Below are 57,245 nucleotides of genomic sequence, written 5' to 3'. Positions count from 1 at the left end.
AGATTTCCGAAAATGGTCACTTAGACCACTGGACAAATTTATGGTGCAAAGTTACCAAGCTAAATCGAATGGACATCAGTGGAACACCGTAGAGCAAAAATCAATTGAAAATTATCGCGTCACATATTACACCTTTTTTGGCATACGTTACATGGAAGTAGAAGTTAGTTAAATCTAATAAATATATATAAACATAAAGATAAGAAGCCGTGGGAACAAGGAGTCCTTACGGCTTCTTATCTTTATGTTGCCCCCAAAACTGCAACTATTGTGATTGATAAAACAGTGCTTAATAACAAAGAGATGATCCAGTCTTTTTTATCTGTCATTTTCAAAAGTATATTTAAGGTTGAACTAATCGCAAGCAGAAAAAGAAAAACGAATAAAGTCATAATAAATTCCATTTCCTCATCTCCTTTTTTCCTTATAATTACATTTTATCACATTAGAAAGATAGAAAAGTGAATGAATACAATATTCAAAGCTAGTTTACATAAACATTCTTCAAGGAAGCAAGAAAGCAAAAGAACCCTTACAAGAAAAGGGTCCTCTCATGGATGCCTTTAATCGGATATGCAGCCTTTTATACACCATTGATATGATGGTGATCTCTCCAGGTATGTTTGAAGAAAAGGCGTATAAAAAGACTACCCTTTATACATATGTCGATTCATCCAAAAATAGCCATTGTGGCAAGAATGTGCTATTGTTTACTTGCGGTTATATTTTGGTACTTTATAATTAGCAATCCTATAAAAAGCTATCTCATTCTAGGAGATAGCTTTTTACTTTTATCTTTTACAGCATGCTTTCAGGTAATAAATCCAAAGAAAAAATTAGAATCATGAGAGTTAAAAGAAAAAAATGTTGATGTGTATTGTATAATAGTGTAACTTTGCTGTTTTATCACACATTTTCACTTATACCTATGTAAAAGTTTATAAAAACGAGTTATAGATAAAGGAAAGAATTGAGTGGAGGAAAATTACAACATGAATCAATGGACGCATAATAGTTATTCAAAAAAGAACGTAAGGGGATTAGGGAGAAGATATCGTGCTTTTTCAAAATATATTGATGAACAGCTAGATTCTCTTCCGACTCCGGATAATATCGATCCTTACTATACAGGTTATACATCTCTTCACCTTTCTTTTGCTATGTTTTTTACGAATTCAAAGAAAGTTCCAAGTAACGCAAAAAGGTTCTTTGTCCAGAAAATTATTAATAGAGTCCAATACCTTCTTGATCTAAGAACAAAGGAACAAAAGGAATATCGTATCTTTTGTATCTTTAATTCATCTGATCTAGAAGGTTCTAGTATTCTAATTTTATTTACTAAAAAAGGAATGGAAAGTTTTTATCAGGGTTTTTTTAGCACAGAGATAGAAGAGGCACCTTATATTCACTTACATCACACTCAAAATCTTGAAGCAGAATGGGGAATAAATATATCTGAAGGATTAAGTGTTAAAGGATACAAACCATGCAATACTGACTATGAAGATAAGGTCCAGGATGAGATATGGTTTATCGGAAGATTAGATTGAGTTAAACATTATTGTGTAAATAAAACAAGCTACCTCGGGGTATTAAAGGGAGGCAGCTTATAAGGAACGCTTAAAATGTAATCTGTTTCTAATAAATTATGGCGTAATTTTTAAAAAGACTATTTTTATAGGAACTAGCATATTTATAAAAGCTGCATGAAGTATAAAATTTACTCATCGAGAACCCTCACTGCCACAAGGGGTTCTCTTAGTGGTGTGTTCCTAAAAGAGTGTTTATGTAAACTAGCAATGTATATGGTATACAGTCCAAAAACAGAAAAAACTCCCCCAGAGCGTTAAGGGAGTTTTCCTGCTACATTTATTTATCCAAAGGGTTGAAACCTTATCAGTTTCTTGAGTAGTTTGCTCACTATATAAGAATTTACTCATTTTTCTTTTGCAATTTCTTTTCTATTAGGAGCAAGTGGTGGTTGTTCTAACCATTTATTTTTCACCATAATGTTAAACCATTTTTTTGTTACCATTAGATTTTTGAGAATGGTGCCTTCATAAATTGTTACAAGATCTGTTCGCATGGCTGATGCTAAACCTGTTCCGTGATATGCTTGTGCAGCTTGGAACAAGAAACCAATATGATACATCATTAATTTATCAGAAAAAGGAGAATCTGTTGAAGTTGTTACTTCTGTCTCCCACGATTTAGGAACTGGTAAATTATCTGCGTGCATGATTTTTGAAAAGGATTGTATTTGATCATCAGCTGTTTTCTCCGAATCCTCTAAAAATTTTCTTACTTCCTTTGATTGAGAAACCTGACTAAATCCAATAGAAAGAGTTTTAGCCATAATGCTTTTTTTAAGGTTGAAAGAAATACTTATGATTTCTAGTGCCGTTAAGCGTCTGCCTTTTCCGAAAAACCCATCCGTAAAATCCTGGCTAGAAATATATTCAGGGTTCGTAGCCGGATAAAAATAAGGATCCTTCTGAAACTCTCCTTTTTCAAGTAATAATTCAATCGTTTGATGATACATCCTTTTTGCATCATTATCACATGTATCGTAGAAGTGGCGTAAGTCTTCTCTGACAGAAACACCTAATGAAGTTGTATGTCCTAGCAAGCCATGTAACGTCATGATATGTAAATAATTCAAGCAGAATATATCAGTGAATAATCTTTTAGTACCTTTATTAAGGTCAGACTCAGTAAATCCAATTGGAACTGGAAACCCTTCCTTTTCTATAAAAGCTACGATTTGTTTCTTTTGTTTTGCGAAGGTCTTGATAGCATCTTCAAAAACGATTTTTATTGACTCATCCTCAATAATAGAGAACATATATCGATTTACTACATCTGTCATCGTTCCGTTTACATACTCTCCCCATAGTGTTCCTATTTCGGAAGATGTGAGTTTTAACTTATTTTTATCCACATTATCACCTCTTGAATAATATTCACTAATTTAGTAATAGATATGAATTTTTTCTTAATAAAAAGGGGGTTTTAGCATATCATTTCCGATAATTTTGATTATGTAAAATAAAAAACCAACTAGAAATCTATTCAGTTCTAATTGGGTTTTTATTTTATAAGCAATCTTCAAATGAGATGAAATATTAAATTTCATTATGAAACTTACCTTAATGATTAACTAGCCATTTTTAGACCAATCACTCCTATTAAAATAAAACAAAGAGATATAAGTTGATAAATCCCTAATTTTTCTTTAAACCATAAGATGCCTGTTAAAGTAATTCCTACACTTCCAACACCTGTCCATACTCCATAAGCGACTCCAGCAGGAAGTATGCGCATAGCATTAGATAAACAATAAAAAGAAAAAGCAAAACCAATGACCATAACGAACAATGGCCCCTTCTTTTTAAGACCATCCATATACTTCATTGCAACTGTAGCAATAACTTCTTCAATACCAGCTAATATTAATAATGCCCAGGCCATCATTGTTCACCCCTGCTCTCGTGTTCGTTAGTAAATGTTTTCATTCCGACAATTCCTGTTAGTAAAATTAATAAAAAGATAATTTGTGTAATAGAGAAAGGCTCACCTAAGTAGACCCCAATAAGATAAGTTCCTGCCGTTCCGATGCCTACAAATACAGTATAGGCTGCAGCAACTGGGATCTTTTTATATGAATAAATTAGTAGAATAAAGCTTACTAAAATTAAAATAAAGGTGATAATCCATTCTAAAAGGGTATCGGCATACTTAAGACCTGAAGCCCACAAAACTTCTAAAATCCCAGCAATGACGACCAATAACCATTTCATTTTACTCACTCCTTAAAAATGACTGACTGTCATTCATTATATTCTAACTTCAAGAAACTGTCAAAAGGAAAGTGATTACACCATTTCACCGTTCTTCAGTAATTTGAATGATAATTAAAATTTAAAATAAATTAAAAACGTCAAGATAAAAAAGAACCCTTGTGACAAGGGTTCTTTTTTATGGTTGGTTCCTAGAGATCACATTATGGTAACTAGAATTGAACGCCTTATATATTTAAAATAAACGTATCTAAGCATTTTGAAAGGAGTTATTTATTTAATGAATCTTCCTAATGGAGTAACGGGTTTTTATAGTTCAATAGATAATAAACCGAATGAAATAGATGAGAACCATTTTAAAAGTATCTGCTTCGATTTGATCAGAAGAAATCAAGGGAAGATATTAAAGATTGATGAGGCAAATTTAACAAGTAATTTTTCAAAGGTAAAAGTAAATGTTTTTAATCGAGAGATATATGTGTTACTCAATGCATATTATCCTTTTCTCGCTCTTGCTTCTACTGTTGAATTTCAACATATTAATTTTATTGATGATCCTGTGTTATCAAAGGGTTTTATGCCATTCTATAAAGTTCTAAGTAAAGAAGAACTTAATGAACCTTTAGATATAAGAAACAGCAAAGGAAAAGTAAGCTTAGAAAATAAGAATAACCTGAACAGCAGTGAGTTAGAACAAATCTTTTATTGGAAACCAAATACTGTTGGAGAAGTTATGTTCAACTTTTGGGATTGATCTTATGAAATAAGCTTCTTTTACTACAAAATTATTTCCGATAATCCGTTTTATGTTAACTAAAAATATATAGTATTTACATTTTAAGAAGAAAAAAGCAACTGTCCTATATCAGTGGCTTTTTTTGCAATGAATGCATGTCGTCAACTCGAAAACAGAATGAAAATTTCCAAATAGACACTTCCCAGCGTCCCAAATAGTTTGCTCAAGACATTGAATTTTATAAATAAAATTATACTTCTAGGAGAAGTTAAGGAGAAAAACAAATGTTTATAAAATAAGTTTTAAGACTAGAGCTTTTAAATTATATATAGTACTATTGGTGTTTCTGAAAAAGCTCATGATAAAGTGAGGAAGTAGAAAGTGAGGTCGAAATATCTATGCACTTCCCTCTTAAGGAACCAGTTCTTATATTTGGTTTTGCTGTATTAATTTTTTTATTGTTCCCTATACTCATGGGGAAATTAAGAATACCTGCTATTATTGGTCCCATTATTGCAGGTATTATCGTTGGACCAAATGGGCTAGAAATATTAGAACGAGATTCGACTATTCAATTGCTTGGAACAGTTGGATTGCTGTTTATCATGTTCATAGCAGGGCTTGAGTTGGATCTTGATGGTTTCAAAAAATACCGAAATCGCAGCATTTTGTTTGGAATGCTCTCGTTTTTAATTCCATTAGTTCTTGGAGTACTCATAGGGTTATGGCTTCATCTCAGCATGCTTTCAGCCATTCTATTCGGTAGTATTTTCTCTACCCATACCCTTTTAGGATATCCTGCCATTAGCCGGCTAGGCGTGGCGAAAAACCAAGCTGTCACCACAGCAGTTGGCGGTACATTATTAACCGATAGCTTGGCATTACTTTTTCTTGCCGTCATAACAGGGGCGTCTGAAGGTCATTTAACAGTTGGATTTTTTGTATACTTGATTGTTGCAACGGCTCTTTTTGCGGTAGTTGTTCTATTCTTAACTCCTTACCTGACAAAGTGGTTCTTTAAACGTTCTAATAATGAAGGAACAACAGAATTTAATTTTGTTCTAGCCATTTTATTTGTTGCAGGAGCAATCTCTTTATTTGTTGGATTAGAACCAATTATCGGCGCATTCTTGGCTGGTCTGGCTTTAAATCGGTACATTTATGACCATGGTCCGTTAATGAATCGAATTCGTTTTACGGCAAATGCCTTATTTATTCCATTTTTCTTGTTATCTGTAGGTATGTTGATGGATCTTGGCGTTCTTATATCCAGTCCCAAAACATTGTTAACCATCGCATTAATTACCATTGTAGCAATTGGAAGCAAACTACTTGCCAGTTGGGTTACCAGTAAAGTATATGGTTATTCCAAGACTGAACGTAACGTTATATTTGGTCTTTCCACTACTCATGCAGCAGCAACACTAGCCATCACACTTGTTGGATATGAATTTGGATTATTTGACCAACAGATCATCAATGCTGTAATTATTGTTATATTAGTTACGTGTATTCTTGGCCCTTACTTGTGTGAAAAATATGGAAGAAAACTAGCTGTTGCACAAGATAAAGAATCACTGGATGATACACTTCCAGAACGTATATTAATAACCATTACGAATTCAGACACAATAGAATCTTTACTTGATTTAGGATTTGTTCTTAAGAAGGCGAAAAAGACAGAAGAACCGATTTATCCCCTAACAGTTATTCAAAAGGATTTAAAGCAAGCGGATCATGAAGTAGCACAAGCTGAAAGAATGCTTGGACACGCTCTCACGTATGCATCAGGAGCAGATGTTCCCGTTAGGTTATTGACACGCGTAGATCATAATATTGGATGGGGTATTGAACGTGCTGCTACAGAAGAACGAATCACAACAATTATCGTAGGATGGGATGGTTCAGTGAAAGAAAGCCAAAAGGTCTTTGGTAGAGTTATTGATAATTTCCTTGAACATACCTATCAACGCTCACTCATTACAACAATTAAGCATCCGTTGAATACGATGGAACGAGTGATTCTTATTCTGCCAAATAATATCGTACACAAGCCAGGATTTGAAGATTCAATTGCAATTATTAAAGGTATTGTATCCCAACTCAATGCGACAATTCAAGGTCTTGTCATTCGTGATGACTTAGAAGCTTATAGAAAAGCTTCGGAACAGGTACACCCTAATGTCGAAGTCGAGTTCCAATCCATTGATTGCTGGAATTCCGTTTACAAAAATGGTTTGAATGATATTAAGTCAACTGATCTTGTGATTTTATTAAGTGCTAGAAAAGGTACTGTGGCATGGCACCCGGAATTAGAAACATTACCTAAAAAGCTAGCTTCGATGAATCTTGAAAACTTCATCGTGTTCTACCCAACAGAAATGAAGGAAACAGATATTCGAGGCTCACGTGGTACAGAAATTCCCAAAGAATTACTTCTTAAAAGTGATTATGAAAGCTAATGATGTTTTATATGCCACAGTGTGGTCTAATATATCATTAAAAAAATTTAATTGGCTAAAAAATAAAACCCTTGTCACATCTATATTTGTGGCGAGGGTTTTATTTGCATCACATGTAATCTTACACCTTTTAATTAATAAAAAAGTTGATTGATTTGCAATAGGTTGTTACGACATACGAGTCTTTATTTAGCAAATAGATAAAGACTTATTAATTTTATATTCCTTTTGGTTATCTAAAATCGGTTTTATGTTAACTAAAGTTGTAGATGATATTCACTTCAAAAGTAAAAAAACTCTCTATTTCCGTAGAGAGTTTTTCTACTACAAGAATTATCTATCATATAGGTTGACGTGTTGGAGGATCTTGGACAATTTGTTCAAGAATCAAATTTGTAATCCTCTCTAATAAGATCTGTATTTTTAAATGGAGAATTAACAACAAGCATTATCTACAGGTAGCTTTTCATTTGGCCCAACGCTATCCTCACCCTTATGAACCTCACTATCAGATTTCGTATAAAAGAATTCCCATTCATTCCCGTCAGGATCTGTTACCCAAAACTTATCTTGTACAGCATAGCAGCAAGTTGTATCCATTTCTTGACGGGCAAAGAAGCCTTCTTTTTCTAATCGTGATTTATGAGAATGGATTTCTTGGGGAGTTTCTACTTGGAAGCCGAAATGATTCACTTGATTACCCTTTACTTCGTCCTGTACATTTAAAGTGAAATTTAATCTTGGCTCATCTAATAAGAATTTAGCATAATCTACTTTCGTTTTCACAGGATGAACGCCAAATACCTTTTGATAAAACTCAATGGACGCCTCTAGATTTGTTACATTAGTTCCTACATGAACATATTTCATTTACACTTCCTCCTTCGCATGATAAACAATATTATTTTGAATGTAGTAAATTACGAGCATGAGCCGCTTTTACTTGTATCTTTTCTAAACAAGCAGCAAAGCTCCTCAGATAACAGGTGATTTACCTCTTTATCATTTAAATCATAATAGCTCCATGTCCCTTTCGTTTCTTTTGTGATGAGGTTTGCTTCTAATAAAATCTTTAAATGATAGGAAAGTTTAGATTGAGACATTCCAAAGCATTCAGTTAGATCACATACGCATGTCTGTCCTCGCTGACAGAGCTCATACATAATTTCTAATCTCTTTTGATCAGCAAGAGCTTTAAATTTTTGTTCGTACTGTTTAAATGGGTGCTTTTCTTCATTAACTTTTTCCATTGTCATTCCCCTTCATCAATTTTTTTTGATTTAAATTTCAAAGCTTTCGGCAGCTTTTTTAAAGTTACTATATGTAGTTTCCCCTCTTAGCATAGGATCTTGATGAAAAAAACGCTGAAAGATTAGGTTTTGTGCTTTCTTATGGTTCATCCCTTGAGTGTTCATAACTAAATGAAAATAGGCTCGAAAGTACGTAACTGATAAGTTTCCAGAGTTGTTGACTCTCACTGCTTTCATCCTCACTTTTATAAATCAATTTTTTTTGATGTATTCATCATAACTGGAAAATTTAGATAAATCAAGGTATTCATCAACTTTTTTTGATTAATATTTAGAATGTATATTTTCGTTGAAAATATAATAAAATACTTATATAATTATATTTGAAAATAAGGAGGCGAGTCATAATGGATGTAAAAGCGCAGGTAGAAGTGGAAAAAGCAGTACAGATACTGAAGCTGCTTGGGGATAAGACAAGATTGTCAATGATGAAGCTGCTTCAAAATAACGAGTGCTGTGTTTGTGAGCTAGTTGAAATTTATAAAGCAAGTCAACCGGCTATTAGCCAACACTTACGTAAATTAAGAGATATCGAACTTGTAAGTGAAAGACGAAAAGGACATTGGATCTTCTATTCCTTAAATAAAGGAAACAGCTATTATCAGTTTGTCCTTGATATACTCGATTCTTTGCCAAGCGAAGATGAACGATTAAAAGAACTAGAAAAGCAAGGATTACGTATTAGTTGTTGCTAATAATAGGAGGTTTGTAAAGTGGTATCAGTTATAGTAGCCTCCCTCATTTTCTTAGTGACATTGATTTTTGTCATTTGGCAGCCGAAGAACTTGTCTATTGGCTGGTCAGCATGCGGAGGCGCAGTATTAGCTCTTTTAGCGGGTGTGGTTGATTTCCATGACGTGCTAAATGTAACTCAAATTGTATGGAATGCAACATTAACGTTTATTGCAGTTATTATTATTTCCTTAATTTTAGATGAAATTGGATTTTTTGAGTGGGCAGCTTTACATATGGCACGAGCTGCAGGAGGAAATGGCGTTCGCATGTTTGTGTATGTATCCCTACTTGGAGCTGTAGTAGCCGCATTATTCGCAAATGATGGAGCAGCCTTAATTCTAACACCTATTGTACTTGCCATGGTACGAGCACTGAAATTTGAAGATAAAATGGTCTTTCCTTTTATTATCGCCAGTGGATTCATTGCAGATACAACATCGTTACCTCTTGTAGTAAGTAACTTGGTCAACATTGTATCAGCTGATTTCTTTGGTATTCGCTTTTCTGAATTTGCATCACGTATGATTGTGCCAGATCTGTTCTCACTTTTGGCAAGTATTGTTGTCTTATATTTGTACTTTCGTAAAAGCATTCCTAAGAAATACAACTTAGATGACTTACAGAAACCGGTTGAGGCTATTAAAGATGAAAAAATGTTCCGTTTATCAGGAATCGTTTTATTCATTTTAGTTCTTGGTTACTTTATTGGTGAGTTTTTCGATGTTCCCGTTTCAATTATTGCAGGAATTATTGCAATTTTATTCTTAGGAATAGCGAGAAAGAGTCCCGCTGTTCACACTAAAAAAGTGTTAGCAGGAGCTCCATGGGCAATTGTTTTCTTTTCCATTGGTATGTATGTGGTTGTCTACGGATTACGTAATGTAGGGCTAACTGAAGTATTAGCAAGCCTTATTCAAACAGCGGCTGACCATGGATTGTTTGCAGCAACTATTGGCATGGGATTCATTGCAGCCATTCTTTCATCGATTATGAACAACATGCCAACCGTGATGATTGATGCTTTGGCCATTGATGCAACTTCTGCAACAGGTACAATTAAAGAAGCCTTGATTTATGCAAATGTCATTGGTTCGGACTTAGGACCAAAAATTACACCTATTGGCTCTCTAGCCACTCTCTTATGGCTCCACGTTCTTTCGACAAAAGGAGTTAAGATTTCTTGGGGAACCTATTTTAAAACAGGTATCATCTTAACCATCCCAACATTGTTTATTACGCTTGTTGGTTTATATATTTGGTTATCAATTATTTCTTAACATATTATAAAGGAGATTTTACACATGTCTAAAAAAACACTTTATTTCTTATGTACAGGTAACTCTTGCCGTAGCCAAATGGCTGAAGGATGGGCAAAAAAATATCTAAATAACGATGAATGGGATGTACGCAGTGCAGGATTAGAAGCTCATGGATTAAATCCGAATGCTGTAAAAGCAATGAAAGAAGCTGGTGTTGATATTTCAAATCAAACATCTGATGTTATTGATCCTGAAATTTTAAATAATGCAGATTTGGTCGTTACATTATGTGGCCATGCAGCAGATCACTGCCCAGTAACGCCTCCCCATGTGAAGCGTGAACACTGGGGATTTGATGACCCAGCAAAAGCTGAAGGAACAGAAGAAGAAAAATGGGCGTTTTTCCAGCGTGTACGTGATGAAATCGCTGAACGTATTCAGCGTTTTGCTGAAACAGGTAAATAATTAATCAAGAAGCAGTCTATTTGTGTAGACTGCTTTATTTCTTCCTGAAATCTGTTTTATAGTAGACTGGGAATATGAGGAATACGTTATTAGTCTAACCAGATTTGTAGATTCATATACATACAAATTTAAAAATGCAGATTGTAATCGATTCTACTTCTATAAAAAGCGTCACTTATTGTTACTTATTTAATTTAACTTATATAAAAGTAAAAGTATAAACTTACTTTTTATAAATATAAGATATTCTTTTAGCTAGTTTGTAGAAAAACTTTCGCCTTTACAATTAGATGCGTTTATTGTATGATTACACAACAGGAACATTTGTTCGATGCTAAGGGTTTAGAGATGAATGAAGGAACACCAGAACAAACTAAGACAGTTAAACACAAAATTTTCTCGCACGGAGCAAAAACATTTGAGCCAACTCTTATTATTTATCGAAATACCTTGGCGTTTATTGTAAACGTAATAACAATCGGAGGTTTCAAATTATGAATGATAAAAAAGCAGCATTAGATATGGCTCTAAAACAAATTGAAAAACAATTCGGTACAGGATCAATTATTAAAATGGGAGAAGGCACACATACAAAAGTTGAGGCATCTAGCTCAGGCTCATTAGCTTTAGATATAGCTCTTGGAATTAATGGTTATCCCAAGGGAAGAATTATGGAAGTTTACGGGCCCGAAAGTTCAGGTAAAACAACCGTTTCCTTACACGCAATTGCAGAAGTACAAAAAAATGGAGGTCGAGCTGCCTTTATTGATGCTGAACACGCACTTGATCCGGTTTATGCAAGAAAACTAGGTGTAGATATTGATGAGTTACTGTTATCTCAACCAGATACTGGTGAACAGGCACTTGAAATTGCTGAAGCATTAGTTAGAAGTGGTGCTGTAGATATTATTGTTGTTGACTCAGTAGCAGCATTAGTTCCACAAAAAGAAATTGAAGGAGAAATGGGAGATTCTCACGTAGGTTTACAAGCTCGTTTGATGTCTCAAGCTCTTCGTAAACTATCTGGAGCAATCAATAAGTCTAAAACCATTGCCATCTTCATCAACCAAATCAGGGAGAAAGTAGGCGTTATGTTTGGAAATCCGGAAACAACGCCAGGTGGAAGAGCACTAAAATTCTATTCTTCCGTTCGTCTGGAGGTTCGCCGCGCTGAACAACTTAAACTCGGAAATGACATAGTTGGTAATAAAACAAGAATTAAAGTAGTCAAAAATAAAATGGCACCTCCTTTCCGCATTGCTGAAGTAGATATTATGTATGGAGAAGGTATCTCAAAAGAAGGAGAAATCTTAGATATCGGCTCTGAAGTAGACATTGTTCAAAAGTCTGGATCTTGGTTTTCATATAATGAGGAGCGTTTAGGACAGGGACGAGAAAACGCTAAGATTTTCTTAAAAGAAAACCCTGAAATTAGAGAAGAAATTAGAAAAAGAATTATTGATTTCAAGTATAGTGATAATGTTAATAACGATAACGATAACGATAGCGAAAAAGAAAACCAATAAAAGCATAAAACACCTTTCCCACGGCTTGAACTGCCCCCCCCCATTATTAGATAAAAAAACTCTAATGATTGGGGGGTTTTTATGTCAAGACTATTGATTTGTACCTAAATAAACACTACTCATATAGAGAAACAGCATGAATCTTCTTGCAATCCATTGGTATATTTACAACGAACGCACCTGTCTCTTTGTTTCAATGAAATAAAAAGTATAATCAGCAGATAGTGAAGTGAATAATTTTTCGGCCTCAAATAGAATCCCAGCGAGTAACTAAATAAAGAATATCTTCTAAAAAGAAATTCTTATTAAAAAAGCCTAGGTGATATGATAGTAGAACTTTCTATTTCTGCCCCCTTCCATATCCATCGATTCGCTTTATCTCTACTTTTATTTAGGTACACATTATGATTAAGTTGATTATATTTATTTGAGTAATGAAGATTGGCCAGAAGCAAATTAGATTTTACTGAAACCATAACATTATTGTTGATAGTGTTATGAGTTGCATGATATTGCATCAGTAATTGGCCACCATCCATGTTCATCGTATCATTTCCATATAAAATATTATGTTCAATAAGAGTATTTATCGTCCCTCCACGTTTTTTATCATAGCCTCCAATTGAAATTCCTGTAAAACGATTCTTATAAATCATATTCCGTATAACTTGAACATTGCTAGTTTGTTTACCATAGTGTTCACTTGCGATTTCTATTCCTAGATCGTTATGACTTGAAACGTTACGCTCGATAATAACATCTTTTCCTCCGTCTACGTAGATTCCACCAGCGGAGTATTCATATTTGTAAGCAGGGTTTGAATAACTGCTGACGTTGTAAATATGGTTTTCACTAATGAGTCCTTCACGGGCTCGGTCATATTTCTCAATAGGAGCTACTTTTTCAAAGCCAATTACGTCAATCCCAATATTATCAACGTTTCGAATTGTATTGGCATTGACGATAAAATCTTTAACATTCCCATTTAGAGTCAGCGCTTCACTAAAACCTAAGGTCAGGTTTTCAAGTAGGTTTCGCGATATTTTAATGTTTTCTAATGAACGCGGCGCTTTGGATCCATAAAAAGCTATTCCATGAGCGTTTCCATTTTTATGTGCAGTCTTAATATCGAAAATATGATTATTAATAATTCGAAGGTTCTTTCCACTTCCTTCTACTAAAATACCACATGGTGTATTTTGTTCCTTAGAAGTAGAAAAATGACCTATATTCAAACCTTGAATTGTTATGTAGCTCTTATTTTTTATGCTAACTAGCCCTCCATCTGTAGAACGGCTTTTTATTTTTTCTCCACTAATAAGGGGCTTTTCACTTTTATAGTTCCTGAAGATAATAGGCTCTTGTTTAGTACCTGAACGGCTAATAATTAATTGTTCATAGTAGATACCGCCTCTGATGTAAACGGTAGTTCCGGGCTGAGCTGCTTCACTTGCCTTTCTTAATGTTCTAAAAGGTTTGCTTTTAGTACCTAGGTTTCTGTCATCCCCTGTAGGAGAAACATAAATTTCATGATGTATTATAGGAGCTGCTGAAGGTTGATTAGCTGCCTCAACCCTTTGGTTTATACAGCATAGTAAAATAAGAAGAATACCAACTGCTTTTTTCATAAGATCCTCCTTAAAGTTAATGAATTTCACTTGCAAGATTTTTAAATTATACTATGGTTCTTTTAATAAGGATGGAAATAATCGCACTATGTCTTATTATTTTTTAAAACTACAACAATTTTTACATTTAAAACAGAAAGTGCTAAAGTAATGCTAGAATGTGGAGGTTTGAGAAATGAATAAGGAACTTAAGTTACGTCCTTTGGAAAGAGAAGATTTAAAATTTGTCCATGAACTTAATAATGATGCAAACATTATGTCTTATTGGTTTGAAGAGCCTTATGAAGCTTTTGTAGAGCTACAGGACTTATATGATAAACATATTCACGATCAAGGTGAGCGTCGTTTCATACTTGAAAAGGACGGGGATATGCTTGGGTTAGTGGAATTAGTCGAAATTGATTATATTCATCGTAGAGCAGAGTTTCAAATTATCATTGACCCTACGTATCAAGGTCATGGTTACGCCATGGTTGCCACAAACCTAGCAATGAATTATGCCTTTTCGGTATTGAATATGCATAAACTTTACTTAATTGTAGACAAGGAAAATGAAAAAGCAATTCATATCTATAAGAAGGTTGGTTTTTCTATTGAAGGCGAGTTAAAAGATGAATTTTTTGTTGATGGAAGCTATCATAACGCTATAAGAATGTGTATGTTTCAAAAAGAATATTTACAAACCAAAAATAAAAACTAAAGTTGAACTAGTATAAGAGTCCTGGTCACTAAAAAAAGAAGAAAGAATGAAATTAGGCTTCTGCTATAGGGGTGAAAAATCCTGGAGGAGAAATGTGCAAACCATTTAAATATGATAACATTGTAAATTATAGAAATCATAAGGATGGTATTATGAGTACATTTAGTCCAATGGGATTGCTATTATTCTTAATAATTATTGGTTTAATAGGATTCCTAGCTTTTAAAGTTGTTAAAAGGTTAAAAAAGAAATAAGTAACAAGAAGGACCTACTATCAAAACAGTAGGTTTTTTTAATAAGAAGATACATAATACCAGTTTTTATGTACTTTTTTTATTTGTTTAAAATCCCCGTTAAAATCGCTTTTTGAAGGTTTATTATCGTTTGGGTTATATACAAATCCCGAAAAATTGTCTATCATCCCACGGTATGTAAAGAAAAGAATTGATTTAGCCTTTCCTTTTGTTTCTACTACGATGTCGCCCCCACCTTTAGACAATTGAGTATACTCTTTAGGTAATTGAATAAGTGATGGACTATTAGGTACATTAGGTTTAATAACACCATTTTCTATTTTAGTTGCAACCTCTTCTCTCTTATCTTGATGGATTCTAAAGTTGAGATCTAAGTTGATTTGATTGAATGGAAAGAAAAACCATAATAAGATAGTAATGAGCTGAATAAAAAACGGCTGCCACTTTCTATTTTTTAAAAGATGAATCAATGTCCATATAGTCATTATGATAAAGAAAGCATATACAAATAACCAAATAGGTAACATTAAAAATTCTGTTATAATATCAATCAGATCCCACTGGAACAATGACACTAAAATAACTAACAAACTACTAATTAACGATAAAAGCAACAATCGATTACGTTTCACACATTTTCCTCTTCCTAAAATAATTCTTTTTTAACCTTAATTATATATTAAAATCCTTATAAAGACGTATATATAATTCATACATAATCTGTTAACATAATCACTCTTTCAGAAAACATCATAAAAAAGAACCCTTGATGAAGGACGGGGACTGCCAAGGTCCCTTTTTCCGGAGTATGCAGCTTTTTATACATTGTTGACTGATCAACGTTTTCTCAGTAGGTGGATGAGAACCTAATGTATAAGAAGTGCACCTTTTATACATATGTTAATTTTAAAAAATATAGTATTTCCAGGTGAAATTGCCTCTTTTTTTAGTAAACTTTCATAAGATATTCTGATAACACTCAAAATTGAGATGATGATCTATTAACGGATTAATCTGTTAATAGATCAGAAAGCAACCTCACTTTAATACCTGTGAATGAGATTGCTTTCTTTTTTCACGTATTTACTTTTTATTTGTTGTTAGTACATTTTGGAACAAAATACAATTAGAATGCTTTCAGAACTTGGGCATTTGCAACCCATTTTTTTCTGTTTTTAAGCTGGATATGATATACAAATTTCTATTCTGCATGCTTATAAACATCCGGTCTCAGGCTTTCAAATATTGGGATGTATTTTTGTTGTTCTGTAACTTTCTGTATATGGATTTCCGCAGTTATAATCTCTTCTTGATCTCCCCCCTCTTCTACAATGTTTCCATTTGGATCAATGATCATTGAATGCCCCGCGTATGTGTTGCCAACATGATTTTTATTATTTACATTTCCTACACTGTTACATGCAATGACATAAACACAATTTTCTATAGCTCTTGCCCTCAATAGTGTTCTCCAATGGTTTATATTTCTGGTAGTCCATTGTGCAACGTAGAATATGACTTTTGCACCTTGAGACGTTGGGTAGCGTGTGATTTCTGGAAAACGTAAATCGTAGCATATAATTTGACTGGCTTTTATATTGTTAATCTCAAAGACATCTGGGACTTCATCTCCCCCTGTTAAATAATGATGTTCATCCAACATCGGCACGAGATGTATCTTATCTTTTTGATAGAGCAGCTTACCCGTTTTTGATACAGCAAAGGCTGTATTATAAATATTTTCATTTCTTTTATTTGAAACTGAACCTGCAATGATATTCACTTGATGGTTAATTGCTAAACGTTGAATAAAAGGAAAAGCTCTCTTTAAATCAATATCTGCTTTTTCTGCTATATTTTTTAAATCATAACCCGTATTCCACATTTCAGGTATCACAACAATCTCAGTATCTATATGAAGCTTTTCTTCAAATAAGGACTCAATGCGGTTTTCGTTTTGCTTAACTTCTCCTTCTATAATCTCCATTTGAAATAATTGTATTTTCATTTTTCTCCCTCTTATTCATATATAAATTTATAAATAGGATATAAATCACAGTTATATTTGACATCCTCGCCATGTGATGAAGAAATAATAGAAGGTTTAATTTCATCTATAATTCGCCCGCTATTGATATTTTCACCCATATCAACTGTAAACTTTCGAATCGGTGGATGTAAGGATTCAGCATTAGAAAAGAATAAGTCTCCAGTTAGCAGCACATTGTCATCTTTATGATGGTATATCACATGTCCTGGTGTATGACCGGGCGTTAAATATACATCTAAAGGTAACTTTTTAATGATGTTGTCACTTAAACTTTCAACTTGATGTTCCACGCCTGTTGTTTCCTTTTCTGCCTTGTTTGGATATGGCTTTTCACCATTGATAAAAGGCGTTTCAATTTCGTGTGCGTAAATAGGAATATTTAAATTATCTCTTAAATACTTGGCGCCATTAATGTGATCTAAATGGCCATGTGTCAGTAAGATACTTTTGGGGATACCTAAAGATTTTGCTATATTTAACTGAGTATGTGCATAGTCTTTCATTCCGGTATCAATGATATGAACATTCTCACCATCTAGCACGTACCATGTATTGATTTTGACTGGAATTCCCACAATGGTTTTGTAAGTAAGTTTGTAAATATGGCTAGAGATTTGGACAAATTCCAATTGATGCACCTTCTTTTGTTTTATTTGACAATATAAGTTTAGTAAGAAAAAATAGACGTAACAAGAAGGCACAATTTTGTTACTAGCCATTGAGGTGAGAAAATGTCAGACTTTAAAAGTGATCAATACGGTCCTTGTACGTTAACTGTAAAACATGCTTGTCCAATTGAGTTAACGATGCATATTATGGGTGGTAAATGGAAAGGTATTATTTTATCTTTGTTATCAAAATCACCCATGTATTATAATGCAATGCGCCGTGAAATACCGGGTATTACCCAGCGCATCCTTACACTGCAGCTTAGGAATATGGAAAAAAACGGATTGATTGAAAGGGAAGAAACAAACGATAACCCTAAAAGGGTTTTATATTATTTAACAGATCTTGGAGAAAGTTTTGTTCCAATACTAAAATCTTTAGAGAAGTGGGGCAATGCTTATATAAGTCAGCAGGAAGAAGAATTAAAAAAATCTTAACGCTTTAAATAAACTCCTTAACTATATTTTACTTCTTTTTAATGATGCCTTGTTTTTTATAATGTAAGGACTTAATTAAGTGGTGTCCATGAAACTATACTAACTCCACCTCCTTTAATTAAAACGAAAACTTATTAAATGAGAAGAGCCTTTACCATGACGGTAAAGGCTCTTCATACGCTCTTCCCTGATGGGAATCTCTTGTTATCTTTATCTTCATTTTTAATTAAGGTCTATGAAAATCGACTGTTTTTTCGTCATCTCCTGTTCGTTCAAACCATCCTCTGAAAGCCCAGTTATCATAACCTCCATCGCCTTCATTAATAAATGTTCCTTCTTCAAATACCCAGACACCATACGTAATACCATCATAATCTACGGTATCAAAATATTGAACACCTTGTAATTGATCTGAATTATACCCTTGGCTCAAATTCATAACTATTACATTATATTGTTGACCTGATTCAAAGAATGCTTTTTCCATTGCTCCCTTAACGAACCCACTTCGATTGTCGGCTGTTTTAGCCGCATCTGCAATCGCTTGTCCTATGGCTACGGGATCAACTGTTACGTCTCCTCCAACTTCTGCAGCTTCTGCGGAGCCTGCAGAACCTCCTAAATTCGGTAGAGCTAATGGCGTCGCTAACACAGCTAAACCTACGGCAGAAGCTACAACAGCTTGTTTCGCTTTTCTCATTTGATCTCCTCCTATTTTTAGGTGATTCTTAGAACATTTACCCTTTATTACCAAATCGAAACAAAAAAGATACTATAATTAAGAATAGGAGATGGATAATTTTATTCTTTTAAAGCTTTTGTTCAACTAAACCTAAGCTTATAAGTTTCTTTCTAAAAGCTCCCTACTTTTTCTGCTATTTCTCTCGGTGAATATGGCATCTCATTTTTGAGCCACCACTCCACTGTGACGCCGTATTGAAAAAAGTTGAGGTAGCTCATTCAACATGATAACCAACTATTATTTAATGGATTTAGTTGCCAGATAACAAGGCATATATTCAGTGATTTTCCCCTTGTGGTGATGATCTTCATAAAGATTTTGTAGGGTGAATCCAGCTTTTAGCTGTCCTCCAATTTGAGTTTCTAAAGAATGACTAAACTGTACACCGCCATTCTTTATAAGTTCTTCATCATTTTCTACCGTGTTTTTAGTTCCATCATAAGGTAATTTATTAACCACTTGTAATGCTTTCTCACCTTCTCCAAATAAATAAAGAGCAGGGTTTGCAAAGCCAGATAGCAGAACGCCACCTTTTTTTAGAACTCTAAAACATTCTTGCCAAACGTGTTCAACATCTTGAATATAGCAGTTTGATACGGGATTAAAAATCATATCGAACGTCTCATCTTCAAAGGGAAATGTCTTACTCATATCGCCTTTAACTAAATCAATAGAATAGCCTTCTCTAGCGGACACCATTTTTTCTAATTCTAATTGTTTATCAGAGTAGTCAAACACTGTAACTTCTGCATGCTGTGCTGCAAAGACTGGGCATTGCTGTCCTCCTCCGCTAGCAAGTCCCAATATTTTTGCTTTTTTAAATGGAATAAACCAGTTATGTGGAACAGGCTTACAAGGTGTTAAGTAAATATCAAAAACACCTTGAGTTGCATCTACAAAGTCTTGATGATTAATAGCTAATGACCATTCTCCTCCAGCTGAAGCCCACTCATCCCACATTTTTGAGTTAATTTTTGTATAATCAGCTTTTTGTGACATAGTTACTCCCCCTTTACCTTTTTTAGTATTTTGTTTAATTTTACCATGTCACTAGAAGAATAATTTAGATGTACAAATTAATTTTTTCTGTTTCAGATAATTAATTTGTACTGGAGAAGTACTTAATAGATATTTTTAAAAATAAAAACACCCTTTTAAAAAATTAAAAGGGTGTTTTTATCTTAAGTATAAAAGCTTGTATATAAACAAGATACGAGTTTTATTTTTAATGACTTGTCTCGAAGCTTTCAGCCATCATTAGGTCATTTTTGTAGGCAGCCATTGCGAGTTCATATCTCACCTTTTGACCCGCTTCTACAAAATCTGCTTCCTTCACAAGTCCTGATAATGAATATTGGTGACCTTTAAAATCTACGTTCAGTTCAGTAATTTGATTGAATTGAAAGCTCTCTATAGGAATTCCATTCACATCTTTCAACAAATATTGACCATATTTCTCGTTACATGTTTGTGCTACTTGCTCCATTACTTTGAAGGCATCGTCCGGATTTTGCCTATAGTTGAGAATAAGACTTTCGTTTACCCGGCGTCTTCCTCGGGTTCCGTTCTGTAGTTCCGTAATGTTGCTATATGAGACTGTATAGAGGTAACCGTCATACTGACGAATCTTTAAGTAGCGCATGGTGATTTCTTCTATTTTCCCTTGGCGGTTTCCGTTGAGAATAACATAATCTCCGTGATGGATCTGGCGTTCAAACAAGTAAGTCAGTCCCATTATATAATCACGGATAATATGCTGGAGGATTATTGCCAAGGCACTGGCCAACACTACTGAACTAGTGAGTATCTTTCCGAAGTCAAAGAAATGGCTAAGCACATAAATAAAGAAAAAAGCCAGGCCTACTACTCTTGTCACCTGATTAGAAAAATGCATCAGCGTCTCTTCTCGTTTTTCATCTAAGAAGCTCGTTTTGTCAAAGAAAAGCTTAATGAATTTGCGAATAAAATAAACGATAAGTATAATCAGCAGCGCTACCGTTAAAACCTTTACGGGAAACTGCTGGAAGAATTCAGTAAAAACCAACCTATCCACTCCTTATTTCTAACACTATACCAAAAGAATGCACGTAAAAACAAAGATCTTCTGTTCTTCATAAACCTTAATGATAATAGCACGGTTTCATCAAAAAAAGAAGCGTAATCTATGCTTCTTGAAGTTGGGTATATTGATGATAATCTCTCAATTAATTGAAATTAAAGGGGTAAGGTGAACTGTAATAGACTAATTTTCTTCGTTTTTTTGTAGACTATTCTTATATATCTTTTGACTTTTGCAGGCTTTCTAATAAAGACATTCCTATATGTTCATCATTATTTCTACCTAGTCTATAATTAGCTAAAACGACGGACGCAACTTTCTTTTCTTTATCAATCCCTAAAAGTTTCATCGCTGATTTCAAACATAATGATTGCTCTCCCTTATCCTTTATTTTTAAAATTTTAAAAGGATTAATCGATATGCTTTAAGTTAGATTAGCCTATCGAGTTTTTTTATATATTCTTTCTCATATTATCAATTGCTTGAACTCTTCGACTTTCAAGCTCCCTTATTACTCTCAACTGTAATTCATTGTGATCATCATCCATTTTGATGTTGCCTTCTTCTTCAAATCCATCATGTTCTTCCCCATCAAAGCTATAGAGTTTCTTTAAAAGCTTCCACATTATTTCCAGCTCTTCAGTTGAGAACTTTTTAAAAAGTTCTTCCAAAAAGAAAATTCCTTTTTCTGAGACAACAAGCAGTGCCACTTTTCCCGTTTTTGTAATTTTTACGTTAACTGCACGCTTGTCTTTACTGCTAGGAACTACGTCAACATAACGCTTCTTTTCCATAATGGTAATTAACTGTTTGACGCTTTGTTTTGTGGTTCCTAATTTTCGAGCGATATTATTCAATGTTGTTTCATCTTCAGGTAAATGAGCAATTGCCACCATCGCCATATGCTGTCTTGATGTTAAAAGTTCAAGAGATTTATCACCTTTTACTTGGATTTTATTTGCCAGAGAAAATAAAGTAGCGTAAGTTTGCTGCATTAAGAAAAGCTCTTTATAAATATCCATATTCAGCCTCCATTTTAGACAATATAATGTCTAAAATAAGAGTATTACACTTCGAGAATTTAGTCAATATATTGTCTATTTTATTTTAGAAACATTCGGATTATGTGAACAAATAAAAAAGCAAACTCCCTATCACCAGAGGTTGCTTTTTATCTTATTTTAATTTTGACAATTCTAAGGAGACTATTCTGTTACACTAAATTAGGCAAAGAAATAGTGGCCGCTCGTAACCAAAAGTTGTCCTTTCTTTATCTAATTAGATAACTAAAAAGGCAATCTAATTTAATATTACTCTAAAAAAATGTAAGAAAACCGATATGAAGTAAAGGAGAAAAAACATGAACCAACACACACAACCTTTAAACCAGATATCAAAACGTGTATTAAGGGATAAAAACCAACAAAAGCAGCAAGTTGATCTTCAGAGTCACTGAAAATCAACTTGCTGTTTTTTTGTATTGTTCATTAATATTTTTAATTATAATCATCATTTATCTATATTTTACTAATAATAAACCGTCTTTTATAGTTAAAATATACACTTCTTGTGTGAAGCTGCGCTTGATAAGAATTCATATTGGAGATGAAATGTATGATAACTATAAATAAAGCCCAAAAGCAGAATCTATTTTCACGAACAAATGCTAAAACATCATCTACTGTTTCTTTATGGACTGGAGGAGTTGCTTTTACTTTTCTTTTTGCTTTACTTGCTTATGGCTTAGCGAAAGTCCCAGGGTTTAATCATATCGGTCCACTAGCCTGTTCAATTATAATGGCAGTCATTTATCGTCAAATTTGGGGGTACCCTGAAAAAATAAGATCTGGAATTGAATTTTCTTCTAAAAAGCTGTTACGCTATGCGATTGTTTTATATGGACTAAAGCTTAATATTGATGTTGTTATTCATCACGGGTTAGGATTGTTACTTCGCGATGTGGGAACGGCTGTATTTGCGATTGTTTTAACGGTTTTTCTAGCCAAATGGATGAAGGCTGATAGTGGTTTATCCCTTCTTTTAGGGATAGGAACAGGAATATGCGGTGCCGCAGCTATTGCGTCTGTTTCTCCGATTGTAAAAGCAAAAGAAGAAGATACAGCTATCGGAGCTGGTGTTATTGCTTTAGTGGGAACCCTATTTGCGATTGGATATACCATTTTAAGACCTTATATACATTTAACAAATATTCAATATGGAATTTGGTCAGGCGTAGGTCTCCATGAAATTGCCCATGTAGCTCTAGCTGCAGCACCGGCTGGACGCGATGCCCTAGCTATTGGACTGTTGGCTAAGTTAGGCAGAGTGCTCTTACTTGTGCCATTAAGCTTTATCTTAATGTACTGGATGAAGCGAACAGGAAAAATTGAAAAGGATACGAAGATTGAATTCCCTTGGTTTTTAATAGGTTTTATAATCATGAGTATTTTTGGGAGTTATGTCGTCGGTAAGCACCTTATAATACCTAAAACGATTATGAATGATATTTCAACTCTAACTACCTTTCTTTTAACAATGGCTATGGTCGGCTTAGGGTTAAATGTAAGTATGAAGGCTCTTCGAACAAAAGCATTAAAGCCGTTGATTGCGATGTTTATTACCTCTATACTCTTATCATTCCTTACATTTTGGACGATGTAAAGATAAGTAAATTAGAATAATTAAGTAACAACTAATACTTCCTATACAACTGTTAATGTGAAAAAAGTTTCTTATTTATCATGTTTTAAATCTCTTCCCAAATTTATGGATTAATTATAGAGAACTCTAAACCTATAACCTAAATACTAATGGTAGTTCCCTCTCTAATAAACAGTTTCACTTAAAAAACAATCTTTATTGCAGTAAGTAGTGCTGTAAGATGCGCTGTATTTGTATATACTAGGGGTTGTACTGCTGAACTTGATGTTGTTTTAAGAGCATCAAGCGGATGAAAAGCCAAAGCATCTCCTGCCCATGGAATACAGTAAAACAGAGACACATTTAGAAAATACATTGACGCCTCTGAATCAGTCATGGTATAAACACAATAGGAGAGTTTAGTGCTTAAAAGCATAAAAGCGATAAAGTTTAAAATAATACTCATATAAATGAATACATAGGAGGAAACAACTAACATGGAACATAATGGCAAAATTATAGACTGTACCATTCGTGACGGAGGTTTAATTAATAATTGGAATTTTAGCGTTGAATTTGTGCAAGACTTATATAACGGCCTAAGCGCAGCCGGCGTTGAATATATGGAGATCGGTTATAAAAATTCACCTAAGCTTCTTCAAGCAACCGAGCCCAATCCATGGAGATTTCTTGACGATAACTTTCTCAAAGAAATTATCCCTGAGAAAAAGTTTACGAAGCTATCTGCCTTAGTAGATATTGGGCGTGTAGATCCAAACGACATCCTGCCGCGTGAACAAAGTATGTTAGATATGATTCGAGTGGCATGCTATATTCGCGAAGTAGATAAAGGCTTAGAGCTTATAAAAATGTTTCACGATTTGGGCTATGAGACTTCACTTAACATTATGGCACTATCTAGCGTACCGGAAAATCAGCTTATTGAAGCATTTGAAATGGTAAAGAAAAGCCCTGTAGATGTTGTATATATCGTTGACTCCTTTGGAAGCCTAGACCCTGCGGATATTGAGCATCAAGTGAAAAAGTTTCAAGCCATGATTCCTAGCAAACAGCTTGGTATCCATACGCATAACAACATGCAGCTAGCTTTTGCTAATACATTAACTGCGATGCGTAATGGCGTTACATTCCTTGATTCATCTGTTTATGGTATGGGCCGTGCAGCTGGTAACTGTAACACAGAGCTGCTTGTTAGCTACATACCAAAACCAAGCTATGAGATGAAACCGATTCTTGGCGTAATTGAAAAGCATATGCTTGAAATGCGTCAAAAGTGGGAATGGGGCTATATCATTCCTTACATGATTTCTGGTGTACTGAATGAACATCCACGTGTTGCTATGGCTTACCGTGATAGCGAGGATCGTGACAAATTCGTAGATTTTTATGACAAAGTAACGTCTCCAGAAGTTACTACGTCTCCAGCATCAAAATAAGTTAAAATGCTAAAAGTACCTCTGTTAATCGGGGTACTTTTTTGTTTTCGTACAAAAAGCCCATGATTGTATAGCATATACTTAAACTTTGATACCCTCGATCTCGACAATTAGCTAAATGTAAGCAGTCGTGCTCTTCTTAAACTATTATTTATGTATATAAACCGGCGTTCCAATAGGAACTGCAGAGGAAAGTTCTAGAATATCTTCATTGTCCATTCTGACACATCCATGTGACATATCTCTGCCAATAGAAGCTGGATCATTAGTCCCATGTATTCCATATGTAGGTTTTGACAGTCCCATCCATAAGGGACCAAATACAGCTGGAGGGGTAGTATCTTTATTAATAATTTTAAATTTTCCAGTTGGAGTTGGAGTGATCATTTTCCCTACAGCAATAGGATATGTCTTTACTAATTTAGCTCCATCATATAGTTTTAATTGATGCTGCTTTATTGAGACATCTATCCTTTTTGCCATAGCACTCCCTCCAACTTCTTATAAGTTACTATAAATAGAATTTTTTTATTGTTAACCACGTATATCGAATAACTGTTAACTGAAAAATATCTAAATTGATCCATAAAAATTAGTACTATTTATACCGTTCTAATAGTGAAAAATTTCTTTAAAAGCCAAGGCCCTGGCGTAAATCCAAGCGTTAATTGCCAAGCTCCTATTGCTTGCAAACCAAATTTACGAACTAACACCATTTTTTCACTCATGCTTCTTACATCTTCAAACCATACTTCATGCATCTGTCCCGCTTGATCTCTATACTGAAAAAATGGTGATTTATACTCCTTAGAATATTGGATGGGAGACTGATATCTCATCGCTGTTTTAATTGCATTTTGATTGGATATAGCGGATGCTACTGTGCCAGGCTTGTAAGGAATTGACCAGTTATATCCATACAAAGGGACTCCAATGATAAGTTTTCTTCGCGGAACACTTTTTATCGCAAATTCTATTGTTCTTTTTACTTCAGTAATAGGTGCAACAGGCCCTGGTTCACTGCCTGCATGATGCCAATCATATGCCATAATGAACATATAGTTAACAACGGCACCTATTCCCCCATAATCATATCCTTTTAACCAAGGAATATCTTCGCTTGTCTTGGCTGGAACCGCTATGGTCAGCACGTATCCGGCAGGTTTTAAACGTTCACCCAGCTGACGCAAAAATCCTGTAAAAAGATCTCTATCCTCGGCCTTTACACGTTCAAAATCAATATTCACCCCGCCGTAGCCTTTTCTAGATATTAAATAAAAAATATTATTCACAAGATTGTTTCTTGCCTGAGGATTGTTTAAAACTTGGTGGGCAAGATCAGAACTAAATCCTTCAGAAGTTAGATTAGTAATCGTAACTAACGGTGTAACTCGGTTTTTCCAAGTCGTTTCAATCGCTACTAAATCGTTTAAATTATTCATGATATCTCCATTGCTGCCAAAATGATATTCAAAGATAGAAATGGACGAGGAATAAGTTGCAAAATCAGTAATTAAACTGCGATCTAACTCTGGATTTCGAACAGCATAGTATTGCAGTGTACCTGCAATGTAGTTTGATATGTTAGGAATTTTTATTTTCATTCCCACCTGCAAATAATTATAATGGACTGAAGGATTAGCCCTTTTTAATTGTTCTAGGGACACATAAGCTTTTTTAGCAATGCTGCTCATTGTATCACCAGGTTGAACTCTGTATACATAAGAAGCTATAAGTAAGGCTTGACCTGGAACAATATTCGTTTCTTCTAACCCATTCACACTCCTAAGCTGCGCAATGGGATAATCATATCTACTGCTTATTAAAGACAACGTATCACCAGGTTGAACTATATGAACAAACATGTTTTCTCCTCCTATGTATTCTTTATCCATTTATATTTTCATCCGCGACAAGTTTAAAAAAGCCATTCAATAAATGTATATGAGCGTTGTTTGTTTATATAACTGAGTTAAGTGATGGTAAGTGTCCGTACATACCCTATCTCCTCCATTGCTCTAAAGCTTTTGATGAACTACGAATAGAGAACTGTTTCAGAAATCATGGTTATGAGACAATCTGAAAATAATTACTTTTTTAATAAATTATTACATAAATCTGTCTGTAATCAGCGACTGTAATACATACCTTATATAAAAACCAAGGGAGTTTGTAGGATAAAGCGTAAAACTGAGAATAGAGTTACTAGTTTAATCTCAGTTTTTTTAGACCATAGGCCAAAGTAAATCAAGGGGATCATATTCTTCAGGAGATACCTGTTATTTAGTGGAGGGTTCTTTCGTGAAGAGGGAATGCAGTCTTTCTTCGGCTTCTTTATCTAGATATTTCTTCTTTTAGCTGCTACTAAGTCCATACATCTTCCTACATAATCTAGATAAACGTTTTCTTTTATTTATTTCTTTTTTTCCATTTTATAACCTGGATGTTAACGCCATGGTCTTCTTGAGATGATATGGTGAATTCGTCCATTAATTTTTTCACCCCTGATAAACCAACGCCTAACCCTCCTGACGTTGTATAGCCACTTTCCAGCGCTTTTTGAATATTTTTAATGCCTGGTCCTTTATCTATAGCTATTATTTTGAGTCCTATTTCAGGTTGTTTCTCTATTATTTCCATTATAATTTTTCCGGTAGTGGCATATTTATATATATTTCTGGACAATTCTGAAATAGTCGTAATAATTCGGGCTTGATCGAGTGTACTGAAGCCTAAACAATTAGAGAACATCCGCCCTTTCTGACGGGCTTCTACTATATCCCCTTCCGTGTGTATCTGAACAGTTAGAGGTTCCTTTCCTTCATCCGATTGAAATAGCATAAGTATCACCACTTTCTTTATTTTAATAGTAGTAAAAAAACAATAGGCCAAAAAGAAAGGTTAGATAACCTTTCTTTTTGGCCTACATCTAGTTCAGTGCCTAGCTTATCAGTGCCTTTATGAAGTTGGGTTTAAAATCAGAAGAATTGTACTTTTATCTTTATGAAAGTCCCATGCTACTAGTATATCTGTTACCTTTGAATCTAAAATTATTTCTAATGATTGACTATGTTCATGAAGTAGCCTTTTTTCGAGATTTCTTTTAGCCAATGTAAGGTTTTCTTCAAATCCTAATTGAACTAATTCTTTCTCTATACTTACCATAATACCTTCCCTGATTATAAGAAGTGTTCTCTGATCTAATAAATAAGAAGAAACATCGTGAGGGAATTTTTCTGCTTTTTGAGTTACTTCCTCAACTTCTTTATGCAGCAATTTCTGATTTTTATAGGAATGATTAGCTATGTTTTCTTTATCAGAATGGATCATGGCAAACATCCCAGACTGCAGCTCTAAATTCCAATCATAATAAAATTCTTTAATATCTAAATGTATATTTAATTGTATATATCCTTTTATCTCTTCAATTAAAGTCTCCATTAACAAATCACGTGTTTTTTGAACATAGATAACTTGTCCCTTGTCTAACAAAGCCTTTTCTAAAGGTAATAAAAAGGCTTTAAAATAAACGGTTATAAAAGGAGGAGAAATGACGGTGAATACACCTCCAGGACCTCTTCCAAAGTTTTCACGAAGTAACCTTCCCATATAGCTACTTAATTCTTTTTCCAGTTTCGTTTTATCCATAGATGGTGCACCTAGTTTCTAGTTTCATAAGGTATACTATTCGTGATGTTTTATGAAAAATCCTTCTTCATCATAAGATCATTTTCGGCAATAAGAATTCACTTTTTATAAAGTGTAAACGAGGCATACTAGTATACCTTTAATAGATTGGTTTCTGTTTAGCTTTGTATTTCCTGTGTTTAAAGATTCTTCTTTTATTTAAAATTCCAATTTTACTTCCATAGATAATGGTACTTAAAAGTATTATATCCTTGCTAATTTCTTCTTTGTATAATTCATTGTCATACTTTTGGTAATCCTGCAACAATCGGCGAAGCTCTTTTATAAACAATACAATCTCATGATTATCAGCCATCCCGACCAAATCCTTTCTGTTGGCACATCCTATTTTTAGGTGCTGTTTTAGGGAATTATTCCGTTACAAAAGGACTTACTCTTTTTAGACAACAAAAATAAGCCGAAAAAGAAAAGGTATGTCCTTTGCTTCCTCGGCTTATGTTTGGCACAGTGTGTCCAATTCATTACTGCCTCATTAATTTTTTGGTTTTAGGATAAGCGTAATAATACTATTATCCTTTTCAAAATCCCAATCTACAAAAATATCAAGAATGTCTGCATTTAATATCTCATCATAGTCATCGTTTTGTCGTAAGATTCCTTTTTCCAAAGGACGCTTAGAAATGCGCAGGGTGTCATCAAAACCTAACGAAATTAGCTGCTTTTCAATAGCTACCAGTATTCCTTCTCGTACGACGACCAATGTGCGATCACTTAGTTTATATGAAGAGATTTTTTCAGGTCCTTTTTGTGCAATCTCACTCATCTTTGTAATTCGATCATGAATTTCTTGTTTTCCTGGGTAAGGGTCGCCCTCAGTCAAATCAGCTTTCAAATCGTCTAGACAAACTCCCACAAAAATTCCAGAGTGATGATCTAAGTTCCAATCATAATATAAGTGCTGTATGTCAAGGTCTGTAATCCCTTTAATTTGCCCAGTAATTTGAGGTTCAAGAGTCTTTACTAAAAGCTCTCTTGTAGTCATCACCTGAAGTTCTTCATTCTGGTCTAACAGTACTTGTTCCATCGGCGATACAAACCCGCTGACATAAATAACAACATAAGGTTCATAAATTGTAACATGAACAGCTTCGGGGCCTTTTCCAAAGTTATCTCGTAACAATTTGCCCAAATTATTCGCCAATTTTGTTTGCTGAGCCTTAATATCCATATTTCTTCATCCTTTATTAAGAAAGAAGCATCATATCCTCTTTCCATCATTTTATTGTACCATTACCAATGAATAATTTAAATATGCAGAATAAATAAAAAATAATCTTTACAATATGTTTAACCTAATTATAAACGTTCAAAACCTCTTCCTTGTGAAAAAGGCACTCACGTATTTGGCTGCCTTTTTCATTTGTCATAGTACTACCTAGTGAGTCCATTACAAACGCTCCAATAATAAAAGCTAGGAGAACAAAGGCAATGTTTATGCTAATAAAAATAAAGAATTTTAACTCCAATATAAAATGAATGAATTAGTTTTTTCAATTAAATCAGCGAAACATAAAAAGGACTTTAAATTTAAAGCCCTTTTTTTATTTCTATGGAAAAATAATGCTATATTCACTTCGAAAAGCAGAGATCGATTGGCCCTGCTTGTTATTTGACTATCACTTTCCCCACCATTCCACTATTAAAATGATACCTACATATCAGTTCATATGTACCGGGGTTTTGTGGTTTCACGGTAATGGTTTTTTCTTTTCCAGGCTGGACTTCAGCGTCAATTCCGAGTTTTTCTACTGTGAAGGTATGCTCTTTCTGACCTTCATTTTTCAATATCAATGTTGTCGTTTTTCCACTCGGGATAGTGATGGTTTCTGGATTAAAGTAATCATCGTTCAACTGAACCTCTATGGCTTTCTGTCTTACCACGTCGGATTCGGCCAAAACGCCGAGTGATCCTGAAGTCATCACACCGATAACCATCGCAAACAAAGCGACTAATCCCATTAACCACTTTTTCATAGACATTTGCATTCACTCCTTTCATAAGCCATATTCTTTTCCAATTCATAAAATAATATCACTATTTTTTTGTGAATGAAGTATTATTTTTCCTTAATTTCAATTTCTGGAAAGCACAAATAGTTATGAACGTTGAGAGAAGCGTGAGTGCTAAGAGAAGAAAATAGCAGGCGTAATCAGGAATGGATAATTTTTATAAAAAGAGCCTCTCAATTAGGTCTCTTAGTTAAATTACCTAACTTTATAAAATAGTATTGATACTAATAGAACAGTTACAATCATATTCTTATAAAAGAAAACAATAAAAAGGAGTGTCAAGTTAGTTGATAAAAGCTAAGGTTAGTTTACGGCCTATTGTTAGTAAGATAAATTTACCTACCGTGTTGAAAACAGCTATACTTCCTGGTGACTCATTTGAAAGCTTATTTATTGCAACCCAAGTAGGAGAGATCTTTTACATAAGAGACGAAGCTATACAGACTTTTTTAGATATTCGCTCACGAATCATAAAATTAGGTACGTCTGAACCAGGTGTTTCTCGCGGAGGATATGATGAACGAGGATTGCTAGGGCTAGCGTTTCATCCAGAATTTTATTATAACGGTCTGTTTTATCTTTATTACTCAGTAGCTGGAACACAAGGCCCAGGTGCACTTTCCGAACATTATAGTCCTAACCCGTGTGATCCTAAAACTTCAAACTTAAGGTGGATAAATAGAGAAACTCAATATGATCATATTGATACAGTGGAAGAATGGGTTTTCCAACCAAATGCTCAGCCTCAAAAAAGACGGACGATACTTAACTTAAGAAGACCATTTTTTAATCATAATGGTGTCAACAGCTTAAACTTTTCACCTGAAACTGGAAAACTTATCTTAACAATCGGAGATGGCGGATCAGGCTATGCCCCCTTTAACTTAAGTCAGGATGATATGGAAATTTACGGTAAAATAATTGAAATTGATGTAGGTAAGAATACATTTATCCATAATCCACCCGCAGTCACACGTTTTAGTGAACTCCCCTCACCTATTCAGGAAACTCTTACGCTCATTGCTAAGGGTGTTCGCAATATAACGGGCATTTCATTTCAAAAATTTTATAATCAGTACATCAAATATGTGGGAAATGTTGGACAAGACGTGGTAGAGTCGATTTTTTCATTTGTTCAGTATAAGCCAATACCTGTTCCTCAACTTGTTCAAGCTTCTTTAATGAGAGCTAAACCCAGCCAAGAAGGATTTATTAACCTTGGGTGGCGGGGATGGGAAGGAGATTTTCCAACTTCGTTTATAAAAAGATGTTCTGAAAATCCGGCCTTGGATGAGAAAATAATTGCTTATTACAATGAAGCGGTAAAAACTTCAGTGAGACGTCTTCAGCCTTTAACTAGTTATTTTCATAAAGATCCCCGCCCCAATAAATTTTTGGGGACCTCCCTTACAGGAGTTCAGCCATATATGGGGAATAAAATCCCTTACTTAACAGGAAGCGTTATGTTTACGGATATTGCACAGGTTAAAGAATCTCAATCCCCAGTTAGAGGAGTTTTGGCTTGTACCAGGGCAGGTACAGATTGTAAGCTAAATGATTTTAGTGTTGTGGAAATTGATTATAATTTTGGTTCTCAATCAGCTTACTACGTTAGTTTGGGAACGAACCTGGATCAAACCAGGCTTTATTTAGGAGTTTATGACTCTATGAAAGTGTCTGACTTTAATCAAGGTACTGTTTTTGAAATTGTTCCATGATTTATATTTATAAAATTCGACTGGGCATTGATTTTCTTCCAAAAATTACAGCTTAATTTTTTCACCAGTTATTTTATAGGAATGAACAAATGAACTTTCTAGAAAATAAGAAAGCCTTTAATCAATAAAGCCCATAAAAGATTCATTTTATGGGCTACAGTACATACCTTTAGAAAGATAAAGAAATTTATCTTAATGGATGCGACCTATTCCTGTAAAAATAAATGCGACTTATTAGTCCTCCCTCTTAATTTCTTCGCATATTACATGTAAGAGTTGATATATCGGACAATGATCTAAATCTCTCTTTAACCCCTTATTCTTTAACCCCTTATAATGTAAAAACAGTTAACCGAGGTGAAATTCATGTACTTTTTAAAGTCTCTTTCAAATGAAGTAAAATCTGCGCAGCTTTTTTTTAATAGACTATCTAAAACTAAGCAGCTTGTATCAGGCGCTCTTTTCGCCAGCTTAGCAGCCTTTTTTCAATCAGCAGGAGGTTTCTTACCAGGAATAGGATTTTTTATTAGTCCGTTGTCTACTGCACCCATTCTTTTTTGTTTTATACTTTCGCTCCCTCTAGGATTTATTACTTATACGCTAACAAATCTGCTTCTTCTGATTATCCAGCCAAGTGAACTTATTATTTTTCCTTTTACAACAGGAATATTGGGAATGGGCATAGGAGCATCTTTTTACTTTTTTAAAAAGAGATTGTACATTATTATAAGTGGTGCCACCCTATTAACTGTTGGGATTATTACCTTATTGTGCGTTTTCAAATTCCCAGTACTAGGTCCCGTGATTTCCAAGAATTTTTCTCTTTCTACTGCTGGCTTTATTTTTTTATTTGATTTCCTCTATAGTTGGATTTGGGTTGAACTCAGCTTAGCTTATTTTAAAAAATCAAAAACATTTATTTCCTAGTGAATCTACAAATTAATCCCGTAACAGAGATAACTCGTTAAAATAATGGAGAAATCGCAATCAGCTTTTTAGAAAAACATCAATTAGGACAATCTTATCTGAATTTTTTAAGGCTCTTTTCATTATATTTTCAAATTCAACTAAACTATTTGCCCGTTCTCCTTTAATTCCAAAGCTGGTTGCCAGTTGAACAAAATCCGGGTTTGTAAAAGTTACTCCATAGCTCTTACCAAACTTTTTGTTCATCATTTCCTGTTCTATTTTTAATGTAGAGTCGTTTAAAACAATAATGATGAATGAAAGCCCTAAGCGCTTTGCCGTCTCTATTTCAGCAAAATTCATTAAAGCTCCTCCATCTCCAGTAATACAAATAACTGGATCATTAGGGCAGGCTAGTTTAGCTCCAATTGAGCCTGGTAAAGCAATACCCATGGAAGCTAGACCATTTGATATAATAAACTTGTTAGGGTTTTTGGGTTGGTAAGTTCGGGCTATAGATACTTTATGAGCTCCTACATCTGAAATCACAATTGTTTTCTCTGAAGAGAGCTTGTCGATAATATGCAAGATATTCTCGATTGTCAAAGGCAGCAAATTGCTGTCTATCTTTTTCTCTTCAATGTGATAGGATTGCTTAATATGTTTCTGGAGATTGCCAGAGGGAATCCATGGTTTAGAAGGAATATCCAGCTGATTGAATACTCGTAAAGTCTGCTTTATATCTCCAACCAATTCCACTTCTATAGGATAATATTCATCTATTTCTGCGGGTAAAGTATCTATATGTAAAATTGGTGTTTTTTCCGTGTTCCATTCTTTGGGTAACCTTTCGACAAAATCAAACCCAATTACAATAAGTAGATCAGCTTCCTTTAAGCCTGCGAGCACTTCATCTTTTTCATTAAATCCAAACGTAAAGAAATTTTGTGGATGATCTTTAGACAATACACCTTTAGCCATATAACTATGGGTAACCGGTGATTGAAGGCGTTCAATAAATGGTTGAAGCTCATCCACGGCTCCCTGTCTAACAGCGCCGTTACCGATAATAACAAAAGGTTTCTTATACTGCTTAATAAGAGTATTGGCAGCCTGAATGGACTCCAATATAGGTATGCTTACGGGTATAGATGTAGGTAAAATAGGTTTAATGGGAACGATTTGAGTTGCTAAGTCTTCTGGCAATTCTACTACTACGGGTCCTGGCTTTTCCATTTGTGCAATTTTAAATGCTTTTCGAATAATCTCAGGAAGCGTTTGTGCATCTTTTATCTGAACACCCCACTTCGTTGCCGGTTCCACCATTTTGATAATGTCCATATACTGATGCGAATCTTTATGCTGCCTTCCCAAAGCAGCCTGTCCTGTTAAAGCAACAACAGGGGAATGGTCTAGCTTTGCGCTAGATATACCTGTCAATAAATTAGTAGCTCCAGGGCCTAATGTTGATAAGCATACCCCTACTTTGTTTGTTAACCTTCCGTATACATCTGCCATAAAAGCAGCTCCTTGCTCATGCCTCACATTCACGAATTGAATCTGTTTAGAGCTTGATAAAGAATCAATAAAATCCAAGGTCTCTTTACCGGGTATTCCGAAAATATATTCAACTCCCTCATTTTCTAAACATTGAACAAGTGTGTCGGTCACTTTCATATTGTTCGACCTCTCTTTAGATAGTATTGTGACAAGCTTATGTGAAAGGAATAGCTCATTAATCTTTATCTCATTTTTTTAGTTTTAACTCGCAAAAATCCCAAATATATGCAAGGAAATCCTATTCACTAACTATCCTATTCACTAACTATTGTTTATAGTGTTGCCATTAGGTTCTTATGTTAAATACATTTTTTAGAGAATGTATAAATAATTGGATGAGTCAAAAAAATTGGAATGAAATTAAACCTCAATGACTGTTTCTTTGTTAGTGAACAAAAAAAGGCTCCCTCAAAAGCTGAAGCCTTTTAAATTAAGTCATTAAGATTTGTAAAGAGGAAACATCAATGTATTATTTTTGTGTTTGAAGATTCTTTTCAAACATATCGATAATATGAAGGAACCTTTCAGCCTCTCGAAAAACATGATCAGCTAAAAGAGGATGAATAATACTTTTAATTCTACATTCCTCAATTAAATCTCTTGCTGTTTTTTTAAAGTCTCTAAGGGAAGCCACGGAAACACGATTCTGATCAAGAAATTGATCCAAAAGAGGTACCGTTTGAGATTGAGGCTTCATAGACTCTAAATCTCTTGCTTGAAAAACTAATTGATCAAAATCGTGACTGAAGTTTCTCGCCATATCTACAAGTTTTCTTTCTGATGGATCAAGAAGATGGCCTATAAATTGGGCATGATCAGCCATAATTCTTAAAAAGAAGACATTTTCCTTTATAATGGCATCAGCTAGCGGCTTCAATTTCCCTTCGTTTAATTCAATTAATCGTTTTCTAAAATAGTTGGCTTCTCTACTAGTATGATCAACCAAAAGAGGAAAGTTATTTGAGCCCGGTAGTTGACAGGTTAAGATTAAACCTAAAATTTTTCTCTTAAATGCAAATATACCTGTGGCTGCTTGTTGGACTTCCGAATTAAATCTTCTCATTTGCTCCGGATCTGTTTGATTAGTAAATGAATGAGAGCGTTGTTCAATATCTTCAAACAAACGATAAAATTGATTCGCTTCCTGTATTAATTGTGTATCCTCACATCTAAAACCTAATCGAAGAAACAATGAGTGTTCCTTCATAATCCTTGACCAAAAACGAATTTCATCTAAGGATTGTGCAACAAATGCATTAGTCATTATTAATCCTCCTATATATAATTGTAAATTAGTTTCATTCTAAGTTATTCTGTTTTATGTCTGGACATGCTTAAGCTCACATAAAAATTGGTTTTACTATATTTTTGAGGAATGGAATAAAAGATTTTGATTTTAGCCCTTCTCTCACAAAAAGAACAGGTACATGTAGAGTAGTGAATCTTCTTTACATGGGGGGTTTTAAGACCAATAAGTCCCTCCTTCACATGCTGATTACATACCATTAGCATATGCTTCACATTTTTCACCTCTTTTTCTTCTAGAGTTTTATATAAACATATGAGACAAGCAATAATATTTATGAATGTATAAATACAAGAGCCTAAAATTTCGAATTCTCTACTATCACCTTATAGAAAGGTATCCTCTGTAACCCTTCATCCGTGTGAGCTGATTGGGAGTGTGGTAGTACTCTATAAAGAATTATTATTAGAAAATAACATTTTGAGGAATGTGAAAAATGCCATATACAAATAATAAGACGGATTATTTAGATTGGAAGGAGCAGCTTTTATGAAAAAATTGTTATGGATGGGATTTATTTTGTTATTTTCGCTAAACATGCTGGTTGACCCAAGTAGTACTCGTGCTCAAACACAAGAACATCGTGTTAGTCAATCTCAGGTAAAGTTTGAAAATGAATTCAGAAGTCTTTGGATGGATCATGTATTGTGGACAAGCAATTATATTACAAGTGCAACAACAGCAGGGTCAGAAGACCAAAAACAGGTGTTGGCAAGGTTATTAAAAAATCAAGAAGATATCGGGAATGCTGTAAAGCCGATATACGGAGAGAAAGCTGGGAATAAACTTACGGATTTGCTCAAGGAACATATTGTGATTGCTGGCAAGATTGTAGATGCGGCTAAAACGGGAAAGAAAGCCTTGGTGAACCAATTAAACAAAGAATGGTATAGAAATGCTGATGATATAGCAGCGTTCCTTAGCCAGGCCAACCCTTATTTAAAAAATGAAGATTTGAAAAAATTACTGTATATGCATCTAAAATTAGTGACAAATGATTTATCTGCAAGCTTAGAAAAAGATTGGGAGGCAAGAATCGTTGCAATTGATGAAGGAGTCTCACATATTATCTTAATGGCAGATACTATATCTGCGGGAGTTGTGAAGCAGTTTCCAAAGAAATTTAATAAATAATTTTAATAATATCCAGTATTATTTGAAATTTCTTCATAAAACACTGCACCTGTAAGGGCTCTTTTACTTGATGACTCTAAGAAACCTTATGTTTACTAAAAAGGTAAACGTAGATATTCTGCATAAAGCGTCATAACCAAAGGTTTATTAAATTTAAACACTGGGTATTATCAAATCAAGACGATGTGTTAAGAGTACCGCCCGTGCTTAGGGTGTGTCCTTCTCTATTCTATAAAAAATGGCGCCTAAAACGGCGTCATTTTTTATTTGGAAACAAGTTTACGGATTTTAGTGCGAAGGTTGTATTTATATGAAAAAGGTATATAGATTCCTATCTAATAGAATGTATTTTTACGCCACTATTCAAAATTTTTTTGAGTGAACTTCCTTTTCTTTAGGAAAGACCGGTTCCATTGTGCTCTCTCATCTAATTTAGGTTCATATTTATGAATACAATGCCCTTAATAATTGTGTGAACAGTGGCTAATACTCGACTTCTATCATTTCCATGTTTAGAAGATCACTTATAAATATTTTGAAGGTTTTGCACCAGAACCTCATTATGATGTATATAGTCATACCCTTATTACATTTTAATGGAATGAGTGATGATAAAGAAAGTTAAAAAGATCAAATTAATTTAAGTTTAAGATGTCTCTATTGGGATAATATAATAAATAAGCTAGATTTAATGATAATCTGGTTTATTTTCTATATTTTAGGAGGCAATAAAAAATGGAACACGGTAAAGTGAAATGGTTTAATGCTGACAAAGGTTTTGGATTTATTGAGCGCGAAGGTGGAGAAGATGTATTTGTTCACTTCTCAGCTATTCAAGGTGAAGGTTTTAAATCCTTGGATGAAGGTCAAGAAGTGACTTTTGATATCGAACAGGGACAACGTGGACCACAAGCGACAAACGTAAATAAAGCATAAGAAACCATACTAAAAAACAGACTCTATTTTCAGAGTCTGTTTTTACTTAAAAAGATTTTTATATCAACACTTATTCATCAATAATTATAGTTCACGTTTTTTTAACTCTTCTTCAAAGAAAAAGGTACTTGGGTATTTGTCGACTGTATAAGAGTATCTTTTCATGTTTTTTACATAATGACTTTTTAAGATTGTCACTAATTCATTTGATACTCTTATATTTACTATTTCTCCATTACTAAATATTTTCTCACTCATAGCCATTATCCTTTCTCGCATCAAAAATAATCAGGTATTATTTTCTATATGTTTTTTTACGGCCTACTGTTTCTTTTCTCCCTCTATTTCTCTTACGCTCTGTTTTTGCCTTTTTATTACGAAGTGGTGCCACTTCAGTCAATTGGACAGAGGTCATATTTGATTCTTTTGTTAAGAGCTTTAAAGTGGCTGACAGTAAAGAAACAGAATCCACTTCTTCTAATAGCTTTTCCGCCATTGGCTTATATTCCACAAACTCCCCTTTGTCGATAGCGGTCAAAACCTGGTGAATGATTGCTTCCTGATGCCCTGCCATTACCTCACTAGAAGTAGGAGGTGATTGTCTAGACATTTTGGTTTTCGTGACATCTTCAATCACTTTTAAATGATTACGTTCTCTTGGAGTTATAAAGGTAACTGCCAATCCCTTAGTACCTGCCCGTCCTGTTCGGCCAATACGATGAACATAGCTTTCAGGGTCCTGAGGAATATCAAAATTATAGACATGGCTAACACCTGTAATATCAAGTCCTCTTGCTGCAACGTCGGTTGCAACCATAATCTCAATCGTATGATTCTTGAATTGACGAATTACATCGGCACGTTTGGATTGTGTAAGATCTCCATGAATGCCTTCTGCTGCATACCCACGCTTTTTTAGTCCTTCAGCAAGTTCATCCACACGTTTTTTTGTGCGTCCAAACACAATAGCAAGGTCTGGTGATTGAAGGTCTACAAGATTACAAAGAACATCAAATTTTCGATTCTCTGGAATTTCCATATATTGCTGCTCAATGTTCTTTACCGTTAACTCCTTCGCTTTTACTTTTACCAGTTCAGGATCGTTCATAAATTTCTGGGCTAGACTTTGTACTTGCTTCGACATAGTTGCTGAAAATAGTAAAGTTTGATGGGGAGAAGAGATGCCACCAAGAATCGTTTGGATATCTTCAATAAAGCCCATATTTAACATCTCATCTGCTTCATCCAGAACAGCTGTACGAATATGATTTAAACGAATGGTTCTTCGCTTCATATGGTCCTTAAGGCGTCCTGGGGTTGCCGAGATAATATACGGTCTGTTTTTAAGGGCTTTAATCTGACGATTAATATCCTGGCCTCCATAAATGGGTAGCGTTTTAACTCCTTTTACCTGTCCAATTCGATTTAACTCCTCTGCTACTTGAATAGCCAGTTCACGTGTCGGTGCTAAGACTATTCCCTGAATCCCTTCTTCACCAAGCTCAACCCGCTCTATAAGGGGAATACCAAAAGCTGTTGTCTTTCCAGTACCGGTTTGAGCTTGTCCAATTAGATCTTTACCCGTCATAGCTATCGGAATAGCTTCAGCCTGAATCGGCGTAGCCTCTTCAAAACCCAAGTTATGAACTGCCTTTTCAATGTCCTTGCTTAAATTAAAATCAGAAAATTTTTTCATTTTTTCGTGCTCCTTCTCTTACTTAAATTCAGAAATGAGAAAAGTACTCTTTAACGAGAGATATTATTTATTCATTTCTGCGTATTGGAAATCAGTGTTATTATTCACGAACATCTTATTTTAGCGTATCTATACAAGGCGAATTCATGCCTTATTTTATCCGCGCTTCCGTGTATTTATAAATTTTTATAGGATCTATAAAGTGTGGTTTAATTTAGAAAGATATGGTTCTCACTATTTCTTTTTTAAAAGGTATACTATTTAGGAGGAGGGATGATGTAGTTATGTATTATAACCATAGGAAAAAAAATCAAGAGCCCTTACCTAAAGAACAAATAGAGATTTGGGAATGTGAATCAGAAGAATGTAATGGTTGGATGAGAAAAAATTTCTCTTATCAAAAACAGCAAAAGTGTCCTTTATGTGGCCATAAAATGAGAACAGGAGAACGGCTTTTAGATGCGTCTCCTAATCCCCATCAAAAATAATTCATGTCCATCTGTTGTATAAATCTATAAAAAAATTACGGCACTTCTTTAACTGAAAGTAAACTTCTTACCAAACAAACATGCCATATTTGCTTTGTATTTCTAGTGTATGGTTAACTAGTTCATACCTTGTACCCTACGTATGACCCAGAAACCAGACTTAAAACGCTGGTTTTTCTATTATAACGAGATTTTAAAATGAGATATAATATGTCTTTTGCTAGCTAGTGAAATCAAAAGTAAAAAAAGACTCCTAGGTGGAGTCTTTTTTACTCATTTTAATTATGCTACTTTATGAACGTTAGCAGCTTGTGCTCCACGTTGGCCTTGTTCGATGTCAAACGTTACTTTTTGACCTTCTTCTAATGATTTAAAGCCTTCACCTTGAATAGAGCTGAAATGTACGAATACATCGTCTCCGCCTTCAATTTCGATAAAACCGAAGCCTTTGTCTGCATTAAACCATTTTACTGTACCTTGTTCCATAATAGTGCCTCCTGGTGTGGAATAGTCCACACTTGTATTACTACCCTTGTCCAACCATACTATCTTAAGATGAAAATTTCTATGGAAGAGATTTCTCTTCTCTCAATCCTACACCGAACAAAAATAATTAACCTAAGCGTAACACACAGAACCGAAGATAGCAAATACAGAAAAATAGATAAAATTTTAAAATGGAAATATATGTATATCATTAAGAACTAATTTAAGGTTTACTAGCAGTACATAAATTCAATGGACTTTCACCATTTTTGCACCTCTGTAGATTACTTACAAAATAATAAGCGCATTAAGAAACCTGCTGTTTTTGTGTATATGAAATTTTTCATAAAATTGATATCTTGGGCATAATACAGGATAGACACTTGGTAGAGGGGGGATTGTGTGAGACTTAAGGATGGAAACTTTTATACAGATAGTAGAACCAATAAGGTATATAGATTAAATGAAGATAACAAAGGAAGTTGGTACCTGAGTACTCATGATGATGAAGATAATAATCAAATGTCAAGAACTTCAGGGCGTAACATGATGAAAATGTTAAAGAGTTTTTATAACAAAGTGAACGACAGTTGAAAATTTACAGCTCTGGAAAACAGCATAAAAAATATAAAGCTAGCTTAACACAGCTAGCTTTATTTCTAATTTATAGAGCTAGTTATCATAATGTTTTTTGGGGATTAAGCAACAATACTAACAAAAAATTTTTAGCCTTGCCATTGGGAATCACCTATTATTTAATTTTGATTGCAGAAGCCTTGTTGTCCCAATCGGATGCCATAATACCATTTCTATATTGTTTTTTGAAAAATCATCTATAATTGATATTGTTTTAATCTCATATTGAGATATATAATAAAAACAAGAAAAAGAAAACGCTTTCTATATTTAAATACATTGTTACTTCTCAAACTATAAGGAGGATTTAAAATGAGCCAAGTGGAAAGAAATTCTAAAGTGCAGAAATTAGTTGAGTATCAAAAATTCAATGAAGAAGAAGTTTCGAAGATGACAGATCCGCAGGTTGAATATTATCACTGGCTCTATTTTGATGATTCCGCTTATGATTATATGTAACTCAATTATAAAATAAGAAAAAAGCACAAAAACGTTTGGTTCCAACGGGTTTGTGCTTTTTTCGTTTCTTTAATTATGCGATTACTCGTTTTTAACACCATTTCCTGTGTCAACAAAGTGAGGGCTGCCTTCCTTCCGGTTGAAAAGTCTCCAGAACTCACTATATTCATCGTCTTCTGACGTATTCGGAAACACCTCTAATAAATAACCTTGAGATAAAAAGATCTTTAGCCCTCCTACTTCGTCCGAGTCAACTCTTTCTACAATCGTGTGTTCGTTTATATCTTCTATAATCGATTCAATTCGTTCGCTGATTTTCCCCTTCTCTTACTTCGCTGATTGTCTTTATAAATTCACGCTCAGTTACTCCTAGATAGGAGTCGGAGCGACGAACATACACAATCCTGAGGTTTCTGTAAGGTTCAGGTATTGGAAAGAGTTGTACTAACCCTTCCCTCTCATATCTCTCCGCTAATGACCGGGCTATAAGTGTCACACCCAGACCAGAAACTACTGTCCCCATAATCGTTTCAAGTGTAGCAAATTCCATAATTTTTGGTGATATTATTTGTTCGTCTTTTAACCATTGCTGTAGTCTTTCTCTATATTGGCAGCCTTCATTAAATAAAATGAATGGTAAGTGTAGTAACTCTTTGGCAGACTGAATCTGCTTCTTCCCTTTTTCATTTGCACTGCATACAAGTACAATTTCTTCATCAAAAGCCGGAATTTGATCAAGCGTTGACACATTTACTGGTTCTGCTACAAATGCCCCGTCTAACTGAAACTTAAGAACTTTCTCTATTAATTGTGTACTTACTCCTGATACTAAAGAAATATCCACATTTTTGTGCTTATTATGATAGGAAGAAATGATTTCAGGAAACCCTACTACCGTTTCAACTAACCCAATACATAATGATCCAACAAGGTTACGCTCATCTTGAAATGCTTTCTGTATTTCATCCATCAGCCGCATCATTTGTTCTCCATATGTTAAAAGTTTTCGACCTTCTACATTTAATGTCATTCCTCGTCTGTGACGATGAAACAATGGGTGTCCAATTTTTCGTTCAAGAGACCGAATACGTGCTGTTACATTTGGTTGGACATAGCCTAGCTTATCAGCGGCAAGGCTTACACTGCCGTATTCTGCTACAGCCATAAATATGCGTATATCTTCTACTTCCATAAACATCCTCCTTTCCACTTACATTCATTTAGGTATTAATAATAGTGATATCTACAATCATTTATCATTATTTTACAAGATATCAAGCTCTAGATAAAATAATGACATCTGATTGCTACTGCAATTATTTAGTAGCAATTACGTAAAGTTCTTAAAATGAGGTGACTGAAAGGAGGAAATCTGATTGTTTTATTTACTATTGTTTCTTGCCATCATCTTGGAGGTAATCGCAGTATTTTTTCTTAATCTTACAAATGGATTCACAAACTTTGTTCCTACTGTTTTCGCCATACTATTTTATTGTTCTTCAATTGCTGCTTATATGCTACTTAACGCCAAAGGTGAAGTAGGAGTAGCAAGTGCTTTGTATGCAGGAGGAGCAACCGTACTTGTTGTTGTCACAGGTATCATCTTTTTTGATGAAACTATTTCCTTATCTAAAATTTTAGGTGTTTCTCTTATTATAATCGGTGCAGTTTCTCTTAACATTAAAGGGAGCTCTAAAGAAAGAAGGACAGCGTAATGGGATACGTATTTTTAACGATTGGCTTAGTTTTAGGCATTGCAGGGCAAATGTGTGTAAAACTATCTAAAGGCTTTAGACAAACTGTTCCCACGATAGGCGCATTTCTACTCTTCATTGCTTGTATTTATTTTATTTCTCTAACGACACACTATTTTGAAATGGGAATCGTTTTTGCTATATGGGCAGGGCTGACGATTGTTAGTACAACGCTGTTAGGTATTTATATATTTAAGGAATCAAAAAACAAAAGAAAGATTATCTCGGTTACTCTTATTATTACAGGTGTTATTATACTGAAAGCTTTCTAATAAAAATAAGATAAATAAGGCCCTTACTTAACTTATAAGTAAGGGCACCAATGCAACACGGTCCATCTCTTCTTCTAATTCATGTATTCGTTTTGGTAATACACTTTTCAATTTCACAGCCTCTGCTAGAGAAATTTTAGACATAGATCAAAGCTCCTTTATTCATAAACTTAATTTTTACTATTTTATTGTTGTAATACCTTCTCATAATAAGGAGGTGTTGTGCCACTTCCGCCATACCCTGAGACACTGCTGCGATCTACTTTATAAGACATTACATAGTGTCCTTTTCGTTTCCCTTTGGTCCAGTTTTCTTCAAAGGTCACAAGGTATAACTCTTTATTTATTTTTTTAGCACGAGTGCTTCTTTGAACGTGATATCCCTCAAACGTTCCTTTCCATGTTCCAACTGTATCAGGAAATAAATCAATATCTGTTCCTTCACCAGTTGTCACAAACTCTATGGCATCTTCTTTGGTAAATGGCGGAAGACTAGGTGATATCGCTTCCAATATACTCCAACTGAGAAGTAAAAGAATAAGAGGTATAATTAGCAATACTTTTGTACTTTTTTCCCTGTCAATTCTTCTTTCTACCCACCAATCTATACATGCATATAACATAGCAGCTGCCATCCCGTAATAAGCCAAATATGTATCTTGAAAAAACAAACCGTTAATTAAGCCTAATATGCCGTGGAAGAAGACAAATAGCCACCTCATGTTGGGAAGCCATTTCTTTCGAATAGCGTCCAGTATAACTGAGACAAAATTTCCGTATACAGCAATAACTGCACCTACATAAAAAAGATATACAAGGAACCACCCTGCCATGTCATTTCCAGTATGATACAATAGTTCTTCTCCATCAGTTAGCTGTTGAACCAGACCTGTTATTGCCAAAAGGTAAGCTAAAATAAAGCTTGTAGAAAGAGTTGTTATCGTCTTTCTCAAAATCACATAATCTTTTTCACTTTCCATAAAGGGTACCTTTTTCTATTTATTTCTATATATTTTATATTAAATCATATTTCGTCATTTAAAGGCGACTTACAAACAAAAAATTGTGATTGATACTATTTATTTTAGTGGCTTTGTTATAGTAAAACGTTAATCACAGAAGTACATATATTAAACTGATTTGTGTTAAACTGTTACAAGCTTAATACTTTGAAAAAGAAAGGCCGGAAAAAACATGACACAAACGAATACAGCATTTCGTGATGCGCTTATCAAATCACTGCGAGGTGAAAGAGGTCATCTTCCGACGATTAACGCAATAACTGATATTAATATGAAGCTTGCTTCACATAAACAAGAGGAATTACCTTATTCTATTTATCAATTAGTGAAGCATATGAGCTATTGGCAAGACTTTTTACTTGCCCTTGCTAAAGGAGAAAACCCCGAAAAACCGAAAAGTGTGAGTGAAAGCTGGCCCGAACATCCAGCTCCGTCTGATGAGGAAGAATGGAAAAAGACGATCCAGCATTTTTGTGATGGAATTGACGAAGCTTGTCACTTAGCTGATACATTAGCAATCGAAGAACCTCTGGATGCTTGGCCAAGTGAGACCCCAGGGGGATTACTGCGTAATATTGCTTCTCACAACAGCTATCATCTAGGTGAAATTGTCATTATGAGAAGATTAAACGGAGCATGGCCACCGCCAACAGGAGGCTTTCCTGCTTAATAAAAACCGATTGAGACACAATGATTGGCAGAAATAAAGCCCTAAGAAGCGTCGATTAGACACTTTTAGGGCTTTATTTTAGTTATGTGCTATTACCTTTTGTTTTATCTATAAATCAATCGATTACTGAATTCGATTTTCAGCACTCTAAAAATCTTTGTCTTCGTGCAATTAGTTACCTATAAGAATAATGTGTCTGACGAAACAAGTCTTCTTCTGCATTTCTGACAATTGAAAAGTGTACAACATTGTAATGAACATGTAAACTTTCACTATGATGCTTTATAATTTGTTCCGTACTTAAACCTGTTACGGCTCGCTGCTGAATGCCCACCCCATTGATCGTAGCTGTTTTGACTGCACTATCTATACAGTGTTGTCTCTAAATTTATGACAAGCTCAGTGAGCAACTTAACGAATGTTCTTTACCCCTTGGTCTTTTAACTAGTTCCCCTCCACAGTTAGGACAAATATACATCGCGTTTTCACTACATTTATCACAAAATGTACATTCATGTGTACAGATATAAGCAACAGAGCTATTATGGAGTTTCTTATTGCACTTTTCGCATGTATTTCTCATTTCTAAAGCCATTAAATCCCTCCTTTTGATATAATTAAATTGTATTCTATAAATTTCTATTTTTACATATGTTTCTCATTGTATTACTAAGTAATAACTTTAATATTGACGGAAAACCTACTATTTTAATTTATAATTTAAAGCGGGGTATGTTTTATGGATGAAATTGATAAAAATATATTACTACATCTACAAGAGAATGCTCGTTTGTCCGTTCCACAGTTGGGAAAGCTGGTTGGTTTATCTACCCCTGCTGTTAATGAAAGGGTAAAAAAACTTGAAGAAAAAAATATAATAGATGGATATAGAGCAATAATTAATCCTGAAAATTTTAATAAACCTGTAACTGCTTTTATTTTATACAGCAATACAAAATGCAAGCAATTCGTAGAATATTGCAAAGAACACCCTGAAGTTATCGAATGTCATCGTTTGGCAGGTCAATACAACTACTTAGTAAAAGTTTTAACTAATTCCGTTCAATCTCTTGAAACATTCATTGATGAATCTATGGCTTTTGGGCAGCCATCTACATTGATTAAACTTTCCTCACCAGTTGTTTATAAAGCAATAAAGTAGATTATAATCTACTCTTTTTTTATTATTAAATCTATTTAAGGTAATTCTATTATAAGAAGAACATGTTCTGTTGATAGCCGCCTTTTTAACTGATCAGCTAGCAGGATTAGAAGTGCATAGAATTTACAATTGCAGTTATCATACTGTCTGTTCTCGGCAGGTATTTTTCTATACGTTCATATGTTACAATAGAGAAAGAACATAAATTAAAATTATATGGTCTCTTTGTACCCTGAGTTTCCTTATAATGGAAAGAGGTACTTTTATGAATATACTTGAAATAAAAAAAACGCTTTATACTCTTGTTCAATACGAGGATAGTGCTATTACTCATACCATTCCTCAAGTACTGGAACTGTCGTATTGTAAAACATCTAAGATTTTTCAAATCACTACACTTACGGATCAAAAAACCTTAAATTATAACGATTATGATATAGATAACGCTTCTGAAGCTTTATACAAGATCTTAAACTGAAGAAAGCGATTCAATGATTCTTCTATCTTTTATTTAACAAACGTGCGATTGCACAATATGTTATTTTAAACCAAAGAAACTCCTGGTATATGTTCAGGAGTTTCTTTGGTTTTTCTAATGTATACAAAATACAAATCTAATTTAAAAAACCATCTAAAAATATTTAAAACAGCACGAAACCGGAAAGACGATGCCACTATTTCTTTAATTAGAAACTTCCTCTGAAAGGGTTAGCACCATCTAAAGATTCATATCATATGTATCTTTAAAAACGTAAAAGTGGCTTTAGTTATTTTCATTTTACAGATTATTTACTAGAAGTAATTCCTAAAAAATGAAGTGCATTTTTTACAGTAGCCATTGTCCGGGTAGAATCTAAATTAATACCTAGCTGTACAGCAGAGCGAGATAATTCTGGCCTTAATCCTGTTAAAATACATTGCACTCCAAGTAGTGACATAACGCTATTAATTTTAAAAAGATGCTCCGTTACAATTGAATTCAATGTATAAATACCGGAAAAATCTATAATTAAACAATTTACATTTTGCGTCTGCACTTTTACTGGAACGGCCATTAAAAGTTGGTTTGCTCTTTCCTCATCTATGGATCCTACTAAGGGAAGTACAGCGATTCCCTCTAAAAGAGGAACAAGGGTTGTAGACAGTTCATTTATTTGCTTTATTATTTCTTTTTGTCTTGTTTCACTCTCTTTTTTTACCGTAATATCTCTCACATAGGTTTGGATTACTTTTTTATCCCCCAGCAGCAAGGGATGACAATATAATTCAACATTAACAGTTGTCCCGTCCAATCTAAATATGGTTTCCTCAATGAGCTCTGCTGGGCGTTCATAAGCAGATTGGATTCTTTTCCTTATTGCTGCTTTAGATGTTTCTTGAAATATATCTAAGGGACTTGCACCTATAATATCTTCCCTTTTTCCTCTAAAAAAATGTTCAGCTGCGTGGTTAACATATATAATCTTATGATTTGAATGAATAATGAGTGGATCTAACGCATATTCAATGACTTCCTGATAATCAATACCCGAAATGTTTTCATTCATAATTTTCACTCCTTAATATGAAGGTTAGACTACTATTTCAAATTTATCAAGGGTTCAATTGCTTGTTTAAGATCTTAAAAAACGATAATAAAGTTTCTTTTGAAGTTATAAATAAGAAATAGTAAGAAAATAGAAGATTAAAAGGTCGTCTGTCCTTTACAGAACAAAAATAAAAACAGCCCTTAGAAATTCAAGGGCCCTCTCTGCATTTATTTAAATCATACTTTCTCACGAGTTAAATCATGGTGTAAGGCTGTATCAGGAACTGTAGGATTAGGATAATTTATTTTCACTTCAAACGGGAATTCTTTTTGATGACGAAATATATTAATTCTTCTTTTAGATCATTTACAGAGTTTTATCTTTTCCCCTTTACCCTATTCTCATTTGAATGAATCGTTTGATCTCTATTTCTTTTTCTTCTACTAAGAAAATAGATAATAAAACCTACTAAAACTAATAAAGTAATTAGAAGGATACTTGTAGGAAAGTATAACGTCCCTATGTGGATACCAAAAAATTGAATCATTATCCTTTCACCTCCATATGAGATTAGTAAACGACTCTAGTAATATACTTTGCGTTCAGTATCTTTCCGATTCATAAACCCTTCGTACAGAAGAACAAATATTATATATAAAGCAACATGCTAGTATGATTTACTAATAGTTCTCGATCACTTAGTTTCTTCGAAAGTTATTGCAAGGAAAAATCATTACACATCTTTTTTTGCAATAATGATTATACGTTCTTGTTTCATTTCACCGACACATTGTTTAGCTTCTTCTTGGGTTAAACCTAACGAGGCCATTTTAGAATGAAGTTCATCTTCACGAGAAAATAACTTATTAACTGCAGATTCAAAAACTCCTTGTTCAGAAGCTCGATATTCTTTTGTATTTGTTGTATTTGTTAAATATTCCGAGCGCTCTTTATTATAGGTCAATAAATAAATTTCACTTTTACTAAACCCGTTGGCAAAAAACTCTTCAATAAACTTATTTGCCTGACCACTATTTTCTGCTACTTTAATTTCCTTCACTATTTTCTCCTCCTCTATCCCCATAGAATATGTCGTTCTACTAATAGGTGTATCCTTCAGCAGCCAATTAAAACCAATTTATTCGGATATGGGATAAAAGACTATAAAATATCATCTAAATATTGTATAAAATGGGGTAAATTATCTACTTCTAAGAGAATAAAATATAGACTTCTTTTCCTTTGTAGAAATATCGAAAGAGAACTTTTTATGTAACCTTGAAAAAATTCCCCCTCTATTGTCAGAGGGGGAATTTTAGTTAACCTTTCGCTAAATCTAACGCTTTATCTGCCTTTTTTAAATCGTGATTTACTTGTTCTTCTACATCATAGGCATGATACATTTCATTATCAATCATATATTGGGCAATCTTTTCATGAAGCTCGATGGCTTTATCTAATTGCTTTTTTAATACCTTTCGAACTTCAGGCGTCGCCGTTTCTGTAAGCGCTACCGCGTATGTTCGTACACCATTCTTAGCTGATAATAATAAATCAGTCGCGATAGCAAGATCATCTAACGTTTTAGTAAGAGTACTTTTAGTGGCCATTTTTCTACCCCTCCTATTTATTGAGCTTTCTTTAAGATTTTTTTCAATTCTTTAATCGCTTCAGTAGATGTTTGAACATCTTCTTCAAGAATCTTTTTTAAATCCTCATCCTCTACCAATTCCAACATAGCTGTTCCTTTTGTTACACATGATGTTTTAAGCGTTAAGATTTCATGAACTTCTAGCGTTTCGTGCATAGCTAGTCCCTTTGCCATGTTTGCATCCTCCTTGTCATTTTTTTGACTTGTGAATTATATTCCCAAACCATTTCCATTTAAACAAGTATTGATTATTTTTTTGAAATTTTAGAAAGAGAAACAGGAATATTAAAACTAACAAAAATAATAAATAAAATAATCCGGTTCGCTTGCGCAATAGTTTCAATTAAAAAATGCGTTAACCCGGCTTGGATTAACGCACTTGATCGTTACGCTTGAAACAACAAAACTCACTTTTCTATAGAATCTAAACATCCTTTTAAATGCTGAAATGAGGATCCATTTGGACGGAAAGAGTAAGGATGATTGGTGAATTCAGGGTGCGCATTACACTCGATTACCTTCTAGGCCGATGATTTTTCTGATGACTTATTGCCCGGTGCAAACCAACCTAATAGAGCAATACCAACTAATACTCCATAGAAAATTAGAGTCCAGATAGTGCTATGAGGAAAATGAGGATCTAAGACACCAATATCTTTATGCGCAAAAGTAATAACAGCAAGTTTCACCCCTACCCAGGCAACAATGGCGTATGCTGTCGTTTCTAGAGCAGGTCGCTTTTCAAGGAGTTTTACAAACCAGGTCGCTGCAAACTTGATTAAGATAAGACCTGCAATCCCTCCAAGAACTACAACTGCAAACTGCCCTCCGTCCATACCGCCGATTTCTCCAAACTGTGAATCCGGAAGTCCGAGAGCTATAGCAACCGCAGCTAAAATAGAATCAATGGCAAAAGCTAGGTCGGCTAACGCAATTTTCCCCACCGTCGGCCAGAACCCTTTTCCAGCAGACTCCTTTTCATCATCATTATGAATATTCTCATTGTGTTTCCCAAACCGTGCCTTAATGACATGCTTTAAACCTAAATACAGAAGATAAGCTGCTCCTATCGCCTGTATCCACCAGACGTTGGCGATAAATGAAATGGCAAAAAGAGCTCCAAATCGAAAAATAAATGCCATAAGAATTCCGTAATTAATCGCTCTTTTCTTCTGATCCTCGGGTAAATGTTTAGCTATAACTGCTAGTACAAGAGCATTATCAGCTGATAATAATCCTTCTAACCCGATTAGAATCAATAATGCCCATACGTATTCGAGCCAAATAGATTCCATCCATTTTTCTCCTTTCCAAAATGTAAGCTGGTATACTAAAGGTTTTGTTTACAATAGAATAACCATATATGCTACAGTAAACTCTAAAAGATAAGATTTTCATTTTTTTAACACTAATCAACAATTGAACATCTCTTAAGATAAACATAAACACGAGTTCCAGTATGTCAGTAAATAGTTTATGTCAACATACTTACATAGGTTAGAAAGTCACCCTATTATTGTTATGCCCTTCCCCTTTTCTCAAGAAGTACCTGTGAACAATAAAAAAACCGGCTGTAACATATTAACCAATATGTTACAGCCGGTTTTTATAGTGGAATAAGAAAATTAATTAGGACTAATCCCTACCCAAAAAAGATCCACTAGAGCCTGAGCCGTTTTTTCAGGGCCTCCTAATTCTGTAATTAATTCTTTTTTGTTCCGAATCATTGTTACCGTGGAAAATGTATGCGCAAGCAATCTTGGACTTGCTACGACGATTTCTCCGCTGTTTGCAGCTTGCTTGAATACGTTCTCTAATGCCTCATGTATCGCTTTCTCCGCTTCACGAATTTCATGAATATGACCTTCTGTAAGCGAAGAAGTCGCTTCTTGCAATAATGTTTCAAAATCAATATGCGGTCTTTTTAAATGATCCAAGGTTACCTCATATAATCTGTGTTTCAGCCCTTTGGAGTTTTGTAATAATTTCTCTGTCTGTTTTGTGATACGTTGGAACATACTTGATACCGAAACGGTAAACAAAGTTGCCTTATTTTTAAAATAGTAGTAAACGCTGGCCTTGGTCACATCGCTTGCTTCAGCCACTTGCTCCATTGAAACTTTTTCGTATCCATATGCCATAAAGAGATGGGCAGCTGTTTTTAAAATTTGCTCTCTTGTTATATTATTTTCAGTTGTTATTTTAGGTCTGCCAGGCTTTTTTTTCGGCGTCTGATTCGTATTCATAAGGGCCCTCCTTCTAGTTCAAGAAATTGGCACATTTAAACTAGTTGATTAATTAACCTTCTGGTATATATAATTATTGAAGGTTCTATATATATTGTAATAGAAACAAACAGATTTGGAAATGAGGGAGAATTAATGAAAGAATCACTTTTAGCAACATTCAGCCGATTGATGACTGGAAAAGTGAGTCGTTGGGTTGTTATTGCCGTATGGATTCTGGCAACTGCAGTTCTAACAATTGCTTGGCCTGCCGTTAATAAAACGGAAGTGAACAATGCACCAAACTTAAGTGAGAATTCATCTTCTGTAGAGGCTGAAAATCTCATAAAGAAAGAATTCCCTAACTCTTCAGGGGTTCCTGCCCTGCTTACATGGCATAAAGATTCAGGTTTGAATACCGATGACTTAAAATCTATTCAGCAAGTGGCGGCAGATTTAGAAAAGAAACCGTTAGAAGAACAAACGTCTACTCCGCCTTTGCACAAATTACCGTTAGCAGCTTTACAAAATATGATTTCGAAGGACGGTACAACGCTTGTACAGCCCATTTTCTTTAAAGAAAACGTTGAAACGGATGTACTAGAAAAAAATCTAGACACGATTAAAAAACAAGTAAAAGAACAGGTTTCATATGATTCTTTTGCTACAGATATCGATGCAAAAGATAAGCTAAGCACGCGCGTTACCGGACCTGTAGGAATTCAAGTAGATGCAACCAGCTTATTTGAAGGAGCAGACGTTTCCTTACTAATCGCGACAGTTTTATTAGTCTTAATTTTACTTCTTGTAATTTATCGTTCCCCAATTTTAGCGATTATTCCTTTAATCGGTGTAGGTTTTGCCTATGGGGTTCTGAGTCCGATTCTCGGTATTTTGGCAGATAAAGAATGGATTACGGTTGACTCGCAGTCCATATCCATTATGACGGTCTTGTTATTTGGAGCAGGAACAGACTATTGTTTATTTTTAATTTCTCATTATCGGGATGAGCTTCGCAAAGTAAAAGATAAGAGACAAGCACTTATTAACGCCTTTAAAGGTGCTTCAGGTGCTATAGCTATGAGTGGATTTACAGTTGTCATCTCTCTTCTGGCCTTGATTGTAGCAAAATACGGTGCTTACCACCGTTTTGCAATCCCTTTTAGCTTATCTATTCTAGTTATGGGATTAGCAAGTTTAACACTTATTCCCGCCCTGCTTTCGGTTATGGGAAGAGGTTCTTTTTATCCTTTCGTTCCTCGTACTCCTGAAATGGAAGAGGAATCGGCGAAAAAGAAAGGAAAACCGGTGCGTGACCGAAAAGAGAAAAACCGTTTCGGGAATTGGATTGGTAATGTGGTTACGACTAAACCATGGACAATCATTGTAGCTTGTCTAGTCTTTTTTGGAGCTTTGTCCATTTACTCAAGTCAAATCAAGTACACATATGATTTATTGTCTTCTTTCCCTGAAGATATGCCTTCTCGTGAAGGATTTACCATTATCTCTGATGCTTACTCTCCTGGTGAACTAGCACCGGCACAAGTAGTCATTGATACGGAAGGAAAATCGGTTGACCTTGAAAAAGCATTAAAGAAAAACCACCTTATTAGTACCGTTTCTGCACCTCAAAGTGGTACAAATAATGAGGATTTAAAAGTATATGACGTCACGTTTAATGTGAATCCATATAGTATAGAAGCAATAAAAGCTATTCCAGACTTGAGAGATGCAGCTGAAAAGGCACTGTCACAGTCCGGAGTTTCCGCAGTCAAATCCAAAGTATGGATCGGCGGTCAAACAGCTACACAGTATGACACGATGACCACGAGCGATAAAGACGACAGTATCATTGTCCCATTAATTATTATTTTTATATCACTCCTGCTATTAGCTTACTTGCGTTCCATTGTAGCCATGCTTTACTTGGTTGGAACGGTTATCTTGTCCTACAGTGCAGCCTTAGGATTAGGCTGGCTCATTATTCACAACATCATGGGGGCAGATGCTATCCAAGGAGCGATTCCTTTATACGCATTTGTATTTTTAGTGGCGCTAGGTGAGGATTATAATATCTTTATGATCTCAAGCATCTGGCAGAAAAAGAAGCACATGCCATTAAAGCAAGCAATTAAAGAAGGCGTAAGCGAAACAAGCGGTGTTATTACATCAGCTGGAATCATTTTAGCTGCTACCTTCGCGGTTCTAGCAACACTGCCTATTCAAGTTCTGGTTCAGTTCGGAATTATCACAGCTTTAGGTGTTTTGTTAGATACATTTATTGTGCGACCATTCCTTGTACCTGCGATTACTACGGTTTTAGGAAAATTTGCTTTCTGGCCAGGTAAAGTTGAAATGGCACCAGAAAAAGAGCAGTAAATATTAAAGCCAAGAAAAAAGCAAAGAGAATATTCTCTTTGCTTTTTTCAGGATCAATTAAATTTTATGATAAAGGACAAGAGAAATAATTTACCATTAAAAACATGCAGCTTTCTACACTTCTTTTAATATAGCCCTCACTTAAAGTGTTAATCTTTACTTGTATCTCATAAAAGCAGCTGTTTAGGATAAATTATTACTTAAGAAACGTATACTACTGGAGGTTTTGTATCTCATAAAAGCAGCTGTTTAGGATAAATTATTACTTAAGAAACGTATACTACTGGAGGTTGTAACTTGTTAATAGGTGAGATTATTCAGAAGCTAAATAATGGTGCTACTTATGAAGATATTGCTTCTTCCATGAAAATTAGGGAAGATATATTGAAAAATGATTTAAAGAAATTCGGATTTCACTATGAGAATAAAGAAAAAAAGCTGGTATTTACAGGATACGAATCTGAGTATGAGAATACACTTCGTGTTTGTTATCCTGATATAAAAGGACTTTCTATTTAACATTTCTGCTTTAGATATATAATTTTCCATCCTAAAAGCGTGGACTGCATTCAGCCCACGCTTTTAACTATCTTCATTTTAGTTCTCTTTTTAATACTTTACCGAGCTGATTTTTAGGAAGTTTATCAATAAAATAAACTTCTGGAACTTTGTAGCTTGCTAGACGATCTCTACAATATTTTAGGATATCTTCTTTTGTTAAAGAAGCATGAGGATCTTTTACCACATACGCTCTAGGTTTTTCTCCATAAACTGGGTCTTCTACTCCTACTACAGCAGCTTCTATAACCATATCTATTTGCTCAATTATTTCTTCTACCTGATCAGGATAGATATTATCACCGCCGTATACGATAACATCTTTATAGCGTCCCATAATATATAAAAAGCCGTCTTGATCTATCTTTCCAGCGTCCCCCATATAGAACCAACCATCTCTCAGGACTTTGTCAGTCGCCTCTTGATTATGCCAATAGCCTTTAAAACAATAGGGGCTTTTTATAATAATTTCTCCAACTTCTCCTGTTTTCACTTCTTGTCCTGACTCAGGATCAACAATTTTTACTTTCACACCAGAAAGAGGCTTACCTGCTGATTCAATTTTTTCATTTCCCATATTTGGTGTCCATACACTTACTGTCCATGCTTCTGTACTTCCATAACCTTGTATCATGCTGATGTCTAATTTTTCATATTCCTTAATAAGATAAGCAGGAACTTTTGCCCCTCCAGCAATAGCAACCTTTAGTGAAGATTTCTTTGACCCTGCATTTTTCACTACTTCGAGCATTTGCATATACATAGAGGGAAACGCTAACATCATAGTGATCTTATGAGTTTCAATCGTTTCCCAAATGATTTCCGGTGTAGGATCTGACAACAGAAATAACCCCATCCCGTTGGAAACAGATTTCAAAATATTATTAATAGAACTCATATGATAAAAAGGATGCGAGGCAAGAAAACGACCATCCTCTTCATAATCGATTCGTTGACTAGATGGTTGTATATAAGAATACACATGACCATGCTCAATCATACAGCCTTTTGCGTTGCCAGTTGTTCCAGAAGTAAAAAGAAGCATAGCTATGTCATCTTGAGAGACCTGTATATTTGGATTTAGTATAGAATACGCAGAAAAAATTTCATTATATTCTTCAACTGTCTCCACACTATTTTTTCTTCCTACTTGTAAAGTAATAACGTCATTTAATATTTCAAAATCAAAAGGAATAACCTCATGAAATTTTTGGTCGTAGAAAATAACTTTAGGTTGTGCACTATCTAAAATATCAATAATTTCATACTTCGTAAGCTGCCAGCTAATAGGAACCGCTACGGCTCCGATTCTTAATGCGGCTAGCAGAATGGTAGGAAACGGATGATTGTTTTGACAGAGAATTGCAATTCGATCCCCTTTTTTAACGTTATGGCTTAACAGGTAATGAGCGAGTTGATTGACACGTTCATTATATTCTTTAAATGTATGGAAAGATGTACTCCAAATTAAAGCCTCTTTTTCAGCAGATTGTGTAGCCCTTTGCTCTAATAGTTCTCCAAGTGTATACATGATAGCTCTCTCCTTTAATGATAATGACCAGTTTGAATCATATTTAAATGGTGCTTCATTCTAATTATTTTTAATTCTATAAACTACATTACCCATAATTAACGTTAACGCAAACGTCAGTTATGAGCGTTTGGAAAATTCATATCTTTTTAGCATGTAAAAGATACATATTGCTTATTCAGAGCAGACTATTCAATATACTTTGAAGCTTATGTTGAGGAGTTCATAGCGCTTTATCTTGTAAGATTCTTTTCTTTTTTAATTTAGCCCCCTTTTGCACCAGCTATTAAGTATGTTCTCTTTCTATGCGTCGAGTTAATTGCTAGTTGCACTCTCCATGTGAATAACAAAAGTCTTAAGAGTTATATTAATAAAAACGCTAAGATAATATAAAGCTTCTCTTCTTGCTATAGGATCTATAAATGACCATGGAGGAAAATATGAATAAAGTCTTTTTCATTTTTATGATTATTGGTGTACCTCTTTCAATTATTGGCAGCATTTTTAATTGGAATTATAT

The 57,245-nt window shown here is 34.5% G+C and carries 63 protein-coding genes (2 of these 63 only partly in view); 27 read left to right on the top strand and 36 right to left on the bottom strand.

Features of this window, described 5'->3' with window-relative positions:
• A protein-coding gene (locus JNUCC25_RS08855) for a hypothetical protein (RefSeq protein WP_029324447.1) crosses the window boundary here: on the top strand, positions 1-172 show its 3' portion. It extends 140 nt beyond the left edge of the window; only the last 172 of its 312 coding nucleotides appear in the window; its start codon lies beyond the left edge, outside the window; it ends in the stop codon at positions 170-172.
• A 70-nt stretch (positions 173-242) separates the two neighbouring features.
• On the opposite strand, the gene JNUCC25_RS08850 is transcribed toward JNUCC25_RS08855, so the two are convergent.
• On the bottom strand, positions 243-404 hold the full coding sequence (locus tag JNUCC25_RS08850; RefSeq protein ID WP_171843214.1) for a hypothetical protein: 162 nt from the start codon (positions 402-404) through the stop codon (positions 243-245).
• A gap of 588 nt (positions 405-992) precedes the next feature.
• Between JNUCC25_RS08850 and JNUCC25_RS08845 the strand changes: the two genes are divergently transcribed.
• The gene (locus tag JNUCC25_RS08845; protein WP_454223120.1) at positions 993-1,550 is read left to right on the top strand and encodes a DUF3916 domain-containing protein; all 558 of its coding nucleotides are present in this window, start codon (positions 993-995) and stop codon (positions 1,548-1,550) included.
• A gap of 386 nt (positions 1,551-1,936) precedes the next feature.
• On the opposite strand, the gene JNUCC25_RS08840 is transcribed toward JNUCC25_RS08845, so the two are convergent.
• From JNUCC25_RS08840 to JNUCC25_RS08830, 3 genes are all read right to left on the bottom strand, one after another.
• On the bottom strand, positions 1,937-2,941 hold the full coding sequence (locus JNUCC25_RS08840; RefSeq protein WP_064471542.1) for a DUF3231 family protein: 1,005 nt from the start codon (positions 2,939-2,941) through the stop codon (positions 1,937-1,939).
• A gap of 215 nt (positions 2,942-3,156) precedes the next feature.
• Positions 3,157-3,471 carry a DMT family transporter gene (locus tag JNUCC25_RS08835; RefSeq protein WP_029324441.1) on the bottom strand — a complete coding sequence of 105 codons (315 nt, stop codon included), beginning with the start codon at positions 3,469-3,471 and terminating at the stop codon, positions 3,157-3,159.
• The gene (locus tag JNUCC25_RS08830) at positions 3,471-3,800 is read right to left on the bottom strand and encodes a DMT family transporter (RefSeq protein ID WP_029324439.1); all 330 of its coding nucleotides are present in this window, start codon (positions 3,798-3,800) and stop codon (positions 3,471-3,473) included. The genes JNUCC25_RS08835 and JNUCC25_RS08830 overlap by 1 nt, the downstream gene beginning before the upstream one ends.
• A 280-nt stretch (positions 3,801-4,080) precedes the next feature.
• On the opposite strand from JNUCC25_RS08830, the gene JNUCC25_RS08825 reads away from it, so the two are divergent.
• Together JNUCC25_RS08825 and JNUCC25_RS08820 are read left to right on the top strand one after the other, a co-directional pair.
• A complete protein-coding gene (locus JNUCC25_RS08825) occupies positions 4,081-4,554 on the top strand; it encodes a hypothetical protein (RefSeq protein WP_013056453.1) in 474 nt (157 codons plus the stop codon).
• A 380-nt stretch (positions 4,555-4,934) separates the two neighbouring features.
• Positions 4,935-6,998, top strand: coding sequence for a cation:proton antiporter (locus JNUCC25_RS08820; protein WP_064471541.1), 2,064 nt, complete (start codon positions 4,935-4,937; stop codon positions 6,996-6,998).
• 435 nt (positions 6,999-7,433) lie between these two features.
• Here the strand turns inward: JNUCC25_RS08820 and JNUCC25_RS08815 are convergent, their stop codons facing one another.
• Both JNUCC25_RS08815 and JNUCC25_RS08810 read right to left on the bottom strand, forming a co-directional pair.
• On the bottom strand, positions 7,434-7,868 hold the full coding sequence (locus tag JNUCC25_RS08815; RefSeq protein WP_029324435.1) for an ArsI/CadI family heavy metal resistance metalloenzyme: 435 nt from the start codon (positions 7,866-7,868) through the stop codon (positions 7,434-7,436).
• Between the two features lie 50 nt (positions 7,869-7,918).
• Complete coding sequence (locus tag JNUCC25_RS08810; RefSeq protein ID WP_029324433.1) at positions 7,919-8,248, bottom strand: ArsR/SmtB family transcription factor; 330 nt, start codon at positions 8,246-8,248, stop codon at positions 7,919-7,921.
• Positions 8,249-8,655: 407 nt separating this feature from the next.
• Between JNUCC25_RS08810 and JNUCC25_RS08805 the strand changes: the two genes are divergently transcribed.
• The 5 genes from JNUCC25_RS08805 to recA all read left to right on the top strand — a co-directional run bounded on the left by JNUCC25_RS08805 (position 8,656) and on the right by recA (position 12,293).
• Positions 8,656-9,003, top strand: a complete 348-nt coding sequence (locus JNUCC25_RS08805) for an ArsR/SmtB family transcription factor (RefSeq protein ID WP_013056449.1) — start codon at positions 8,656-8,658, stop codon at positions 9,001-9,003.
• 18 nt (positions 9,004-9,021) lie between these two features.
• On the top strand, positions 9,022-10,320 hold the full coding sequence (locus JNUCC25_RS08800) for an arsenical efflux pump membrane protein ArsB (protein WP_013056448.1): 1,299 nt from the start codon (positions 9,022-9,024) through the stop codon (positions 10,318-10,320).
• 24 nt (positions 10,321-10,344) lie between these two features.
• Positions 10,345-10,767 carry an arsenate reductase (thioredoxin) gene (arsC, locus tag JNUCC25_RS08795; protein WP_013056447.1) on the top strand — a complete coding sequence of 141 codons (423 nt, stop codon included), beginning with the start codon at positions 10,345-10,347 and terminating at the stop codon, positions 10,765-10,767.
• Positions 10,768-11,070: 303 nt separating this feature from the next.
• Positions 11,071-11,265 carry a hypothetical protein gene (locus JNUCC25_RS08790; protein WP_064471540.1) on the top strand — a complete coding sequence of 65 codons (195 nt, stop codon included), beginning with the start codon at positions 11,071-11,073 and terminating at the stop codon, positions 11,263-11,265.
• Complete coding sequence (gene recA / locus JNUCC25_RS08785; protein WP_064471539.1) at positions 11,262-12,293, top strand: recombinase RecA; 1,032 nt, start codon at positions 11,262-11,264, stop codon at positions 12,291-12,293. The genes JNUCC25_RS08790 and recA overlap by 4 nt, the downstream gene beginning before the upstream one ends.
• 305 nt (positions 12,294-12,598) lie before the next feature.
• Here the strand turns inward: recA and JNUCC25_RS08780 are convergent, their stop codons facing one another.
• Positions 12,599-13,921: a DUF1565 domain-containing protein gene (locus JNUCC25_RS08780; protein WP_029324422.1), complete on the bottom strand. Its 1,323-nt coding sequence runs from the start codon at positions 13,919-13,921 to the stop codon at positions 12,599-12,601.
• A 175-nt stretch (positions 13,922-14,096) separates the two neighbouring features.
• On the opposite strand from JNUCC25_RS08780, the gene speG reads away from it, so the two are divergent.
• A complete protein-coding gene (gene speG, locus JNUCC25_RS08775; protein WP_013056444.1) occupies positions 14,097-14,621 on the top strand; it encodes a spermidine N1-acetyltransferase in 525 nt (174 codons plus the stop codon).
• Positions 14,622-14,913: 292 nt separating this feature from the next.
• Here the strand turns inward: speG and JNUCC25_RS08770 are convergent, their stop codons facing one another.
• The 3 genes from JNUCC25_RS08770 to JNUCC25_RS08760 all read right to left on the bottom strand — a co-directional run bounded on the left by JNUCC25_RS08770 (position 14,914) and on the right by JNUCC25_RS08760 (position 17,554).
• On the bottom strand, positions 14,914-15,507 hold the full coding sequence (locus JNUCC25_RS08770; RefSeq protein ID WP_029324420.1) for a hypothetical protein: 594 nt from the start codon (positions 15,505-15,507) through the stop codon (positions 14,914-14,916).
• A gap of 569 nt (positions 15,508-16,076) precedes the next feature.
• Complete coding sequence (locus JNUCC25_RS08765; RefSeq protein WP_263033054.1) at positions 16,077-16,883, bottom strand: carbon-nitrogen family hydrolase; 807 nt, start codon at positions 16,881-16,883, stop codon at positions 16,077-16,079.
• Positions 16,884-16,894: 11 nt separating this feature from the next.
• Positions 16,895-17,554, bottom strand: coding sequence for an MBL fold metallo-hydrolase (locus tag JNUCC25_RS08760; protein WP_029324417.1), 660 nt, complete (start codon positions 17,552-17,554; stop codon positions 16,895-16,897).
• A gap of 102 nt (positions 17,555-17,656) precedes the next feature.
• Here JNUCC25_RS08760 and JNUCC25_RS08755 point away from each other — a divergent pair, with 102 nt between their 5' ends.
• Complete coding sequence (locus JNUCC25_RS08755; protein WP_013056440.1) at positions 17,657-18,031, top strand: winged helix-turn-helix transcriptional regulator; 375 nt, start codon at positions 17,657-17,659, stop codon at positions 18,029-18,031.
• A gap of 226 nt (positions 18,032-18,257) precedes the next feature.
• On the opposite strand, the gene JNUCC25_RS08750 is transcribed toward JNUCC25_RS08755, so the two are convergent.
• The 5 genes from JNUCC25_RS08750 to JNUCC25_RS08730 form a co-directional block, all read right to left on the bottom strand.
• Positions 18,258-18,731 carry a hypothetical protein gene (locus JNUCC25_RS08750; RefSeq protein WP_013056439.1) on the bottom strand — a complete coding sequence of 158 codons (474 nt, stop codon included), beginning with the start codon at positions 18,729-18,731 and terminating at the stop codon, positions 18,258-18,260.
• A gap of 279 nt (positions 18,732-19,010) precedes the next feature.
• Complete coding sequence (locus JNUCC25_RS08745) at positions 19,011-19,772, bottom strand: class I SAM-dependent methyltransferase (protein ID WP_029324415.1); 762 nt, start codon at positions 19,770-19,772, stop codon at positions 19,011-19,013.
• A gap of 226 nt (positions 19,773-19,998) precedes the next feature.
• Positions 19,999-20,826, bottom strand: coding sequence for a mechanosensitive ion channel family protein (locus tag JNUCC25_RS08740; RefSeq protein WP_223272344.1), 828 nt, complete (start codon positions 20,824-20,826; stop codon positions 19,999-20,001).
• 220 nt (positions 20,827-21,046) lie between these two features.
• A complete protein-coding gene (locus JNUCC25_RS08735) occupies positions 21,047-21,193 on the bottom strand; it encodes a hypothetical protein (RefSeq protein ID WP_253880741.1) in 147 nt (48 codons plus the stop codon).
• Positions 21,194-21,284: 91 nt separating this feature from the next.
• Complete coding sequence (locus tag JNUCC25_RS08730; protein ID WP_454223113.1) at positions 21,285-21,854, bottom strand: MarR family winged helix-turn-helix transcriptional regulator; 570 nt, start codon at positions 21,852-21,854, stop codon at positions 21,285-21,287.
• Positions 21,855-22,446: 592 nt separating this feature from the next.
• Here JNUCC25_RS08730 and JNUCC25_RS08725 point away from each other — a divergent pair.
• Complete coding sequence (locus JNUCC25_RS08725) at positions 22,447-23,493, top strand: YeiH family protein (protein ID WP_029324411.1); 1,047 nt, start codon at positions 22,447-22,449, stop codon at positions 23,491-23,493.
• A gap of 476 nt (positions 23,494-23,969) precedes the next feature.
• Positions 23,970-24,929 (top strand): aldolase catalytic domain-containing protein, encoded by a 960-nt coding sequence (locus tag JNUCC25_RS08720; protein WP_263033057.1) that lies wholly within the window; start codon positions 23,970-23,972, stop codon positions 24,927-24,929.
• A 147-nt stretch (positions 24,930-25,076) separates the two neighbouring features.
• Here the strand turns inward: JNUCC25_RS08720 and JNUCC25_RS08715 are convergent, their stop codons facing one another.
• The 7 genes from JNUCC25_RS08715 to JNUCC25_RS08685 all read right to left on the bottom strand — a co-directional run bounded on the left by JNUCC25_RS08715 (position 25,077) and on the right by JNUCC25_RS08685 (position 30,617).
• Complete coding sequence (locus tag JNUCC25_RS08715; protein ID WP_013056432.1) at positions 25,077-25,412, bottom strand: L,D-transpeptidase; 336 nt, start codon at positions 25,410-25,412, stop codon at positions 25,077-25,079.
• 119 nt (positions 25,413-25,531) lie between these two features.
• On the bottom strand, positions 25,532-26,794 hold the full coding sequence (locus tag JNUCC25_RS08710) for a glycoside hydrolase family 18 protein (protein ID WP_263033058.1): 1,263 nt from the start codon (positions 26,792-26,794) through the stop codon (positions 25,532-25,534).
• Positions 26,795-27,338: 544 nt separating this feature from the next.
• Positions 27,339-27,770: an ATP-binding protein gene (locus JNUCC25_RS08705; RefSeq protein WP_029324406.1), complete on the bottom strand. Its 432-nt coding sequence runs from the start codon at positions 27,768-27,770 to the stop codon at positions 27,339-27,341.
• Between the two features lie 117 nt (positions 27,771-27,887).
• The gene (locus JNUCC25_RS08700; RefSeq protein ID WP_263033059.1) at positions 27,888-28,577 is read right to left on the bottom strand and encodes a DUF2294 domain-containing protein; all 690 of its coding nucleotides are present in this window, start codon (positions 28,575-28,577) and stop codon (positions 27,888-27,890) included.
• A gap of 139 nt (positions 28,578-28,716) precedes the next feature.
• The gene (locus JNUCC25_RS08695; protein ID WP_029324402.1) at positions 28,717-28,932 is read right to left on the bottom strand and encodes a hypothetical protein; all 216 of its coding nucleotides are present in this window, start codon (positions 28,930-28,932) and stop codon (positions 28,717-28,719) included.
• 177 nt (positions 28,933-29,109) lie between these two features.
• A complete protein-coding gene (locus JNUCC25_RS08690; protein WP_029324401.1) occupies positions 29,110-29,805 on the bottom strand; it encodes a Na-translocating system protein MpsC family protein in 696 nt (231 codons plus the stop codon).
• Between the two features lie 437 nt (positions 29,806-30,242).
• Positions 30,243-30,617, bottom strand: coding sequence for a cupredoxin domain-containing protein (locus JNUCC25_RS08685; protein WP_029324398.1), 375 nt, complete (start codon positions 30,615-30,617; stop codon positions 30,243-30,245).
• 317 nt (positions 30,618-30,934) lie between these two features.
• Here JNUCC25_RS08685 and JNUCC25_RS08680 point away from each other — a divergent pair, with 317 nt between their 5' ends.
• A complete protein-coding gene (locus tag JNUCC25_RS08680; protein ID WP_454223110.1) occupies positions 30,935-32,365 on the top strand; it encodes a PQQ-dependent sugar dehydrogenase in 1,431 nt (476 codons plus the stop codon).
• A 366-nt stretch (positions 32,366-32,731) separates the two neighbouring features.
• The gene (locus tag JNUCC25_RS08675) at positions 32,732-33,292 is read left to right on the top strand and encodes a hypothetical protein (RefSeq protein ID WP_064471535.1); all 561 of its coding nucleotides are present in this window, start codon (positions 32,732-32,734) and stop codon (positions 33,290-33,292) included.
• Positions 33,293-33,352: 60 nt separating this feature from the next.
• On the opposite strand, the gene JNUCC25_RS08670 is transcribed toward JNUCC25_RS08675, so the two are convergent.
• Positions 33,353-34,948 (bottom strand): acetolactate synthase large subunit, encoded by a 1,596-nt coding sequence (locus tag JNUCC25_RS08670; RefSeq protein ID WP_064471534.1) that lies wholly within the window; start codon positions 34,946-34,948, stop codon positions 33,353-33,355.
• A 352-nt stretch (positions 34,949-35,300) separates the two neighbouring features.
• Positions 35,301-36,095: a DUF2935 domain-containing protein gene (locus JNUCC25_RS08665; RefSeq protein ID WP_013056411.1), complete on the bottom strand. Its 795-nt coding sequence runs from the start codon at positions 36,093-36,095 to the stop codon at positions 35,301-35,303.
• A 531-nt stretch (positions 36,096-36,626) separates the two neighbouring features.
• Here JNUCC25_RS08665 and JNUCC25_RS08660 point away from each other — a divergent pair.
• Both JNUCC25_RS08660 and JNUCC25_RS08655 read left to right on the top strand, forming a co-directional pair.
• Positions 36,627-37,271 (top strand): glycosyl transferase, encoded by a 645-nt coding sequence (locus JNUCC25_RS08660; RefSeq protein ID WP_029324389.1) that lies wholly within the window; start codon positions 36,627-36,629, stop codon positions 37,269-37,271.
• A gap of 735 nt (positions 37,272-38,006) precedes the next feature.
• On the top strand, positions 38,007-38,207 hold the full coding sequence (locus JNUCC25_RS08655) for a cold-shock protein (protein WP_013056409.1): 201 nt from the start codon (positions 38,007-38,009) through the stop codon (positions 38,205-38,207).
• A 295-nt stretch (positions 38,208-38,502) separates the two neighbouring features.
• On the opposite strand, the gene JNUCC25_RS08650 is transcribed toward JNUCC25_RS08655, so the two are convergent.
• A complete protein-coding gene (locus JNUCC25_RS08650) occupies positions 38,503-39,903 on the bottom strand; it encodes a DEAD/DEAH box helicase (protein WP_029324387.1) in 1,401 nt (466 codons plus the stop codon).
• A 284-nt stretch (positions 39,904-40,187) separates the two neighbouring features.
• Here JNUCC25_RS08650 and JNUCC25_RS08645 point away from each other — a divergent pair, with 284 nt between their 5' ends.
• Positions 40,188-40,391 carry a cold-shock protein gene (locus JNUCC25_RS08645; protein WP_013056406.1) on the top strand — a complete coding sequence of 68 codons (204 nt, stop codon included), beginning with the start codon at positions 40,188-40,190 and terminating at the stop codon, positions 40,389-40,391.
• A 282-nt stretch (positions 40,392-40,673) separates the two neighbouring features.
• On the opposite strand, the gene JNUCC25_RS08640 is transcribed toward JNUCC25_RS08645, so the two are convergent.
• The gene (locus JNUCC25_RS08640) at positions 40,674-40,877 is read right to left on the bottom strand and encodes a cold-shock protein (protein ID WP_013056405.1); all 204 of its coding nucleotides are present in this window, start codon (positions 40,875-40,877) and stop codon (positions 40,674-40,676) included.
• Positions 40,878-41,825: 948 nt separating this feature from the next.
• Between JNUCC25_RS08640 and JNUCC25_RS08635 the strand changes: the two genes are divergently transcribed.
• Positions 41,826-41,972, top strand: coding sequence for a BH0509 family protein (locus tag JNUCC25_RS08635; protein WP_013056404.1), 147 nt, complete (start codon positions 41,826-41,828; stop codon positions 41,970-41,972).
• Positions 41,973-42,270: 298 nt separating this feature from the next.
• Here JNUCC25_RS08635 and JNUCC25_RS08630 read toward each other — a convergent pair whose 3' ends face one another.
• Positions 42,271-43,164 (bottom strand): LysR family transcriptional regulator, encoded by an 894-nt coding sequence (locus tag JNUCC25_RS08630; RefSeq protein WP_029324383.1) that lies wholly within the window; start codon positions 43,162-43,164, stop codon positions 42,271-42,273.
• Between the two features lie 184 nt (positions 43,165-43,348).
• Here JNUCC25_RS08630 and JNUCC25_RS08625 point away from each other — a divergent pair, with 184 nt between their 5' ends.
• On the top strand, positions 43,349-43,687 hold the full coding sequence (locus JNUCC25_RS08625; protein WP_013056402.1) for a DMT family transporter: 339 nt from the start codon (positions 43,349-43,351) through the stop codon (positions 43,685-43,687).
• Positions 43,687-43,998, top strand: coding sequence for a DMT family transporter (locus tag JNUCC25_RS08620; RefSeq protein WP_013056401.1), 312 nt, complete (start codon positions 43,687-43,689; stop codon positions 43,996-43,998). The genes JNUCC25_RS08625 and JNUCC25_RS08620 overlap by 1 nt, the downstream gene beginning before the upstream one ends.
• Positions 43,999-44,183: 185 nt before the next feature.
• On the opposite strand, the gene JNUCC25_RS08615 is transcribed toward JNUCC25_RS08620, so the two are convergent.
• Positions 44,184-44,978 (bottom strand): hypothetical protein, encoded by a 795-nt coding sequence (locus JNUCC25_RS08615; RefSeq protein ID WP_140456729.1) that lies wholly within the window; start codon positions 44,976-44,978, stop codon positions 44,184-44,186.
• Positions 44,979-45,192: 214 nt separating this feature from the next.
• On the opposite strand from JNUCC25_RS08615, the gene JNUCC25_RS08610 reads away from it, so the two are divergent.
• Positions 45,193-45,690 carry a DinB family protein gene (locus JNUCC25_RS08610; RefSeq protein ID WP_029324379.1) on the top strand — a complete coding sequence of 166 codons (498 nt, stop codon included), beginning with the start codon at positions 45,193-45,195 and terminating at the stop codon, positions 45,688-45,690.
• Positions 45,691-46,078: 388 nt separating this feature from the next.
• Here JNUCC25_RS08610 and JNUCC25_RS08605 read toward each other — a convergent pair whose 3' ends face one another.
• Positions 46,079-46,285, bottom strand: a complete 207-nt coding sequence (locus JNUCC25_RS08605) for a DUF1272 domain-containing protein (protein ID WP_081085204.1) — start codon at positions 46,283-46,285, stop codon at positions 46,079-46,081.
• Between the two features lie 144 nt (positions 46,286-46,429).
• On the opposite strand from JNUCC25_RS08605, the gene JNUCC25_RS08600 reads away from it, so the two are divergent.
• Both JNUCC25_RS08600 and JNUCC25_RS08595 read left to right on the top strand, forming a co-directional pair.
• Entirely contained in the window at positions 46,430-46,852 is a 423-nt protein-coding gene (locus JNUCC25_RS08600; protein WP_029324378.1) for an Lrp/AsnC family transcriptional regulator, read from the top strand.
• Between the two features lie 265 nt (positions 46,853-47,117).
• Positions 47,118-47,330, top strand: coding sequence for a hypothetical protein (locus tag JNUCC25_RS08595; protein WP_029324376.1), 213 nt, complete (start codon positions 47,118-47,120; stop codon positions 47,328-47,330).
• 307 nt (positions 47,331-47,637) lie between these two features.
• Here the strand turns inward: JNUCC25_RS08595 and JNUCC25_RS08590 are convergent, their stop codons facing one another.
• The 6 genes from JNUCC25_RS08590 to JNUCC25_RS08565 form a co-directional block, all read right to left on the bottom strand.
• Positions 47,638-48,399, bottom strand: coding sequence for a PAS domain S-box protein (locus JNUCC25_RS08590; RefSeq protein WP_013056396.1), 762 nt, complete (start codon positions 48,397-48,399; stop codon positions 47,638-47,640).
• Between the two features lie 715 nt (positions 48,400-49,114).
• Positions 49,115-49,441: a general stress protein gene (locus JNUCC25_RS08585; protein WP_013056395.1), complete on the bottom strand. Its 327-nt coding sequence runs from the start codon at positions 49,439-49,441 to the stop codon at positions 49,115-49,117.
• Between the two features lie 259 nt (positions 49,442-49,700).
• A complete protein-coding gene (locus JNUCC25_RS08580; RefSeq protein WP_013056394.1) occupies positions 49,701-49,991 on the bottom strand; it encodes a spore coat protein in 291 nt (96 codons plus the stop codon).
• A gap of 17 nt (positions 49,992-50,008) precedes the next feature.
• Positions 50,009-50,206 (bottom strand): hypothetical protein, encoded by a 198-nt coding sequence (locus JNUCC25_RS08575; RefSeq protein ID WP_013056393.1) that lies wholly within the window; start codon positions 50,204-50,206, stop codon positions 50,009-50,011.
• A 347-nt stretch (positions 50,207-50,553) separates the two neighbouring features.
• A complete protein-coding gene (locus JNUCC25_RS08570) occupies positions 50,554-51,327 on the bottom strand; it encodes a TerC family protein (RefSeq protein WP_053487090.1) in 774 nt (257 codons plus the stop codon).
• A 330-nt stretch (positions 51,328-51,657) separates the two neighbouring features.
• Positions 51,658-52,278 (bottom strand): TetR/AcrR family transcriptional regulator, encoded by a 621-nt coding sequence (locus tag JNUCC25_RS08565; RefSeq protein ID WP_013056391.1) that lies wholly within the window; start codon positions 52,276-52,278, stop codon positions 51,658-51,660.
• Positions 52,279-52,413: 135 nt separating this feature from the next.
• Here JNUCC25_RS08565 and JNUCC25_RS08560 point away from each other — a divergent pair, with 135 nt between their 5' ends.
• Both JNUCC25_RS08560 and JNUCC25_RS08555 read left to right on the top strand, forming a co-directional pair.
• The gene (locus JNUCC25_RS08560; protein ID WP_454223102.1) at positions 52,414-54,636 is read left to right on the top strand and encodes an MMPL family transporter; all 2,223 of its coding nucleotides are present in this window, start codon (positions 52,414-52,416) and stop codon (positions 54,634-54,636) included.
• Positions 54,637-54,933: 297 nt separating this feature from the next.
• Positions 54,934-55,155, top strand: a complete 222-nt coding sequence (locus JNUCC25_RS08555) for a hypothetical protein (protein ID WP_013056389.1) — start codon at positions 54,934-54,936, stop codon at positions 55,153-55,155.
• A gap of 73 nt (positions 55,156-55,228) precedes the next feature.
• On the opposite strand, the gene JNUCC25_RS08550 is transcribed toward JNUCC25_RS08555, so the two are convergent.
• Entirely contained in the window at positions 55,229-56,725 is a 1,497-nt protein-coding gene (locus JNUCC25_RS08550) for a class I adenylate-forming enzyme family protein (protein WP_454223100.1), read from the bottom strand.
• A 440-nt stretch (positions 56,726-57,165) separates the two neighbouring features.
• Between JNUCC25_RS08550 and cax the strand changes: the two genes are divergently transcribed.
• On the top strand, positions 57,166-57,245 hold the start of the coding sequence (cax, locus tag JNUCC25_RS08545) for a calcium/proton exchanger (RefSeq protein WP_013056387.1). Its footprint extends 964 nt past the window's final position; the window shows 80 of its 1,044 coding nt (coding positions 1-80); it begins with the start codon at positions 57,166-57,168; its stop codon lies off the right edge, out of view.

This window comes from Priestia sp. JNUCC 25 (assembly GCF_053667915.1).
Note: the sequence above shows the minus strand (reverse complement) of the source record. Positions and strands in the feature narration are given on the sequence as shown.

Bases quoted from the DNA above. Each gene is read 5' to 3' on its own strand.
- JNUCC25_RS08850 (WP_171843214.1), bottom strand. From the start codon at position 404: ATGGAATTTATTATGACTTTATTCGTTTTTCTTTTTCTGCTTGCGATT.
- JNUCC25_RS08845 (WP_454223120.1), top strand. From the start codon at position 993: ATGAATCAATGGACGCATAATAGTTATTCAAAAAAGAACGTAAGGGGA.
- JNUCC25_RS08835 (WP_029324441.1), bottom strand. From the start codon at position 3,471: ATGGCCTGGGCATTATTAATATTAGCTGGTATTGAAGAAGTTATTGCT.
- JNUCC25_RS08830 (WP_029324439.1), bottom strand. From the start codon at position 3,800: ATGAAATGGTTATTGGTCGTCATTGCTGGGATTTTAGAAGTTTTGTGG.
- JNUCC25_RS08825 (WP_013056453.1), top strand. From the start codon at position 4,081: ATGAATCTTCCTAATGGAGTAACGGGTTTTTATAGTTCAATAGATAAT.
- JNUCC25_RS08820 (WP_064471541.1), top strand. From the start codon at position 4,935: ATGCACTTCCCTCTTAAGGAACCAGTTCTTATATTTGGTTTTGCTGTA.
- JNUCC25_RS08815 (WP_029324435.1), bottom strand. From the start codon at position 7,868: ATGAAATATGTTCATGTAGGAACTAATGTAACAAATCTAGAGGCGTCC.
- JNUCC25_RS08810 (WP_029324433.1), bottom strand. From the start codon at position 8,248: ATGGAAAAAGTTAATGAAGAAAAGCACCCATTTAAACAGTACGAACAA.
- JNUCC25_RS08805 (WP_013056449.1), top strand. From the start codon at position 8,656: ATGGATGTAAAAGCGCAGGTAGAAGTGGAAAAAGCAGTACAGATACTG.
- arsC (WP_013056447.1), top strand. From the start codon at position 10,345: ATGTCTAAAAAAACACTTTATTTCTTATGTACAGGTAACTCTTGCCGT.
- JNUCC25_RS08790 (WP_064471540.1), top strand. From the start codon at position 11,071: ATGATTACACAACAGGAACATTTGTTCGATGCTAAGGGTTTAGAGATG.
- recA (WP_064471539.1), top strand. From the start codon at position 11,262: ATGAATGATAAAAAAGCAGCATTAGATATGGCTCTAAAACAAATTGAA.
- JNUCC25_RS08780 (WP_029324422.1), bottom strand. From the start codon at position 13,921: ATGAAAAAAGCAGTTGGTATTCTTCTTATTTTACTATGCTGTATAAAC.
- speG (WP_013056444.1), top strand. From the start codon at position 14,097: ATGAATAAGGAACTTAAGTTACGTCCTTTGGAAAGAGAAGATTTAAAA.
- JNUCC25_RS08765 (WP_263033054.1), bottom strand. From the start codon at position 16,883: ATGAAAATACAATTATTTCAAATGGAGATTATAGAAGGAGAAGTTAAG.
- JNUCC25_RS08755 (WP_013056440.1), top strand. From the start codon at position 17,657: ATGTCAGACTTTAAAAGTGATCAATACGGTCCTTGTACGTTAACTGTA.
- JNUCC25_RS08750 (WP_013056439.1), bottom strand. From the start codon at position 18,731: ATGAGAAAAGCGAAACAAGCTGTTGTAGCTTCTGCCGTAGGTTTAGCT.
- JNUCC25_RS08745 (WP_029324415.1), bottom strand. From the start codon at position 19,772: ATGTCACAAAAAGCTGATTATACAAAAATTAACTCAAAAATGTGGGAT.
- JNUCC25_RS08730 (WP_454223113.1), bottom strand. From the start codon at position 21,854: ATGGATATTTATAAAGAGCTTTTCTTAATGCAGCAAACTTACGCTACT.
- JNUCC25_RS08725 (WP_029324411.1), top strand. From the start codon at position 22,447: ATGATAACTATAAATAAAGCCCAAAAGCAGAATCTATTTTCACGAACA.
- JNUCC25_RS08720 (WP_263033057.1), top strand. From the start codon at position 23,970: ATGGAACATAATGGCAAAATTATAGACTGTACCATTCGTGACGGAGGT.
- JNUCC25_RS08715 (WP_013056432.1), bottom strand. From the start codon at position 25,412: ATGGCAAAAAGGATAGATGTCTCAATAAAGCAGCATCAATTAAAACTA.
- JNUCC25_RS08710 (WP_263033058.1), bottom strand. From the start codon at position 26,794: ATGTTTGTTCATATAGTTCAACCTGGTGATACGTTGTCTTTAATAAGC.
- JNUCC25_RS08705 (WP_029324406.1), bottom strand. From the start codon at position 27,770: ATGCTATTTCAATCGGATGAAGGAAAGGAACCTCTAACTGTTCAGATA.
- JNUCC25_RS08700 (WP_263033059.1), bottom strand. From the start codon at position 28,577: ATGGATAAAACGAAACTGGAAAAAGAATTAAGTAGCTATATGGGAAGG.
- JNUCC25_RS08695 (WP_029324402.1), bottom strand. From the start codon at position 28,932: ATGGCTGATAATCATGAGATTGTATTGTTTATAAAAGAGCTTCGCCGA.
- JNUCC25_RS08690 (WP_029324401.1), bottom strand. From the start codon at position 29,805: ATGGATATTAAGGCTCAGCAAACAAAATTGGCGAATAATTTGGGCAAA.
- JNUCC25_RS08685 (WP_029324398.1), bottom strand. From the start codon at position 30,617: ATGTCTATGAAAAAGTGGTTAATGGGATTAGTCGCTTTGTTTGCGATG.
- JNUCC25_RS08675 (WP_064471535.1), top strand. From the start codon at position 32,732: ATGTACTTTTTAAAGTCTCTTTCAAATGAAGTAAAATCTGCGCAGCTT.
- JNUCC25_RS08670 (WP_064471534.1), bottom strand. From the start codon at position 34,948: ATGAAAGTGACCGACACACTTGTTCAATGTTTAGAAAATGAGGGAGTT.
- JNUCC25_RS08665 (WP_013056411.1), bottom strand. From the start codon at position 36,095: ATGACTAATGCATTTGTTGCACAATCCTTAGATGAAATTCGTTTTTGG.
- JNUCC25_RS08660 (WP_029324389.1), top strand. From the start codon at position 36,627: ATGAAAAAATTGTTATGGATGGGATTTATTTTGTTATTTTCGCTAAAC.
- JNUCC25_RS08655 (WP_013056409.1), top strand. From the start codon at position 38,007: ATGGAACACGGTAAAGTGAAATGGTTTAATGCTGACAAAGGTTTTGGA.
- JNUCC25_RS08650 (WP_029324387.1), bottom strand. From the start codon at position 39,903: ATGAAAAAATTTTCTGATTTTAATTTAAGCAAGGACATTGAAAAGGCA.
- JNUCC25_RS08645 (WP_013056406.1), top strand. From the start codon at position 40,188: ATGTATTATAACCATAGGAAAAAAAATCAAGAGCCCTTACCTAAAGAA.
- JNUCC25_RS08640 (WP_013056405.1), bottom strand. From the start codon at position 40,877: ATGGAACAAGGTACAGTAAAATGGTTTAATGCAGACAAAGGCTTCGGT.
- JNUCC25_RS08635 (WP_013056404.1), top strand. From the start codon at position 41,826: ATGAGCCAAGTGGAAAGAAATTCTAAAGTGCAGAAATTAGTTGAGTAT.
- JNUCC25_RS08630 (WP_029324383.1), bottom strand. From the start codon at position 43,164: ATGGAAGTAGAAGATATACGCATATTTATGGCTGTAGCAGAATACGGC.
- JNUCC25_RS08620 (WP_013056401.1), top strand. From the start codon at position 43,687: ATGGGATACGTATTTTTAACGATTGGCTTAGTTTTAGGCATTGCAGGG.
- JNUCC25_RS08615 (WP_140456729.1), bottom strand. From the start codon at position 44,978: ATGGAAAGTGAAAAAGATTATGTGATTTTGAGAAAGACGATAACAACT.
- JNUCC25_RS08610 (WP_029324379.1), top strand. From the start codon at position 45,193: ATGACACAAACGAATACAGCATTTCGTGATGCGCTTATCAAATCACTG.
- JNUCC25_RS08605 (WP_081085204.1), bottom strand. From the start codon at position 46,285: ATGGCTTTAGAAATGAGAAATACATGCGAAAAGTGCAATAAGAAACTC.
- JNUCC25_RS08600 (WP_029324378.1), top strand. From the start codon at position 46,430: ATGGATGAAATTGATAAAAATATATTACTACATCTACAAGAGAATGCT.
- JNUCC25_RS08595 (WP_029324376.1), top strand. From the start codon at position 47,118: ATGAATATACTTGAAATAAAAAAAACGCTTTATACTCTTGTTCAATAC.
- JNUCC25_RS08590 (WP_013056396.1), bottom strand. From the start codon at position 48,399: ATGAATGAAAACATTTCGGGTATTGATTATCAGGAAGTCATTGAATAT.
- JNUCC25_RS08580 (WP_013056394.1), bottom strand. From the start codon at position 49,991: ATGGCCACTAAAAGTACTCTTACTAAAACGTTAGATGATCTTGCTATC.
- JNUCC25_RS08575 (WP_013056393.1), bottom strand. From the start codon at position 50,206: ATGGCAAAGGGACTAGCTATGCACGAAACGCTAGAAGTTCATGAAATC.
- JNUCC25_RS08570 (WP_053487090.1), bottom strand. From the start codon at position 51,327: ATGGAATCTATTTGGCTCGAATACGTATGGGCATTATTGATTCTAATC.
- JNUCC25_RS08565 (WP_013056391.1), bottom strand. From the start codon at position 52,278: ATGAATACGAATCAGACGCCGAAAAAAAAGCCTGGCAGACCTAAAATA.
- JNUCC25_RS08560 (WP_454223102.1), top strand. From the start codon at position 52,414: ATGAAAGAATCACTTTTAGCAACATTCAGCCGATTGATGACTGGAAAA.
- JNUCC25_RS08550 (WP_454223100.1), bottom strand. From the start codon at position 56,725: ATGTATACACTTGGAGAACTATTAGAGCAAAGGGCTACACAATCTGCT.